We start from the raw sequence: 56,397 nt of genomic DNA, 5'->3' as shown, positions 1-56,397 counted from the left end.
GCTCAGCGATGACCAGTGGCAGGAAAAAGCCCGAGGCATCATCTTGCGGCAGCTCACCGCGAGCGACAAAACCAGCAAACAGCTCAAAGACAAGCTGCTGGAAAAGGAATGCCCCGAAGACATCGCCGACGAGGTCCTCGAACGCTATGCTGAACTGAACCTGGTCGATGACGAGCGCTTCGCGAAATCCTGGGTCGTCGCCCGGGCCCGTTCCCGCGGCCTCGCCCGAGGCGCCATCCGCCACGAGCTGCGCAGCAAAGGCATCGAAGACGAGGTCGCCGCCGAAGCGCTGGAGCAGATCGACGACGAAACCGAGGAAGCGCGCGCCCGCGAACTGGTGCGCGCCAAACTCCGCCCGGCCTCCATGGGCCTGGACCGCGACAAGGCGCTGCGCCGGCTGGTGGGAATGCTCGGGCGCAAGGGCTATCACGGCTCGATGGCCTTCAAGGTGGCGCGCGAAGAATGGGAAGAGCGCTACGGCGAGAAGTAGTTCGCGGGTTCACGTTTATCAGCCATGGACTTAGTCCATGGCAATCTTGAATACCGAACAACGACCATAGCGTGGTTATCTAATCCCTAGCCTTGCTGCATTTAGTCGGCGAAATTCGGTGAAGCTATCTCATTGCTGATGGTTCCTTTTCAGCATCCGATTGATTGACACCACAATCCAAAATATGAGGCTGACAACGCCGGCAAGGGCGGAGACGCCGAATGACGCGAATAATATTGAGTCTGCTTTTGGAAAAGCCACGGCAAATCCGGCGAAGCACAGCGGAAGAATAATGAGAAGGCCGAGCGTGAGCGAGAGCATGACTAAGTGAAAGCATTTGGACTTTTTCAACATTGGAGTCCTGGCGGCTGTCATCGAGTAGGGCTGCTTCTGCGCTGACTCAGCGCGAGCCCTGTCGTAGTTAGCCTGATCTGAATCCAAGCCGGTGGAACGTATTGTCGATCCTTGAAAATTATCGACCAGAGGCGTCGTATGGGAAGCAAACACTGCAGCGCTTTCGTGCAAGGAGTTTTGCTCAATTTCCGTGACGATGTCAGGGTCATCGTGGAATTCGGGAGCACAATCTGTTTGCTGACGCATGGGGACAGGTACGGGACGGATCCGAACAGTCCGCGATTCTACTGCTCCGTCCGTGGATTCGCTCATTGTCCCGGAGACATGATGCAGATATTGATCAACGGAAAAAATTGGGATACCGAATTTTTGCGCGCTCTTGGCCTTTCCAGATTGAGTTCCTGTTTCAGCTGACACGAGCATTCGACATTTCGACTTCGTTACATTTGCTTGCGGCACCATTCCATGTGCAACGGCGATATCCTCTAGTGCAGTCCTTGAGATTGGCTTACCCTGTAAGTCTCTGGCGCTGCCGGTAAAGCAGATGCCAGCGCCAGCCACAGCGATTTCATGGATCGGTTTCATCAATTTCTGTGAGTCCTGCATTAACGCACTACCAGCTATTTTGTCGACACCGGCAAGCACCGCCGCACTTGAAGCTTCGTGGACTGCAACCGTAGCTTTACTCGCTAAAAAATTAGCCAACGAGTATTCAAGTTGTTCGTCGCTTGCGACAAGGAATTCGACAACTTCGGAAGAACCTGCCCGTGGCATTAAATAGCCCGGCTCTCCCGTTGAATCAGGGAATACGTCATGAGAGGTCCTATGCGTATTCTGTAGGTCTGAATCTCTTGCGGCACGTGCTTGGCCTATCGCGGTTCGCCCATAAAATTCCTGAAGAAGTTGAGTCTTACGCAGATCTTGCGCGTCATTGCCCAGTGGAATCTCTGCCAGATGACCCCCACGTTTGAGTTCATAATCGATGTCGTACAGGGTTGAGTCGATATTGAAACCAACGGGGGTTCTACCCGCGAGGAAGGGCGATAGGGCATTCCACGCTTCATGAAGTCTGGGTGCCAGCAGTATTTCTGAAGCGGCGATGTCATAATCTGTCCAAGCGGTCCCCAAATCGCGTTCAGGGTTGATGAGTGTACTTATTTCTTCTCCGGCATCAGTAATAATCGCTATTTCAACCGGTCTAGGTCTAGATAGTCGTGAAGGCTCGCCAACTGTGCAAACTCCAACGTATGCCGTGCCCGTGGAGTGGATTTCTGTCCCCTTAGACCGCAAGTAGCGACGAATACGTTGATTTACTTTGAGATCCTTGGGCTGAATCGGCTGAGTGAGAACCAATCCTTCTAGGTTCGTGCAACGGCTGAGTCCAACATATAGTTGACCGTCTGCAAATGTTCCACCAGCCAAATCAACAACACATTTATCTAGCGTTTGACCTTGAGACTTGTGGATCGTAATAGCCCAAGAAAGTTTAAATGGAAGTTGCACGAAGGATCCAACTGATTCGTGTTTAATCGTTCCATCGGAAAACTCGGGACGAGTAACGTGCCATTTGTGCGCAGTTACTATGGCTGTCGTTCCGCTTGGCAACTTGACCGCTACTTCATGCCCAGCATCTGTCGTAGATGTTGCGATTACTTCAGCGATGGTTCCGTTGACCCAACGATCAGCCGGGTCATTCGTCAGCATCATGACTTGTGCGCCGTCTTTGAACTGCAACTTTTTGTCAGCGAGGGGTTCGAAACCGGTAATATCACCCGTGATTTTGGCTTCGGATGTATGCAGCGGTGCATCTAGTTTTTCGAGCATCCTCTTGTTCCTGGCGCCAGCGATACGATTTGTCGTGGTCAGCGTCAACCAACGCTCGTCAAGCGGTGGCGTGAAACCTGAACGCACCTGCTGATTTAGCGCTTGCTGGGATTCTGGAGTGAGGCTACCGTCTCGAACTGAGTTCAATAACGAAACCAACCTGTCATCGCCAAGCTGTCGGAAGACAGTCGTGAGCTCAACGACCGGAAATTCAGATGTTTCAAACGTATTGGCAGAAAAGAAGAATGGCGACTCATAGACGGTGGAGAAGTATTCTGATTCGGGTTCTAGGACGACTGGCGGAAGCTGGTAAAGATCGCCCACCATAACTAATTGAATACCTCCGAAACGGTGGCCAGGCTTAGGGCCGAACCGCGTTAGGGCCTCGACGAGGCAATCGAATAAATCGGCCCGAACCATTGAAGCCTCGTCGATTATTAGAGTTTCGAGGCGTTTCAGAACCTTCGCGAAACGGCCCGGGTAGTATTCGCTAGACCGGACTTGTTCAACCGTCGTGCCGGAATGAAAGCCAAAAAGTCGGTGTATTGTGTAGCCCTCTACATTGAGCGCCGCAATTCCTGTCGGTGCGGCAACCAGGGAAGCCCGCTGCGTTTGTTCGAGATACGTACGGATGAGAGTAGATTTACCAGTTCCAGCCTTTCCGGTGAGAAACAGGTTCTTGCCGGAATGCAGTCGCGAAAGGGCATCGTCAAACTCATCGGTCATGGTTATCGGCGTGGAACGCATGCTGGCAGCTCTTTCATTGAAGGGGATCTCTTCGCTTTGTTCTTTTTGAGAAGGCTTGCCTGATCATCTCCTATTCGACTTGATGCTTCAACTAAAGGCCGATTCTTGAAGTCGGGCAGTTTCGCGATCGTCTGCACGTATCGTTGGTTAAGCCTTGACTAAGATGTTGCGTGCCAGTGAATTGGGTAACCTTGAGGGGTGAGTGAGTTCGACGAGATGACCCCAGCAGATACCGAGAATCCATCGCGCACCTACGAGGTACGCACCTACGGTTGCCAAATGAACGTGCACGATTCCGAACGGCTCTCCGGGCTGCTCGAAAGCGCGGGCCTTGCCCGCAAAGCTGAGGCGGACGACGACGAAGCGGCGGACGTCGTGGTGTTCAATACCTGCGCGGTCCGTGAAAATGCTGACAACAAGCTCTACGGCAACCTCGGAATGCTCAAAAGCGTCAAGGACCGCCGACCGGGAATGCAGATCGCCGTTGGCGGCTGCCTCGCGCAGAAAGACCGCGAAACGATCCTGAAGAAAGCCCCCTGGGTGGACGTCGTCTTCGGCACGCACAACATCGGTTCGCTGCCGGCCTTGCTGGACCGCGCCGAACACAACCAAAAGGCGGAACTGGAGATCCTCGAATCTCTGGATGTCTTCCCTTCCACGCTCCCGACCCGCCGCGAATCGGTCTACGCCGGTTGGGTGTCAATCTCGGTTGGCTGCAACAACACTTGCACCTTCTGCATCGTGCCCGCGCTGCGCGGCAAGGAACGCGACCGCCGCCCGGGAGAGATCCTCGCCGAAATCGAGGCGCTGGTCGCCGACGGGGCGATCGAGGTGACCTTGCTGGGACAGAACGTGAACTCCTATGGCGTCGAATTCGGCGACAAGCTGGCCTTTGGCAAGCTCTTGCGTGCCTGCGGCGAAATCGAAGGCCTGGAACGGGTGCGCTTCACCAGCCCGCACCCTGCCGCCTTCACCGACGACGTTATCGACGCGATGGCCGAAACCCCGAATGTAATGCCGCAGTTGCACATGCCGCTGCAGTCCGGCTCCGACAAGGTCCTCAAGGACATGCGCCGCTCCTACCGCTCGAAGAAATTCCTCGGCATCCTGGACAAGGTGCGCACGCGCATCCCGCAGGCGGCGATCACCACCGACATCATCGTCGGATTCCCGGGCGAAACCGAGGAAGACTTCCAGGCGACTCTCGACGTGGTCGAGGCATCGCGTTTCTCCACCGCCTTCACCTTCCAATACTCCAAGCGTCCGGGCACCCCTGCCGCCGAGCTGCCCGACCAGTTGCCCAAGGCAGTGGTGCAGGAACGCTTCGAGCGGCTCACCGCACTGCAGGACCGCATCGCCAAGGAAGAAAACGCCAAGCAGCTCGGGCGCACCGTGGAAGTCATGGTCACCGAGCAGTCCGGACGCAAGTCCGAGGAAACCCACCGCCTGGCCGGCCGCGCCCAAGACCAGCGGCTGGTGCACTTCTCCGTACCGCAAGGCGCCGATCAGCCACGCCCAGGCGATCTGGTCACCGTGCCGATCACCGAGGCCGCGGCCTTCCACCTCGTCTCCGATCCGACGCTCGAGGAGTATTCGCTGCGTCGTTCGCGAGCCGGCGACGCATGGGACCGAGCGCAAGCCGAGAGCTGCGCGGTGCCTACCGCCGGCAGCGGCGGCGCGGCAAGCCGAACCAACCTGGGCATGCCAACCATGAAGGCGCGCAGCTAACCGAATGAACTCCACTCAGCTGCCGGTGATCTCCATTGTTGGGCCCACCGGAACCGGCAAATCGGATCTGGCCATCGCGCTGGCCCAAGAATTGGGCGGCGAAATCGTCAACTCCGACGCGCTGCAGTTCTACCGCGGCATGAACATCGGCACCGCAAAGCTCGCCGAAGCCGAGCGCGGCGGCATCGCGCACCACCTGCTGGACATCATGAACATCCGCGAAGAGGCCTCCGTCGCCCAGTTCCAGGCCCAAGCCCGCGACCATTTCGACCAGATTCGCTCCCACGGCAAGGTGCCGATCATGGTCGGCGGCTCCGGGCTCTACGTGCGCGCCGCGCTGGACGTGATCGACTTCCCGCCCACCGATCGCGCGGTCCGGGACCGGCTCGAAGCCGAGGTGCAGGAGCACGGGGATGGCGAGCTGCGCCGCCGGCTGGCACAGGTGGATCCGGTCTCCGCGGACCGAAATCTCGATACTCGGCGTGCCGTCCGCGCGTTGGAGGTCTTCGAAATCTCCGGGCGCCCCTTCAGCTCCTACATGCCCAACCGCGAGTATTTCCAGCCGGCGCTGCAGATCGGACTAAATTACGAGCGCCCCGCGTTACACGAGACACTGGCCGAACGCGTCCGTAAAATGGACCGCATGGGGCTGGCCGAGGAGGTTGCCGAGCTCTTGGGCCACGGGCTACGCGAAGGGAAAACCGCCGCGCGCGCCATCGGCTACCAGCAGTACACCGACTACCTGGACGGCAAGATCGACCGGGGCCAAGCCATCGAGGACACCATCGTGGCCACCCGGAAGTTCGCCCGCCGCCAGCTGACCTGGTTCAACGCCGACCCGCGGGTGCACTGGCTGAACCCGAAAGAACCCGGGCTGCTGGGCAAAGCACAACAACTGCTCCGCCCGAGCGACCCCACCATCTAAAGGAGCGCAATGTACCGCACCGAACTAGCCCAGCTTGCCGGACTGCCCTTCGCCAAGGGGCACGCCACCGGAAACGACTTCGTGCTGCTCGCAGACCCCGAAGCCAAGCACGAGGTGACGCCAGAGCAGGTCGCGGCCCTGTGCCACCGCAGGTTTGGCATCGGCGGCGACGGGCTGATCCGCGCCGTGCCCACCTCCAAGGTCCCCGGCTTCGAGCAGCAGGCCCTGGATCACCCCAAGGCCTATTGGTTCATGGACTACCGCAATAACGACGGGTCCATCGCCGAAATGTGCGGCAACGGCGTGCGCGCCTTCGTGCACTACCTGCTCGCCGAGGGGCTGGTCAACCTCCCGATCGGTGCCAGCCTGCTCATCGGCAGCCGCGCCGGAGTCAAGGAAGTCACCCGCCTGGCCGACGGCTACGCGGCTAATCTCGGCCCCTGGGGACTGATCTTCGAGGAGCAGGCCGCGGCGGACTCACTCGACTCGATGGTCAAACCGCGCGGCTGGGAACAGGCGCTTCCCGCGTTGAGCATCACCATGGGCAACCCGCATACCGTGGCGGCCCTGCCCGATGCGCAGATGCTGGAGGACCTCGACCTGCTTTCCGCCCCCGAGGTATCCCCGACGCCGCCGAACGGCAGCAACGTGGAATTCGTGGTTCCCTCCGAACCGCTGATCAACGATGGCGTCGCGCAGCTGAAGATGCGCGTGCACGAGCGCGGGGTGGGGGAGACGCTCTCCTGCGGCACCGGGGCGTGCGCCGCGGCGGCCGCCATGCGCTACTGGGCGCGCGGCACCGCACTGATCAACCAGTGGGCCGTCGAAGTGCCCGGCGGGCTGGTCGGCGTGGAATTCGCACCCACCGGCGACGGCAAGGAAGATACGATCCTTTCGGGCCCCGCCACGTTGGTGGCCCGCGGCGTGATCGGCGCCAGCTAACCCACGACGGGAACAGCCTGCCACCGAATCTAGGGATTCGGTAGCAGGCTGTTGCTGGTTAAAGATGACCGGTGCGCTCTATGGCCTCAGGCTTTGCAAGCTTCAAGGTGGATAGCATGATTCATCCGCCCAGGTCTTCAAAGCGTAGCTAACCGCCTATTTTGTAGGTACAGCTGGCTATGGTCTGAGCATGAGCAAAGACTACTTCACGCCGCCAACCGTTCAGCATGTCCAAACCGAAGGTGGTCTATTACAGGTCGTCGGTAAAGTACTTACTGCATGTGGTTTAGTCATCGGCTTGGTGGTGCTATTTCTTGGAGGAAACCCGGCACTTCTCTCGCTTGTCCCGCTAGGGTTACTCATCACGATCGCCGGGTATGTCCAGCAGATCGCCGTGGCAACTGCGGCTTCGTATTTACTTGCGATGAATGAAGCGGGTTCCGCTGATTCGACTGAAGCGACTGGAGAACGACCCCTTTGAGGGTACTAGCCTTGGGGCTCGGGAACACTCGTTAATAAACGCCATGAAGTAGCCGATAGCTGGGTTCAAAGCGAGTCTCCTGTTTGCAAGGATCCGGCGGCGGGGACATCAAAAGTGCTTTCACATATGACGGCAGTGGATTTGCGAATTCATCTGCGACTTGCAAATCAGTTCAAACGCATGCGGTCGTCGGATCACCGATTCCGTTGCAGGACAAGATGATTTTTCGGCTTAGCGGCACGGCACTGATCAACCAGTGGGCCGTCGAAGTGCCCGGTGGGCTGGTCGGCGTGGAGTTCGCACCCACCGGCGACGGCAAGGAAGACACGATTCTCTCCGGGCCCGCCGCATTGGTGGCCCGCGGCGTGATCGGCGCCAACTAACCCAAGACGGGAATAGCCTGCTACCGAATCCCTAGAATCGGTGGCAGGCTGCTTCGCTTAAGTCTTCAATCCCGATTAGGCCGGACGGGCCACTTTCAGCACGCGGAAGGCCTTGGCTGTCGCCTCGCGGGTGATCTTCCAGTCCGCTGGCAACTGGGTTCCCAGCCACTTCTGCAACGAGTCGCTGCCCAGATTCTTCTGCACCACCAGCCAGGCGTCGCCGCCCGGTGCCAAGCGCGGAAGCCACAGCAGCAGCAGTTCGTGCAGGGCTTCCTTGCCGATGCGGATCGGCGGGTTGGACCAGATGGTGTCGAATTCAAGGTCCGGATCCACCGAGTCCGGGGTGCCTACGGTGATTTTGGACAGCCCCATGCTTTGCGCATTCAGCTCGGCAAGTTCGATGGAACGCTCGTTGACGTCCACGCCGAAAACTTCGGACTCCGGGCTCTGCAATGCGGCGGTCAGCGCAATCGGACCCCAGCCGCAGCCGATGTCCAGGATCCGCCCGCGCGGGGTCGGGACATGCTCCAGCAGCACGGCGGTGCCTTTGTCCAGCCCGGCGGGGGAGAAGATGCCCGGCGCAGTCTGCACCTGTCGGCGCTGGCCGTTCAATTCCACCGCGATGCTGCGGCGTTCGTCGGCCGAGGCGGGGCTGGCGCTGAAGTAATGATCCGAGGTCATGCACCAAAGATTATCGCCTGCGCGCAAAGCCGGGCAAACAACGTGAGCTACGCGATATAGGCGCACGGCGCGTTCCACTGATAGAGTTTTACCTATGACTTTGATTTTCGTCTAATACGTAACCCACTCGGTTACCAGGGTTCCCCCGAGAGCCGGCGCTGATTTTGCGCGCCCACCGGACACATGAACCTGCAGACGGCAAGGTCCTTTTCTTTTTCTTTTTGGATTCTTCGCACCCCTTCGTGCCCCGCCGCAGTCTCTTGGTAACCGCCCCTTCACCTGATCACCGACAGCAATTTGTCTTGAGCACAAGGACCGGTATGACCGAACACCCACCGACATCTGATCGCGCCACCTCGCGAAGTGGGGGTACCCCGCACTATTCTGTACAGAGAAGTTCTTCTAAGGAGACCATGACTAACTCCGAGTCACACGAGCAAGACGCGGCATCAATGGATGATGCCCAGATCAAGGCAGCCATCGACCGCATTCTGGCGGCCGACGACGCGCAAGCCCCCGCCGTATTCCACGCCGACGAACCGGTCGAGGAGCACATCTTTTCCGGACAGGCGACCGCGCTGAACCGCTTTTCCGCCGAGCATTCATCCTTCGACGGGGACCAAGACGATTTAGCCGACCGCCGGGCGCTGCGCCGCGTGGCCGGGCTCTCCACCGAGCTCGAAGATGTCACCGAGGTCGAATACCGCCAGCTGCGCCTGGAGCGCGTGGTGCTCGCCGGCATCTGGACCTCAGGCAGCGTCACCGACGCGGAGAACTCCTTGCGCGAACTCGCCGCGCTGGCCGAAACCGCCGGCTCCGAGGTGCTCGACGGGGTCGTCCAGCGCCGCAGCAAGCCCGATTCCTCCACCTTCCTCGGCTCCGGCAAGGCCATCGAGCTGCGCGACATCGTCGCGTCCACCGGCGCCGATACCGTCGTGGTGGATGCCGAACTCGCCCCCTCGCAGCGCCGCGCGTTGGAGGACATCGTCAAGGTGAAGGTCATCGACCGCACCGCGCTGATTTTGGACATCTTCGCGCAGCATGCCAAGTCCCGCGAAGGCAAGGCCCAGGTCGAGCTGGCGCAGCTCGAATACCTGCTGCCGCGCCTGCGCGGCTGGGGCGAATCCATGTCCCGCCAGGCCGGTGGCCGGGTGGGCGCCGCCGGTGGCGGCATCGGTTCGCGCGGTCCGGGCGAAACCAAGATCGAAATGGACCGCCGCCGCATTCGCGACCGGATGGCCAAGCTGCGCCGCGAGATCAAGGCGATGAAGCCGGCCCGCGAGGCCAAGCGCGCCAACCGCAAGCGCAACCAGGTCCCGGCCGTGGCTATCGCCGGCTACACCAACGCCGGCAAGTCCTCGCTGCTCAACCGGCTGACCAACGCCGGGGTGCTGGTGGAGAACGCGCTGTTCGCCACCCTGGATCCCACCGTGCGCCAGTCGGAAACCGCCGACGGGCTGACCTACACGCTGGCCGATACCGTCGGATTCGTCTCCAACCTGCCCACCCAGCTGGTGGAGGCCTTCCGCTCGACGCTGGAAGAAATCGCAGACTCGGATCTGATCCTGCACGTGGTCGATGCCTCCCATCCGGACCCCGAAGGCCAAATCCAGGCGGTGCGCACGGTGCTGGCGGAGGTCGACGCGCTGAACATTCCCGAGATCATCGTGCTGAACAAGGCCGATGTGGCCGACCCGATCGTCATCGAACGGGTGCGCAACCGCGAGTCGAACACCACGATCGTTTCGGCGCGCACCGGGGAAGGCATCGAGGCGCTGCTCGAGCAGATCAGCAGCTCGATCCCGCGGCCCGAGGTGCAGTTGGAAATCCTCATCCCCTACGACCGCGGAGACCTGATCGCCAAGCTGCACCAGAGCGAATCGGAAATATTGGAAAGCGAACACACGGATCACGGAACCCGGATGATCGTCAAGGTGCGAGAATCCCTCGCGGTTCAGTTGGAGACTTTCAACCTACATGGATAAGCAAGAGCAGGTCCTGGACCTTCTGGAAACCGCGGTGACCTCCATGGGCGGCCAGATGCGCGTCGGCCAGCAGCAGATGGTCAAGCATATGGTCGAGGCCCTGGAGGACGAAAAACACCTGCTGGTGCAGGCCGGCACCGGCACCGGCAAGTCGATGGGCTACCTGATCCCGGCGCTCGCCCATGCGCAAACCAGCGCGAAGCCGGTGATCGTGTCCACCGCAACCCTCGCCTTGCAGTCCCAGATCGTGGGGCGCGATGTGCCGCGGCTGCTCGAAGCGCTCAAGGGCAAGCTCTCCCGCCCGATGGACGTGGCCCTGCTCAAGGGCCGGGCCAACTACCTCTGCCAGTACAAGCTCGGCGGCGGGTACCCGGATGACAGCGAGGGAACGCTGTTCGAAATGGACGCGCCGGCCGCGCCCGCCGGGCAGATGTTCTCCCCGCTGGCCGCCGAGGTGCTGAAGCTGCGCGACTGGGCGGAGAAGACCGATACCGGGGACCGCGACGAACTGGTCCCCGGGGTCAGCGACAAGGCCTGGAAACAGGTTTCGGTCTCCGCCATGGAATGCCTGGGCGCCCAAAAGTGCCCGATGGCCGATGAGTGCTTCTCCGAAATGGCCCGGGCGCGGGCCGCCGAATCCGACGTGGTCATCACCAACCACGCGCTGCTCGCGGTCTCCGCCTTCGAGGGCCTGTCCGTGCTGCCGGACTTCGAGGTCGCGATCATCGACGAGGCCCACGAGCTGCAGGACCGGGTCACCAGCTCGGTCTCCGGTGCGCTCTCGGCGCGCGGGGTGCTCACCGCCGCCGGCGGCGCCAAAAGGCACTGCGGCGTGAACGTCGACGAGCTCACCAAGGCCGCCGGCCGGCTGGAAAAATCGCTCACCGGGGTGCCCACGGGCTTGCTGGAGCGCGGGCTGCGCGAGGATATGGGCATCGCGCTGAACGACATCGTCGAACAGGCCCGACTGGTGCTGGCGCTGTCCAAGCCGGAGGCGAACGCCCCGGCGGACGGCGGCCGGCAGACCGCCCGCTCGCAGATGCAGGCGGTGATGGACGACGCGATCCGCATGCTCGAAGCCGAGGAGCGCCGCGAGGTGCTCTTCACCTCCCGCCCGCGCGAGTTCATCGAGGGCCGCGGCTATGTGGAAACTGAGGACAGCCAGCCGGCGACGCTGAACGTCGCGCCGCTCTCGGTGGCCGGCAAGCTGCGCGAGGGCCTGTTCGACGGGCGCACCGTCGTGCTCACCAGCGCCACCCTGGCCATCGGCTCGCAGTTCGATTCGGTGGCCGGATCGCTCGGGCTCATGGGCCAGGGCGCCCCGACCTGGACCGGGGTGGATGTGGGCAGCCCGTTCGACTACCCGAACCAGGGCATCCTCTACGTCGCCAAGCACCTGCCCAAGCCCGGGCGCCAGCTGGCCGCCGAGACGCTGGACGAGATCGAGGACCTGATCACTGCCTCCGGCGGCGGCGCGCTGGCGCTGTTCACCTCCAAGCGTTCGGCCGAGGAAGCAGCGGCGATCCTGCGCGAGAAGCTCGACGTGAAAATCCTCTGCCAGGGCGACGCGAGCATGAAGTCGCTGGTCGCGGACTTCTCCGCGGAGCGCGACACCTGCCTGTTCGGCACCATGACCCTCTGGCAGGGCGTGGACGTGCCCGGGGATTCCTGCCGCCTGGTGATCATCGACAAGATCCCTTTCCCGCGCCCCGACGACCCGATCTCCAAGGCCCGCACCGAGGACGTGGCCAAGCACGGCGGCAACGGCTTCATGCAGGTCTCCGCGACCCACGCGGCCATCCGCCTGGCCCAGGGCGCCGGCCGGCTGATCCGTTCGGTGCAGGACAAGGGGGTGGTCGCGGTCCTCGACTCGCGCATGGCCACCGCCCGCTACGGCTCCTTCCTGAAAAGCTCGCTGCCGCCGATGTGGCCGACCACCGACAAGAAGGTCATCACCGGCGTGCTGCAGCGCCTGCAACCGGAAAAGTAGCCGGCGCCAAACCGGACACGCCCGCTTATCCACACCCTGCGCCCGATCCGCCGGCCCCCGCCCGCGGACCGGGCAAGGTGGTGGGTATGGAAGAACTCAGCAGCAACCAGGCGGCCCTCGGGGCGATGGCCCAGGCCATCACCGCCCTCGATGCCGCCTGCGCGCAACTCTCTTCCCAGGAACTGCCCGCCGGCCAGGCCGCCTACTTCGCCTGGCTGGCCGAACGCACCGCGCAGACCCTGTCCCGCCTGCAGATCCACGCGGCCGACGCGGTTCAGCGCAGCGGCAGCCACCAGCTGGATACCGAATCCCTCGATGCCATCGCCGACGCCGGCGCCGCACCCACGGACGAGCAGCTCGCCGCGCTGCACGGCACCTGCACGCTGGGCCGCAGCAGCTTCAAGGACGCCGCGGACCTGCACTCCGGCTGGCTGGGCATCGCCCACGGCGCGGCTCTCTCCCGGCTCGCGGCCGCCGGCTCGCTGATCGCCAAGGTCACCGAGGCGGGGGAGCGGACCACCCCCGATTGCCCGCAGCTTGCCGCCCACTTCGCGAACCGCAACGTAGATCCGCGCCCGGCGATCGGCGCCGCCCGGGCCATCCGCAACGCCGAAGCGGACCTGCCCGGCCCGCAGGCCCGCGCCCAGCTCGAAGCGCAGGCGGTTAAGCTCATCGCCCAGGAACCGGCCAGCGCTGCGAAGCACCTGTCCGGCCTCATCACCGAGCAGCTCCAGGCCCAGCGCCCGCCCGAGGCGCTGTTCGCCGAGGCAGGACTCTTCCCTCGTGGCACAAAAGGCGGACTGGTCATCTACCAGCTCAAGGTCTTCCCGCACGATGCCGAACTCATCGAGTCGCTCCGCGCCAAGATCGACAACCCCAACACCATCGCCGGCAACCGCGAGCAGCTCAACGAGCTCGTCCACGCCAGCTATCCCAACCACGCCGAGCCCGCCGCATCGGACGAGCCCGCCCCATCGGACGAGCCCGCCCCATCGGACGAGCCCGCCCCATCGGACGAGCCCGCCCCGTCGGACGAGCCCGCCGCATCGGTCGAGCCCGGAACCCCGGTTGCGCCAATGCCACCCACCCCCAAGGAATGGGACGATGCGCCGAGCATGCCCGGTTGGGCCCGCACCCCGGCTGCCGAAGCGACGGAAGCCGAACCACCGAAACCACCCAGCAACCTCGCCCCGCCGCCCGAGCAGCCCTTCGAAGATCTGAGCCCGGCCCTGCGCCACCTGACCGGATTGCTCGCGGTGCTGCGTGCCAATCGCGTTGGCGGCAAAAATCCGGGCGCCGGGCTGATCGCCCCGCAGGTGATCGTGCACCTGAACTACGAGAAAATGCTCGCTGGCGCCGCCAGCTTCGCCAGCACCGAAAATGGCCTGCCGCTGACCGCGGCGTCGGCCCGAACGCTCATGTGCAATGCCGGAATCTACCCGGCGGTGCTGGACGGCAAAGGCCAACCGCTGGATATCGGCCGATCCAAACGGCTCTTTCCGCCGCATATGAAACGCGCCCTGGCCGCCCGCGACCGCGGTTGCCTCTACCCGGGCTGCCGGATGCCGGCCAGCCGCTGCGAGGCGGACCACGTCGATCCATGGGAGGAGGGCGGACAGACCCGCGTGGATCGTGGCGTTCTGCTCTGTCCCATGCATCACCACGCGCGCCATGCCGGGCTTTTCAGCCTCGTGGTGGCCGAGGGCAAACCTCCGGCGGTGCTGCTGCCCAAATTCTTGGACCCCGATCAACAACCGCGACGCAACACCTACTGGTTCTCGGCCGCCGAAGTGCTCGCGGCCTGATCCCGCCCGCTCGATGTGCTCGATGCCGGCGGGCGAAGCGGCTACGCTGGTGCACACAACCGGAGAATTAAGCAGTGGGAGCCGACTCGTGAATGAAGCGCAGCATCAGCCAGGCAACCACGACCCCGAGCACTGGGAGGCCCTGGCCGCGGTGGCAGGCGAGGACCTGCACGCCAGATTCGGCCATCGGCTCATGGGCCTGCCCGGCACCTGGATCGGCTCGCTGCATGCGACGCCTACCGCGCCAGCGCCTGGCAAACGCCCGCGCCCCTGGTCCGAATGGCACTACTGGTGGCAGGCGCACTATCTCGACGCGATCCTCGACGCGGCTTTCCGCGAGCTGCACTCCGGTCACCGGTGCGCGGCCCAGAGGCACTGGCGGCGGGCCAACCAGCTGCTGCGCGGCATCCTGCTGCGCAATTTCGGCCGCTTCCCGAATTACTTCTACGACGACATGGCCTGGTTGCTGCTTGCCAGCCAACGGCTCAATGGGCTGAGCCAGCAGCTCACCGCCCGCCCGGCGCTGCTCGCCACCCTAGCCATGCGTGCACTGGCTCGACAGCTGGTGCGCGGCCAAGACGAGAAGCTCGGCGGCGGGCTCTACTGGTCGCGCAAACGCGACTTCAAGAACACGCCCACCAACGCCCCGGCGGCCCTGTATTTCGCACGCATCGCGGACTTGAGCACCGCCACCGGGCTGCTGGACTGGCTGCGTCGCGAGCTCTACAGCACATCCTCCGGGCTCTACCTCGACGGCATCCGCCTGACCGCCGGCGGCCCGCGCACCGAGGAAGCGATCTACACCTACAATCAGGGCACCGTGCTCGGCGCATTGCTGGCCACCGGGACCGCTGAGCATCTGGCACAAGCAGTCTCGCTGATTCAGGCGATCAACGACCAGCTCGCCACTGCGGCACAGGGCCTGCGCCTGGAATCCGGCGGCGACGGCAATCTGTTCACTGGAATCCTCTGCCGCTACCTGGCGCTCGCCGCGAACGACGCACGCCTGCCCGCTGAGACCCGCCGCACCGCCGCGCGATTGGTCCGCGACACGGCGAGCCAGATCGCGGACCGGGTCGAGACGCAGCTTTCGGCGGCCACCCAACGCTGGACGATCCTCCAGGCGGCCGGGCGCGTGAGCCTGCCGCCGAGCCACCTCAGCGCAAAATAAAAGCCATCCGGTCTCACCGACAAGGGGTGAGGCCGAATGGCTCGTTGGAATAAACTTGCCTGCTACAGCGAGCGCATCACCGACACGACGCGTCCCATCACCGTGGCCGCGTCGCCGAGAATCGGCTCATAACGCGAATTCTGTGGCAACAACCAGGTGTGGCCGTCACGCTGACGGAAGGTCTTCACCGTGGCTTCCTCGTCAAGCAATGCGGCCACAATATCGCCGTTCTCCGCGGTCTGCTGGCGACGGACGACCACCCAGTCGCCATCGCAAATAGCCGCATCCACCATCGAATCGCCCGATACCTTGAGCATGAACAGCTCGCCGTGGCCAACCAGCTGGCGGGGTAGGGAAAAGACGTCTTCGACGGTTTGCTCCGCCAAAATTGGTCCACCGGCGGCGATGCGTCCGACCAAGGGAACCATTGTGGTGTCTGCCGAGGAGCTCAGCTCAATGACCTTCGTGTCCTCAGCGGGTTCCGGCGCGCTCAGCGGCTCGCTGCTTCCCTCGCCGTCCTCTGCAAGCTGCAGCGGAAGCAGAATCTCCATCGCTCGTGGACGCCGCGGGTCGCGACGAATGTACCCAAGCTTTTCGAGCTGACCGAGTTGGTGAGTCACGCTCGAAAGGCTTTTGAGCCCGACCGAGTCGCCAATCTCACGCATCGACGGCGGGTAGCCATTCTTGCCGATCGCACGCTGGATGGTTTCGAGGATCTTTTTCTGACGTATCGTCAGCGAACGGGCGTTCGACCGGGGAGTGCGCTGTGATGCTGACATGTATTTTTGCCTTCCCTTGCATTCGGTCCTCAGTTCGAAGCTACAAACTGTCGGTGCCCAATGTTGTGATGTATTCATTGATCGACTACTTCGAAATCTTAGTTGATCGCAGGGCTTCTTTCAAAGATTTGTTCGAAAACATCTGGACAAGTTCGATCTGGCTCTGTTAGAAAAGATGTACTAGTATCGAACAGGTGTTCGAAGGTTGTATTCGAATATTGGTTCGCATCACCCGTAATCGTTGAGGAGAAAAAGTCGTGGCAACTCTGGCACTTCACCCACAGCAGAGCAAGACACCAATGAGGATCCGCATCAATCGTCGCGGTTGGGCAGTACTGGTAGGCATACCGGTCTTCCTGCTCACGATCGCCGCGGCGTTCATGGTCACCATGTTCACCAGCAGCGCCCAAGCGTCCACGGACCTTCCCACCGGCCCGGCGACGGTGGAGGTCACCGTGATTCCCGGTGACACCCTATGGGGGCTGGCCAGCGAGTACGCCGTGGGCTACGAAGTCAACGCGGCGATGAGCCACATTGAGGAATTGAACTCCATCGATGCCGGTGTGTTGTACGCCGGGGACACTTTGGATATCCCGGTACTCTCGAACTAGGTGCCAGCTCACTATTGTTACCTGTTCTTGTCGTGGATTCACCGGCGAGAGTGCCTCAGCATTAGAATTAATGCGTGAATGACCGTAGTGAACTTCTGAGTCAGCTGCCCTTGCGTGAGAATCTCCGCGGGCTATCCCCATATGGAGCGCCACAAATTGACGTCCCCATTCAGCTGAACGTCAACGAGAACACCCATCCATTGCCAGCGACCGTTATCGATGCCATCGCTCAGGAAGTAGCCAAAGCGGCTGCCAGCCTAAATCGTTACCCGGATCGTGAATTTACCGAATTGCGCGAGCTGCTCGCCGACTACCTTGGTCACGGGCTGACCTCCGACAACATCTGGGCCGCAAACGGCTCCAACGAAATTCTCCAGCAGATCCTGCAGGCCTTCGGCGGCCCGGGGCGCAGCCTGCTTAGTTTCGTCCCCACCTACTCGATGTACCCGCTGCTCGCCAGTGGCACCGATACCGAATTCATTGCCGGAAACCGCGCCGAAGATTTCACCCTCTCGGCCGAATCCGCCTCCGCGCAGGTGCGCGAACACCGCCCAAACGTGGTATTCCTGTGCTCCCCGAATAACCCGACCGGAACCGCACTGGGCTTAGACGTCATCGAAGCGGTCTATGAGGCCGCCAGCGAAACGGGCGCCATGGTGATCGTGGATGAAGCCTACGCAGAATTCTCGCTGGCAGGTACTCGATCGGCGCTTACCCTGCTCGAAGGGCGCCAGCGCTTGATCGTCTCGCGCACGATGTCCAAGGCTTTCGGCCTGGCCGGAGCCCGCGTGGGCTATCTCGCGGCGGCCCCCGAGGTGACCGACGCGATTCGCCTGGTGCGTCTGCCTTACCACCTCTCCGCGGTCACCCAGGCAACCGCCATCGCGGCGCTGAAGAACATCGAGCTGCTGCTCGCGCAGGTTGAAGACATCAAGACCCAGCGCGACCGCATCGTGTCCACGCTGATCGATCTCGGCTTGAAGCCATCTGTCTCGGATTCGAACTTCGTTTTCTTCGGCGGACTGGAAGATCCGCACGCCATCTGGCAGGGCCTGTTGGATGCCGGCATCATTGTCCGCGACAATGGAATCAAGGGAACGCTGCGCGTCACCGCCGGCACCGAAGCCGAAACCACCGCCTTCCTGGAGCACCTGGCCTTGTTGCTGGGTGCACAGAAGTAGAATTCACACACAAGCGAAGGAAGACATGTCTGCCGAATTGATTGGCGCTCGTCGCGCCCGGATGGAACGCGAGACCAGCGAATCATCAGTTTTCGTCGAGTTGGACCTGGACGGAACCGGGGTCTCGGAGATCAGCACGAGCGTGCCGTTCTATGACCACATGCTCACCGCCCTGTCCAAGCATTCGCTCATCGACCTGACCGTGCGCGCCACCGGTGACACCCACATCGACGTGCACCACACGGTCGAAGACGTGGCCATCACCATCGGCGAGGTGCTGCGCGTGGCCCTGGGCACCAAGGCGGGCATACGCCGCTTTGGCACCTCCTACGCACCGCTGGACGAGGCGCTGTCCCGTTCGGTCGTTGACGTCTCCGGGCGCCCGTACCTGGTGCACGGCGGGGAACCCGCAGGCCAGGAATACCACCTGATCGGCGGGCACTTCACCGGTTCGATGACGCGGCACGTATTCGAGGCCATCACCTTCCACGCGCAGATCTGCGCGCATATCGAGGTGCTCTCCGGGCGCGATCCGCACCACATCGTCGAGGCCCAATTCAAATCCTTCGCTCGCGCGCTGCGTGAAGCGGTCGAGCCGGACGCCCGCATGGGCGACAAGATCCCATCCACGAAGGGTGCCCTCTAAGTGGCGAAAAAAACTGTCGTCGTCCTCGATTACGGATCCGGCAACGTCCGCTCGGCCGTGCGCGCGCTGGAAGCCGCCGGCGCCGAGGTGGAGCTGACCGCGGATCCAAAAGCGATCTTGGCCGCCGATGGCCTCGTCGTTCCCGGCGTGGGAGCCTACGCCTCGGTGATGGAGCAGCTGACCAAGGTCGGCGCGCTGCGTTGGATCGGCCGCCGCATCGCCGGTGGCCAGCCGGTGCTGGGCATCTGCGTGGGACATCAGGTGTTCTTCGAGCAAGGTGTTGAGCACGGGGTGAAAACCGAAGGCATCGGCGAGTGGCCCGGTGTGGTCGAGCGACTGCAGGCGGAGGTCATTCCGCATATGGGTTGGAATACCGTGCGCCCGCCGGAGAACAGCCGGCTCTTCGCCGGGATCGAGGACGAGCGGTTCTACTTCGTGCATTCCTATGGCGTGCAGAAGTGGGAGTTCGATGTCACCCAACCGGCGATGACCCCGCCCCAGGTGACCTGGTCCACCCATGGCACCGAATTCGTCGCGGCCGTGGAAAACGGTCCGCTGTCCGCCGTGCAATTCCACCCGGAGAAGTCCGGCGACGCCGGGGCCCGCTTGCTGCGCAACTGGTTGGAGACACTTTAGGAAATGTGGGCCATCATCCTGCTAACCCTCGGTGCCTTCCTCGCCGGCGGCGCGATCTCGCTCAAAAGCCAGAAAGCGCATATCTCGTGGATCATCGCATTGTGGGCCCTGGCCGCCGCGGCAATTGTCGCCGGCTGGGTTCAGACTCTCTAGACATTAGCGACAGAAGGAAATTATGAGCGAGCAACCAATTCTTGAACTGCTCCCGGCGGTAGATATCGCCGGCGGCCAAGCCGTTCGCCTGGTGCAGGGCGAAGCCGGGTCGGAAACCGGATACGGCGACCCGCTGGAGGCGGCCCTGTCCTGGCAGCGCGAAGGGGCCGAATGGCTCCATCTGGTGGATCTCGACGCGGCCTTTGACCGCGGCAATAACACCGAGGTGGTCCGCCGCATCGCCGACGAACTGAACATCAAGGTGGAACTCTCCGGCGGCATCCGCGACGATGCCTCGCTGGAGCGCGCCCTGGAATTCGGGGCCACCCGCGTGAACCTGGGGACCGCAGCATTGGAAAACCCCGACTGGACCGCGCGCGTCATCGAACGCTTCGGCGAGCAGATCGCCGTGGGCATGGACGTGCGCGGAACCACCCTGTCCGGCCACGGCTGGACCAAGGACGGCGGCGACCTCTGGGACGTGCTGGCACGCTTGGAAGATGCCGGGTGCGCCCGCTATGTGGTCACCGACGTGACCAAGGACGGCACCCTGCGCGGGCCGAACGTGGACCTGCTGCGCGAAATCTGCGCCAAGACCACCAAACCCGTGATCGCCTCCGGTGGCATCTCCTCGCTGGAAGATCTGCGCGTGCTGCGCGAATTGGTCTCGGAGGGAATCGAAGGGGCGATCATGGGCAAGGCGCTCTACGCGGGCCAGTTCACCCTCGCCCAAGCGCTGGACGTGGCAGGGCGCCGCTAGCCTCCACCATTTTTTGAGCCAGGACCCGAACCAGCGCCCACCGGCCCGGTTCGGGTCTTTTGCCCTCCGCACCGGAGCCGGGGTGCGTGGCAAAGGTCATGAACGGATTTTCGTCGCAGGACTTTCGCATTTGCACCCGGCAGATAGCATAGTTTCATGAGCATTTCGCACCCCGAATCCGATCCCAAACGCCACCTGCCCGGGCATATCGCCGCGGCGTTGGCGCAAGCTGGCAACCGCGCAGATTCTGCCGGCCAAGGCTGGGACGGTCGGGACTTGAGCGGCGAGGAAAATCCGTTGCACAAGTTTGACAAGGACGATGGAGCCGCCGACCCGGCCGTGGTGCAGGCTCTGGCCGAGCTCCGCGCGGGAACCGGAGACGAGGCCGGAGTGCATCGGGCCCTGTCCCAGGCTCGCGTCTTCGTGGCGGTTGTCGCCCAGCTCGGCGAAGAAGCGCTGACCGAACATGGTTTCGCCGCCGATAAGGAAGCCGACATGGCGTTGGTCAAGATCAAGGCACCCGATGGGCGGATGGCCTTGCCGGTATTCACCACGGTCGAGCGCTTGCAGGCCTGGCATGGCGAGGCCCGACCGGTGGCGGTCTACGCACCCCGCGCGGCCCTGTCTGCGGTGAGCGAAGAAGCCCAGCTGCTGGTGCTCGACCCGGGCAGCGATTTCACCTTCGTGCTGCGTCGTCCCGGGATGTGGAACCTGGCCAAGCAGACCGATTGGACCCCCAGCTATCTCAGCGAGCACATCGCCAAGCTCGTCGAAGAGGCGACCGCCGGTTATCCGGCGCTCCGCGCGGTGAAGGTGGCGCCGGGCCGGGGAGTCGGCTCGCGAGATGTCTCTGGAGCGGCGGTGCTGGGCGGCGGCCCCGGACCGGAACTGAACCTGCAGTTCGTCTTCGCCGCCAGAACCCCCGAGGCCGAAGCCCGCCAGAGCACCAAAGACATCCATGGGCGCCTCGCCCAAAACCCAGAATTCGCCGAAGCGGTCGATTCGCTCGAAGTGAGTTTGCTCAGCGCACCAGACTAAGAGAAAAGGACACCACCGGGTATGAAACGGTATTGGCAGATTCTGCGGCAGCCGCAGATTTCATCGCTGCTAGTCATCGGAATGATTGCCCGATTGCCGCACTCGGCGCTGAGCATGCTGCTGCTTCTGCACCTGGTTACGAATCTCGATCAGAGCTGGGTGTCCGCCGGGCTGGTTACCGCGCTGATGACCCTCGGCATTGCCATCGGCGCCCCGTGGCGCGGTGCCCGGGTCGATGCGTGGGGGCTGCGCCGGGCGCTGATTCCTTCGATCTTCGTCGAAACCATCGTCTGGTGCACCGTCCCGCACGTGTCGCTGGAGTGGGTGTACCCGCTGGCCTTCATCGGCGGGCTCTTCTCGCTGCCGGTGTTCTCCGTGGTCCGTACCGCCCTGGGCATCATGACCACCGGGGATAACCGGCGCACCGCCTTTGCGCTCGATGCGACGGCCACCGAACTGGTATTCATCGTCGGACCGGCCTCGGCAGGGATCGTCGCCACGCAGATCAGCAGCACCATCGGGCTGAGCGTCATCGGGGTGACCGCATCGGTCGCCGGTCTGGCGCTGATGATTTTGAATCCGCCGACGCGCAGTGATGACCCCAAGGCGGTGGCCCTGCGCGCCAACGTGCACGAGGAGCGTCTCGGCGCGGAGGCCAGTTTCATCGCCGCGGCCCCCTTCGGCGTGGCCGAGGTCGAAGGCGAATTGATCACCGCGGGTTGGAAGTCCGCGCGCGCCCGGATCAAGAGCCGCGGACGTGCGTTCAAGAGCCGCTTCAACTGGATCAGCGCCTCGGTGCTTGCGGTGTTCATCGCCGCCGGCGGAGCCGGTGCGCTGCTCACGGGCACCGAGGTGGGCATCGTTGCCGAACTCGAAGCGCAGTCACGCTCCGGTGACCTGGGGATCGTATTCCTCTTCTGGTGCGGTTCGTCGCTGATCGGCGGGCTGGTCTACGGCTCGATGAACCGGGCCATCTCCCCGCTCCTGCTGCTCTTGGCGATGGCGGTGCTGACCGTGCCCATGTATTTCGCCACCGACACCTGGAGCTTGGCGCTGCTCTCGCTCGCCCCGGGCCTGCTCTGCGCGCCCACGCTCTCGGCGGCCTCCGAATGGCTCACCGATCTGGTCGCGGAGAAACGCCGCGGCGAGGCCATGGGCTGGTACGGTTCGGCGATGACCACCGGCACCGCGCTCGGTTCACCGCTGACCGGCATCTTCGTGGATACGCTCGGCCCCGCCCAGGCATTTATCGGCATCGGCTTGCTGGCGGTATTCATCGTGGTAATCGCATTGATCGCCCAGCAGATCCGCCGACGAGTGCGCCGCACCCGTCGCGCGCGGATGGGCGACTTCGTTTAGGCCGAGGTGAGTTTGAGCTCGTAGTGATCCAGCCCGTCGGTGCTTGACCGCCCCGTGAAGCCTCTGCGCGCCAACAACTTGGCCGAGGCAACATTGGCTGGGTCGACCCGAGCGATCAAACGGCGCACCTGAAATAGTTCGGGGATGAGCCCTAGCGCGCTATTGACCATGGCACCGGCGATTCCCTGACCCCAATAGCCGGGGGAGACCCAATACCCAAGTTCGACTCCCTCGGGTTTACGGGTGGCCACGACCAGCCCTGCCGGATGCCCCGCAGCGATAGCCACAAACCAGCGAGTGGCCCCAACCGTGGCAAGCGGCAAAGCGCTCAGTGCCAATTGAATTCGCTCGCCGATCGTCTGGTCGTCCCAGACCGAACCATCACCGATATAGCGAGTGACTCGTTCATCGGAGGCCAGGGAAATGACGAACTGCCGATGCCCCTCGTGCAATGGTTCCAGAACAATCTTCTGCGTTTGACGGTCCATCAATGATCCTGCCTCTCGTAGTGGAATCGTGCTTTTGCTAGTGCGCCGGGCCCTCGGTTTTCAGCCGGGAGTAGCAGTACATGTCCTTGCGCTCGGTGCCGATCAGTTGCCAGCTTCGCAGTAATCCTTCGCGGGTGAAACCACATTTTTCGGCGGCCCGCCAGGACCCTTCGTTCCAAGGCTCGATGTACAGCTCCACCCGATGGATGGCCGCAAGCTTCAAGGCCCAAACGGTGAGTGCATCCAACGCCGCGCTCACTGCACCGCGTCCGCGTTGTGCAGGATCGATCCAGTATCCGATACTTGCCCGGCCGGCAGCAACGTTGTGCAGCCACAGCCCAATTTGCCCGATCGCCCGATTCGTCTGTGCCTCGGCGATGGCGAAGGAATACCCGGTGCGGTCAGCCACACGCTGCTGCTGCCTGGAGATGAAGTCCGCGAAGTCCTGGCTGGATCCCTTAACGGGAACGCTGGTGATCAACGGAATGAGCGGATCCAGCGAAGCCGCCTCGATCAATGCCACGTCGCCGATGTCGAACGGCCGCAAGACATAGCGCCCGGCATGCAGTACCGGCTGTTCGAAGGTATCCATTACCGAAGCCTATCTAGTGCAAGGCGTTGTGGCTCGTTCCGATCCGGCAATATCTGTTCCGAAACGGAAAGCTCGTGTTTAAACGAGCATGGATCCGCTTCCCAAAGGAAGCGGATCCATGACGTTAATCTCTTAAAATTCTGCGAAACAATCGCTAGTTGACCGGTCCGGTGAGCTTCTCGCCCGGGCCCTTGCCTGGTGCATCCGGGATCAATGATGCTTCGCGGAAGGCGAGCTGAAGGCTTCGCAGACCGTCACGCAGCGGTGCCGCGTGCTGTGAACCAAGCTCGGGTGCCCCCGCGGTGACTAGGCCAGCCAGAGCGGTAATTAGCTTGCGAGCTTCATCAAGATCCTTCAGCTCATCGGCATCATCACCTTCTGCCAGTCCGCATTTGACCGCGGCCGCGCTCATCAGGTGAACTGCGGCGGTGGTGATGATCTCTACTGCTGGAACTTCTGCGATGTCGCGCATCTGCTGCTCGACGGCGTGCTGCTGCGAGTTGGTGTCTTCGGTACTCATACTGCTAAGCTTGTCACAGACCGACTCAATACAGGTACTTGAGAGCGTCCGGTATCCGGATGATGTCACCAAGAGATCAGTGTTGAGCCATGCAAGTGGAGGCCAACTCCCACCCGCAGTAGCCGTTCAGGCTTCCGGGTAATTCGGCAGGATATTTATGAGTATCCGGAAATAGCTTTACGAGGAAGAATCGTAAAACTATTGTGTCGTCTATTCTGTGGCCTTCGCCTGCACTTCGCAGACGGGGGCCTTCTTCATTTGCGAGTAAGTGACTTACGAAAATCAGGAGTGACACATCAGCGATCCACGCATTAATGAGCGCATTCGCGTGCCAGAGGTACGTCTCGTCGGCCCCAATGGTGAGCAGGTAGGAATCGTCCGCATCGAGGACGCGCTCCGACTAGCTGTCGAGTCCGATCTGGACTTGGTCGAGGTGGCACCGACCGCCAAGCCTCCTGTATGCAAACTGATGGACTTCGGCAAGTTTAAGTACGAAGCCGCTGTCAAGGCTCGTGAAGCTCGTAAGAACCAGACCAACACGATCCTGAAGGAAGTCCGCTTCCGTCTGAAGATCGACACCCACGACTACGAGACCAAGGTCGGCCACGCACTGCGCTTCTTAGGCGCAGGCGACAAGGTCAAGGCCATGATCCAGTTCCGTGGACGTGAGCAGCAACGCCCAGAGATGGGCATTCGCTTGCTAGAAAAGTTTGCAGCAGACGTAGCAGAGGTCGGGCTCGTAGAGTCCACCCCTCGCATCGATGGCCGAAACATGGTCATGGTTGTAGGTCCGCTGAAGAACAAGGCAGAGGCTCGCCGCGAACAGCAGCAGAAGTCGGGTGGCCGGGAAAGCGCGAAGCGCAAGATCCGCACCGACGCCCCAGAAGAGACCGAGGGTCAGAACGTCGCAGCAGCGATGGATGATGAAGCTCTCGCGAAGCTGGAGCAGGCTCGCAACGCGGCTGAAGGCGAAGCCTAGCCCAAGCCTGTTGGGCCTCCGGGCCCGTCATCGGAAACGGTGAAGGATCTTCCTTGCGAAGGTCCAACTACAAGAGAACAGCAGCGGTCACCTTGCCAAGAGGCCCGCTTCGGATGATCCCCACAGATCTCACGATTTATGTGGAGCACGTTAGGAGAACGGCAGCTATGCCGAAGTTCAAGACTCACAGTGGCGCCAAGAAGCGCTTCAAGCTGACTGGTAGCGGCAAGCTCAAGCGCCAGCAGGCCAACCGTCGTCACTACCTGGAGCACAAGTCCTCGCGCGTCACGCGCCGCCTGGCTTCTGACCAGCTGGTAGCTAAGGCCGATGTGAAGACCATCAAGCGGATGCTGGGCCTCTAAGCTCTCCCTTTCGCAATTCGGGGAAGCACAACCCCAACAACCATAGATTTCGCTTTCACCTGGTTATCCCGGGTGGGAGGAACTGACTTGAAGGAGTACACACGTGGCACGTGTGAAGCGGGCAGTAAACGCCCATAAGAAGCGTCGCGTCGTTCTGGAACGCGCAAAGGGTTACCGCGGTCAGCGTTCGCGCCTGTACCGTAAGGCCAAGGAGCAGCTGCTCCACTCGTTCGTTTACAGCTTCAACGACCGCCGTAAGCGCAAGGGCGACTTCCGTCGCCTGTGGATCCAGCGTATCAACGCTGCATCCCGCGCCAACGGCCTGACCTACAACCGTCTGATCCAGGGCCTGAAGGCCGCTGAGGTCGAGGTTGACCGTCGCATGCTCTCCGAGCTGGCTGTTTCGGACTCGAACGCTTTCGCTACCTTGGTCAAGGTTGCAAAGGACGCTCTTCCGGCAGATGTCAACGCTCCTCGCGGCGCAGAAGCACCAGCTTCCGCACCAAAGGCTGCCAAGGCTCCAAAGGCCGCAGCTGCACCAGCAGCCAAGAGCGTCGAAGGCGAAGGCGTGATCAAGGCCGTTGAAGGCCAGGACGCACCAGAAGGCTTCGTCATCAAGGGCAACGCCGGATCGAACAAGTACCACGTCCCAGGCTCGACCTGGTACGAGCAGACCGAGGCCGAGTTCTGGTTCAACTCGATCGAAGCTGCCAAGGGCGCAGGCTTCGAGCCAGCTGGTGGAGAATCCCGCCAGCAGATGAAGTAAATCCGTTTCTCCCTTTGAGCTAGGCCTCAGGTAGGACAGATCACACCGAAGGGTGGGTACCGCACATAGTGTGGAACCCACCCTTCGGTGCTTCTACCGGTATTCTCGAATAATGACGAGCTTTCCCCCAGACGTGATGTCCAATCCGCGCGCCGACCGAGTCAAGGCGGTCGCCCGCTTGGCCCACCGCAAGGGCCGTGAGGCAACCGGCGAATTCCTTGCCGAAGGCCCGCAAGCGGTCCGCGAGGCGCTGGTTGCGCACCGTTCCAACGACCAGCTGGTCCAAGAAGTTTACGTGGTCCCTGGTTTTCTGGAACGCCACGAAGAATTTACGGCCTTGCTCGACGCAGCCAAGGTGCGCACTCATTTTGTCACCGGCGATGTCATCTCGGCGATGGCGGATACGAAGAACCCGCAGGGCATCCTCGCGGTCGTCGCAATGTCCCAGCCGCAGCTTTCCGAGGTGCTGGCCAGCAACCCCAAGCTGATCGCGGTGCTCTGCCGAATCCAGGATCCGGGCAATGCCGGAACCATCCTGCGTGCCGCCGACGCGGCGGGTGCCGACGCGGTGATCCTGACCAAGGACAGCGTCGACATCTACAATCCGAAGGCCGTGCGCTCCACCGTCGGCTCGCTCTTCCACCTGCCGGTGCTCAGCGACGTCGACCTCAACGACTTCATCGCTGCCGCCGGGGAACGCCTGCAAGTGCTCGCGGCCGATGGCTACGCGGCCCACAACCTGGACACCCTGCAGGATTCGGCGGTGCTGCGCGCGGGGACCGGAACCGAACTGCCGGCGAATGAACCGGCGCTCGAGCGGCCCACCATCTGGCTCTTCGGCAATGAGGGGCAGGGGCTCGACGAACAGGAAAAGGAACTGGCCGGGTACAAGGTCGCGGTGCCGCTCTACGGGGTGGCCGAATCGCTGAACGTGAGCACCGCCGCGACGGTCTGCCTGTATGCCTCGGCCCGCGCCCAACGCTAAAGCCCAAGGAACACCTCCATGAATCTGAAACAAATCGTCGCCGTAGCCATCGTCGATAGCTTCGCGTCGCCGACGAAAATGCTGGCTGCCCGGCGCAACCGCCCGGCAGCCTTGGCCGGCCTCTGGGAATTTCCCGGTGGCAAGGTCGAACCGGGGGAGTCTGATATCGAGGCGGTGCATCGAGAGCTGCGCGAGGAGCTCGGCGTGCAGCTCACGCTCGGCGCCGAAGTTACCGGACCGCTGGCGCAGGGCTGGGCGCTGAACGAGCAGGCCGCCATGCGAGTCTGGTTCGCCACCATCCGCTCCGGCACTCCCGACACGCTCGACGGGCACGACCAATTGGCCTGGCTGGCTCTGGATGAGTCGCTGGGTGCCGCGGTGCCGTGGATCAAAGCGGACGCGCCGATCGTCGCCGCCTGCCTGGCTCAAGCCCATGCAGGGCGCACGCTCTAAACCGCGTAAGCTGGAACTAGTGCCCGGTGTCGGCAAAATGTAGATAATCAATCAATAAACTTGAGGAGCAATCCGAGTGAAGAGACTTCTTGGCGTTCTCGCGCTGGTATTTACCGCAATCCTGGCCCTGTCCGGATGCGTCAACATGAACGCTGAAGTCAATGTGACCGGTGCCGATCAGGCCACCGGTGCGCTGCAGGTCACCACTCATCAGGAAAACCTGCAGGGGCAGCCCTTCGAAGAGGTGCTGGCCAGCCAGCTGAACACCGATGAACTGGATCAGATCCTCGGCGAGCAGTGGAGCTACACCACCGTCGACGACGGGGAAAACGTCGGCCTGCGCTTCGAAACCGTCGGCAAGATGAACTTCGTCCAGCTGCAGGATGCCTTCAGCACCTTCGGCTTCCCGATCTCGCTGACCGACAAGGGCGGCGAATTTGAGTTCTCGATGCCCGGTGCCGGAGAAGTCGTGGTCAACGAACAGTTCACCGAGGCAAACCTGGTAGTCAGCTTCCCGGGCAAGGTTGTTTCGCACTCTGCGGGCGAGGTCGAGCACCACTCGGTAGCCTTCGACATGATGGCCGGCGCCGAGGAATACAAGGCCACCGGCAGCGCCAACTACGCGTTGTTCTACTCGATGATCTTCGGCGGCGCCCTGCTGGTGCTCGTGCTGATCATTGCCCTGGCCTTTGCGCCGAAGGGTGCCAAGGACCCGAGCGGCCACTAGGCGAATCGTAAGCATCTTCACGGCCCGGGCCCGTCATCGTTGAAACGTTGGCGGGCCCTAGCCAATAGAATAGGAACCAAGAGTTCCACGAGCGAAGAGAAGGATCGATCGATCCCATGTCTGATCAGACAACCCAAGAGGCAACGGAAACGGACCAAAGCGTCCCGCATCCGACCGATGAAGCAGGCATCAACGCCGCGGTCCAGGCGGCACTAGCAGCCATCGAGACCGCCGGCGACCTGACCGAACTAAAAGACGCACGGCTGGCTCACACCGGGGAGAAGTCCGCGCTGTCGCTGGCCAACCGCCAGATCGGCAAGCTGGACAAAACCGAGAAGGCCGTAGCCGGCAAGCTCGTCGGTGGCGCCCGCGGCCGCGTCAACAAGGCCCTGGCCGCGCGCACCGAAGTGCTCGAAGAAGCCGAAGCCGCCCGCATCCTCGTCGAGGAGACCGTCGATGTCACCGCCGCGCCGCGCCGCCGCCGCGCCGGGGCCCGCCACCCGCTCTCGGTCCTGCAGGACCGCGTCTCGGACATCTTCGTCGGCATGGGCTGGGAAATCGCCGAGGGCCCCGAGGTGGAATCCGAATGGTTCAACTTCGACGCGCTGAACTTCAAGCCGGACCACCCGGCCCGCGAAATGCAGGACACCTTCTTCATCGAGCCGGCAGACGCGCACCTGGTTTTGCGCACCCACACCTCCCCGGTGCAGGTCCGCTCGATGCTGGAGCGCGAGGTGCCGGTCTACGTGCTCTGCCCGGGGCGCACCTTCCGCACCGATGAGCTGGACGCCACCCACACCCCGGTCTTCCACCAGTTCGAGGGGCTGGCCGTGGACAAGGGCCTGACCATGGCCGATCTGCGCGGCACGCTGGAGCACTTCGCCCGCCAGATGTTCGGCGCCGAGGCGCAGATCCGGCTGCGCCCGGCCTACTTCCCGTTCACCGAACCGAGCGCCGAGCTCGATATCTGGCACCCCGGGGCCAAGGGCGGACCGCGCTGGATCGAGTGGGGAGGCTGCGGCATGATCAACCCGAATGTGCTGCGCGCCGCCGGCATCGATCCGGAAGAGTACTCCGGCTTCGCCTTCGGCATGGGCATCGAGCGCACGCTCATGTTCCGCAACGACGTTCCCGACATGCACGACATGATCGAGGGCGACGTCCGTTTCAGCCAGCACTTCAGGATGGAGATCTAGGTTATGCGTATTCCGCTTTCATGGCTGCGCGAGTATGCGCAGGTACCGGCCGACGCCTCGGCCGAAGACATCATGGCAGACCTGGTCAAGGTCGGCCTCGAGGAAGAGGACGTGCACCGTCCCTCCGACACCCTGTCCGGCCCGATCGTCGTCGGCCAGGTGCTCTCCCTGGTCAAGGAGGAGCAGACCAACGGCAAGACCATCAACTGGTGCCAGGTCCGCGTCGTTCCGGAAGGCCAGGAGCAGACCCTGACCGGCGAGGGCATCGAGCCATCCGGGGTGCAGGGCATCATCTGCGGCGCGCACAATTTCGTGGAGGGCGACAAGGTTGTTGTCACCCTGCCCGGTGCGGTGCTGCCCGGGGACTTCAAGATCACCCCGCGCAAAACCTACGGCCACGTCTCGGCCGGCATGATCGCCTCTTCCCGCGAGCTGGGCATCGGCGAGGACCACGATGGCATCATGGTGCTCTCCACCCTGGGCCTGGACCCGGAGCTGGGCACCGACGTCATGGAACTGTTCGGGCTGACCGATCAGGCCGCCGAGATCAACGTGACCCCGGACCGCGGCTACTGCTTCTCGATCCGCGGCGTCGCCCGCGAATACGCGCTGGCCACCGGAACCTCGTTCACCGACCCGGCCACCACGGTGAAGGTCACCGCGGCCGCCGAGGCAGGCCTGCCGGTCACCCTGGCGGACCAGGCCCCGATCTACGGCGTGCCAGGCTGCACCCGCTTCGTGACCCGCGAAGTCACCGGCGTCGATCCGAGCCGCCCGACCCCGCGCTGGATGGCCTCGCGCCTGCAGCTGGCCGGCATGCGTTCGATCTCGCTGATCGTGGACATTTCGAACTACGTGATGCTCGAACTCGGCGCGCCGCTGCACTTCTACGATGCGGACAAGCTCACCGGGCCCATCACCGTGCGCCGGGCAAACCCCGGGGAGAAGCTCACCACCCTGGACGCCAAGGAGCGCGAGCTGCACGTCGAGGACCTGCTGATCACCGATCAGTCCGGTGCCATCGGCATCGCCGGCGTCATGGGCGGGACCACTACCGAGGTATCGGATGGGACCGGCCGCGTGCTGATCGAGGCCGCGCACTTCGATGCGGTCTCCATTGCCCGCTCGCGCCGCCGCCACAAGCTGCCTTCGGAAGCCTCCAAGCGTTTCGAGCGCGGAGTTGACCCGCAGGTGATGCAGATTGCCGCACAGCGCGCGGTGCAGCTGCTGGTCGAACTTGCCGGCGGCACCGAGACCGCGCGGGTCACCGACGCCGGCGAAATCCCGGCGCCCACCGTGATCGAGTTGCCGGCCGGATACGCCGAACGCCTGATCGGCGTGCCGTACACCGACGCGCAGACCATCGAGGCGCTGGAAGGCATCGGCGCGTCCGTCGCGCAGACCGCCGTCGGCTTCTCGGTCACCGCACCGAGCTGGCGCCCGGACCTGGCGATCAAGGAGGACCTGGTCGAAGAGGTCGCCCGCGTGGTTGGCTACGACCAGATCCCCGCGACCCTGCCGGTGGCCCCTCCGGGCCGCGGCCTGACTCGCACGCAGTCCCAGCGCCGCCGCATCCTGCAGGGCCTGGCCGACTTCGGGCTGACCGAAATCCTGTCCTACCCGTTCGTCTCCGCGGCGCAGAACAACGCCTTCGGCGCACCGGTGGCCGGAACCACGGTCGACGCGGTGACCCTGGCCAACCCGATCTCCAAGGAGTTCCGTTTCCTGCGCACCTCGATGCTGCCGGGCCTGCTGGACACCGCACGGCGCAACCTGGGCCGCGGATTCCGCGACCTGGCCCTCTACGAGGGCGGCTTGGTGTTCCTGCCGGGAGAACGGCTGGGCTCATCGGTGCTGCCTCCGTTGGGCGTCAAACCAAGCGATGAGGTACTGGCCGAACTGTTCGGCGGGGTGCCGGAGCAGCCGTGGCATGTGGCCGCGGTCTTCACCGGCCACGAGGCCGCCGCAGGCGCCGGGTTCACCCCGCGCGCCTGGGACTGGGCCGACGCGCTGGATACCGCACGCACGATCGCGGATCTGCTCGGGTCACCGCTGGAGGTTGCCCAGGGCAGCCACCAGGCCTTCCACCCGGGCCGTGTCGCAGCACTGAAGCTCAACGGAGAAGTCATCGGCTACGCCGGTGAACTGCACCCGCAGCTGCTCAAGGACGCCGATCTGCCGGCCCGCACGGTCGCCATGGAGCTGAACGCCACCGCACTGATGGCAGCCGCTCCCGCCGTGGTCGTCGCACAGCACCTGTCCACCCAGCCGCTGGCCACTCAGGATGTCGCGCTGATCGTGGACGAGCACGTTGTCGCCGGCGACGTGTTGCGCACCCTGCGCGAAGGTGCCGGTGCCCTGCTCGAAGACATCGCCCTATTCGATGTCTACCAGGGCAAGGGCATCGAGGACGGCAAGAAGTCGCTGGCCTTCGGGCTGCGTTTCCGTTCCGCGGATCGCACGCTGACCGCCGATGAAGCGTCCGAGGCGCGCGCCGCCGCGGTGGCCCTGGCTACCGAGAAGTTCGGCGCCACCCAGCGTTAGGCACGGCCTATCACGCCCAACGCCCCGAGAGATCCGCAGCCCGCGGAAATCTCGGGGCGTTCGCCGTTGCCGGATGAAAATTTCGTGAACAGGCCGAAGGTTTCTGCCGTTGTCCCGGCCGAATCTGGCGCGAACGGATAGAATTAGCGTTTATGGCAGACTCGGAAGGCGGTATCCCATGGGCTCACGTGTAGCTTCGCGCCTCGGCGCCGTCTTGCTGATCCTGGTGCTCGGTGCCGCGGCGGTTGCCGTTGCGGTGTTCCTGGCGATGGGGGCGGTCACCATGATCCAACGCGGCGCCGGCGTGCACCTGGATGATCCACCCACACCCACGATGGAGTGGGAAGAGGAATCCGACGAACCCTTGGGGCCGCGTGCCACGCTTCCCGAAGACGAGCTGGGCTCCTAAACCTTCGAAAGCTGCGCCTGCCGAACCTGCCAGCCCTTTCAACGGGACAAACCCGCGCCCTCGAACCGGTGGATTATCCGCCGGCCCCGGCTTGAATGGCCAGGATTCCCGCGGCGAGCAGGCCCGCAATGAGCGAAGCGGCCCCGACCGCGATCAGCCAAGCTAGCTTGCTGGGCTTTTGCGGGTCCTTGCCGATAACACTGAGGAAGAATCCCGCCGGCATCAAAATCGCGGCAACTGGTACGCCGAGCCGAGCCACAGAGCCGAAAAAGTTCTCCGTGGCGAAATGATCGGTATAGGGAAGCAGCGCCAGAGAAAGCACGAGCAGCACGCCGGCATGCGCGTGCCCGGCACGAAACCAGGACTTCTGCAGCTCATTGGCGTACAGCGCACCGGTGGTGATCCTGAGCAGCAGCTGACCTCCGGTGGTCACCGCGATCAGCGACAGCAAAAGAATTCCGGCGAGCACAAGGGTCTCTGGTTCCATCAGGATGCCTTCCTTCGTATTGTTGGACGCGGCATGGGACCTACGCCTCCCAGCATAGGCAGAGCCGCCGCATCTGGATAGGGCAGCGGAGCCAGCCAAGATCCCGCGCCGCATCTTCCGCGCGTGAGCTCGTAAAACGGGGCCCACGAAGCGAGCGGTGGGCCGCTTAGCCCTCGCGACGGCGGGCCGCGGCGCGTCACATAGGATCCGCTAAACCGTGAATTGCTAGGCTCAGAGAATGATCCTGGAACACGCGATACTTCCTGTCCGACAAGGGCAGGAAGCAGAATTTGAGGCCGCCTTCGCCGAGGCGCGAAAGCTGATCGAATGCCAACCGGGGTTCGCGAACTTGGAGCTATCGCGTTCGATCGAATCCCCGGGAGACTATCTGCTGCTGGTGCGCTGGGTGTCGGTTGCGGCCCACACCGAGGGCTTTCGCCGTTCGCCGGAATACCAGCGGTGGAAGCAGGCGCTGCATCACTTCTACGAGCCGTTCCCCGTCGTTGAGCATTTCACCACGGTCGTCGCCAGCGGATTCGACGCGTCCGGCCATGCGGAATGATGGCACCATGAGTCTTGAGCTGCCCGTTGCGGTGCGCGCCTCGGCATTGTCCGGGATCCGCCGGTTCACCAAGCGCCGCTTCCGCTATTTCAACTACGCGCTGCGCTACCGAGACGGACGCGAGGTATCCGATCTGGGATCGATCGAATTCGGCAAGCTGCTGCAGGGGCACCGCTACCCGGCGGACACGCATTGCGTGCGCAACGGGGCCGAGCGGCACTGCCCCGAGCGCGGCGATGGGGTGTGGGTGGATTATCCGTACGGGAATCCGCTGCCCTCATAAAGCATGCCGTCGCGCTCCGGAGGGGCCTAGCCTTCGGGGTCGTAGCCGATCAGCCAGTGCAGCCCGAAGCGGTCCACCACCTGCCCGTCGGTGGCGCCCCACGGCTTAGCCGCGAGCGGATCGATCACCAAACCATCCTGCGCGAGCTGGTCGAACCAGCCGTGCAAAACCTCCGGGGGCGCGGTTCCCAGCAGCGAAAGCATCAGCCCCTGCATGGCCACGGACTTTTCCCCTTCGGCGGCGTCCGCCCCGAAGAGGGTGACCACGCCATCGAGCATTCCGTGGGCGATCGCCTCGCCGGCGCCATCGGTGCGGGAAAATTCTGCGTAGCTGAACAGTGCAAGCTCCCCGCCGAAGATCTGCGCGTAGCGGCCCAAGGCTTCCCGGGCGGTCCCGGGGAAGAGCACATAGGGAGCGGGCGCGGCGGCTCGCCGCTCGGTTTCCGCGGATTCGGCCATGGTCGTTCCTTCGCGCTGGGCATCCCGCCGTCAACTGGCGGCGGTGTTTGTCGGTTGCCTCAGCGTAGTGCCGGCTGCGGCCGAGGTACAAGGGCCGGCGCTAGAACTCCTCGCCGTGGTTGATGACCCGCGCGGCGCGGCCGACGATCTTCGGGTCCGGGGTGCCTACCAGCTCGTGGTCCTTGCCCTTGTATTCGAAGAGGTTCAGCACGTGGCGCATCGCCTGCAACCGGGCGCGTTTCTTGTCGTTGGACTTCACCACCGTCCACGGGGCGTGCTCGGTATCGGTCTTCAAGAACATCTGCTTCTTCGCGGCCGTGTAGTCATCCCACTTGTCCAGCGAGGCCAGGTCCATGGGGGAGAGCTTCCACTGGCGCACCGGGTCGATCCGGCGAATCGTGAAGCGGGTCAGCTGTTCGCCGGCGGAGACGGAGAACCAGAATTTCACCAGGTCGATGCCCTCCTCGACGAGCAGCCGTTCGAAGTGCGGGGTCTGCTCCAGGAAATGCTCCACCTGGTTTTGCGTGGAGAACCCCATCACGCGTTCCACCCCGGCGCGGTTGTACCAGGACCTGTCGAAGAGCACGATCTCCCCGGCGGTCGGGAAATGCTCGATGTAGCGCTGGTAGTACCACTGGCTGGATTCGCGCTCCGTCGGCTTTTCGAGCGCGACTACACGAGCGCCGCGGGGGTTCAGGTGCTCGGCGAACCGCTTGATCGTGCCGCCCTTGCCGGCGGCATCGCGGCCCTCGAAGACGATCATCAGACGTCGACCATGCACCTTGAGCCACTTTTGCAGCTTCAGCAGTTCGATCTGCAACGCTCGCTTCTCCGCGTCGTAGGTGACACGGTCCATCTTGGCCTCGTACGGGTAGTCCTCCCGCCAAGTGTCCACGATGCTCCCGTCGGCGCGAACTAAGACCGGGTCGTCGTCGTCATTGTCTAGAACCGAATATCCGCGGAAAGCCTCTTCGAGGAGGGGGAGTTCAACCGTCATAACCCCAGCCTAATTTTTCCCGGTTAACACAAAATGAACAATTGGGAAACCAGGGCTTGAAAAGGGTAGATGTGATTAATGCGGTTTGCTGGACAGAAGCGAAAATTGAACTCGCCGGGCGCGGGCTTCGCCTCGTGGCGTCGAAGGGGAATGCGGGGAACGGTCGGCGTTCGCCGGTTAACGATCCGGTTGAAATTTCATTGGTGCAGCGGTGGCCTGCTATGCGCAGCGAATCCGCTCAATCTTTGTGGGCGATCCGCCGAGCCGAGTCGGGTAAGGGGATGCGCATGCCTCGGCTCGGCTGCTGTCATCTCGCGGCTAGCTGATTTTACGGCGATAGATCAGATTCGCCAGCGAGTACGCGATCACTAGGATTCCCAGCAGCCAGGCCAGCGCCACCCATATTTCTTGTCCAACCGGCTGTCCGGAAAATAAGGCCCGAAGCGTGTCAACGATGGAGGTCACCGGCTGGTGTTCGGCGAACCAGGCCACCGGAGAGGGCATCGAGGCGGTAGGCACAAAAGCGGAACTGATGAATGGGGCGAAGATCAACGGGTAGCTGAATGCGCTGGCCCCATCTACGGTCTTCGCGCTCAGCCCGGCGATGACCGCGAGCCAAGTCAACGCCAAGACGAAGAGCACCAGGATCCCGACTATCGCCAACCAGCCCCCGATCGAGGCTTGGGCGCGGAAGCCCATCAGCAGTCCCACCCCGATGACGATGGCGATCGATACCAGGTTTGCGAGCAGCGAGGTGAATACATGCGCCCACAACACGCTGGATCGGGAGATCGGCATGGACTGGAAGCGTTCAAAGATGCCCCCTTGCAAGTCCAGGAACAGCCGGTAGGCGGTATACGCAATGCCCGAGGCAATGGTGATCAGCAGGATCCCGGGTAATAGGTAGTTGATGTAGGAGCCATCGGTGCCGGTATTGATTGCACCTCCGAGCACATAAACGAACAACAGCATCATGGCGATCGGGGTGATCGCGGTGGTGATGATCGTGTCGGGACTGCGCAGGATATGACGCAGCGAGCGTCCGGTGAGTACGCCGGTGTCGTGTAGCGCGTGGGTGCTCATGGCTGCTCCTGATCGGGGGCGCCGACCAAGGCGAGGAACACGTCCTCCAAGGAGGGCTGCTTCTTCACGTATTCTACGTGGGCTGGCGGCAGCAAGTCCTTGAGTTGGTCGAGGGTCCCATTTTGAATGATGGTTCCCCGGTGCAAGATCGCGATACGATCCGCCAGCTGTTCGGCCTCGTCGAGGTACTGCGTGGTCAGCAGCACGGTGGTGCCGTCCGCGGCGAGCCGGCGTACGGTATCCCAGACCTCCAAGCGTGCCTGCGGATCCAAGCCGGTGGTTGGCTCGTCCAAGAAAATGATGCGAGGATTCCCGATCAGGCTCATCGCAATGTCTAGCCGGCGGCTCATTCCTCCGGAATAGGTCGCGGCCTTCCGGTCGCCAGCGTCGCTAAGCGCAAATCGTTCCAGCAACTCCTCGGCATGCTGACTCGCGTTTTTCAGGTGACGCAGCTGCGCCATCAAGACTAGATTTTCGCGGCCGCTGAGCACCGGATCGATGGCGGTGAATTGACCGGTCAGGCTGATCGTTTCGCGGACCCGGTGCGCCTGGGTGGCGGTATCAAAACCGGCGACGAGCGCACTGCCTGCATCTGCGGCCAGCAGCGTGGAAAGTATCCGCACGAGTGTGGTTTTCCCGGCGCCATTCGAGCCGAGCAGCGCCAGGATCTCTCCGGGGCTTACCTCCAGGTCAACCCCGCGGAGCACCTGGAGGTCCTTATACGACTTTTTCAGCCCGCGGACGCTGATTGCGGTGGGTGCACTCTCGGTGTTCATGATTCTTCGCTTCGTTTCGCGTCCTGAACTGCCTTGATCAGCCGGGCGCGTTCCTTGTCGATCCATTGTTTTCCTCCGTAGGACAGGGTGAAGTTTTCAGCGAATTCCACTGGGTCCTCGCCAACAACTTCACGGAGCGGCAGCCGGTCGATGGAGGCTCGCTCCCACAGGTCAGCGTGGTCGATGAACATCTGCACCAGGGTGTCCCCATCGGTGATGCCGCCGAAATACATGAAGTAGCGATTCAACGCCGTAGCCGTGGCGCGGTAGGGCTCGGGCAGCGCGTCCAAGCGGGCCTTGGCTTCCTTGTACTGCTTTTTCTGCTGCAGCTGGCCGGTGAGGATTTCGTACCATTTGGTGCTCATGAGGATTTTCCTTCTGGGTGGTTGGTGTAATTTTTGTGCAATGCTTCGATGCGCTCGGAGAGGAAGAACCAGTTCTTCCAGAACTCTTCGAGGTAATCGCGGCCCATCGCGTTCAAGGTATAGACCTTGCGCGGTGGCCCTTTTTCCGAGGGCACCTTTTCCACGTCGACCTGACCGCGTTTCTCCAAGCGGATCAGCAGGGCGTAGACGGTTCCTTCGACGATGTCGCTGAGCCCTTTGCCGCGCAGCCGTGCGGTGATTTCGTATCCGTAGGCTGGAGATTCATCCAAGATCGCCAGGACGATCCCCTCCAGGGTGCCCTTGAGCATTTCGGTCATCTGCTTTGCCATAGAGGCCCTCCAAGCGCTATCTAGTGATAATGACTACCAGTAGATAGTATCGCAGACTACTGGTAGTTAGCAATACCGAGTAGCGAAGTTTTTGGCATTCAGAATCCGACGATGCAAACGGGCAGGACCATGGAGCAGTGCGCAACTGCGCTTAAAGAAACGAACCGCCGAGCAGACTCGACGGTTCGTAGGTGGTGTTCTATGCGGCGCGCTAGCGTGGGAAAACCGGCAGCTTCTGGTCGTACAGCCACGGCCGCAGCAGGGCGGCGACATCCAGTGCGTCGGGGGCGAAACCCTGGGCGTGCGCGATGAACGCCTCGGTGTCTACGTGCCCGTGGCTTCGGGCGGCCGCCCACTCTTTGAGCATCGTGTAGAAGGTTTCGGTGCCAAGCTCTCCGAGCAGCGCGAACAGCGCCATCGCGCCACGCTTGTATACGCGGTCATCGAACATGTCCTTGGCCCCCGGATCCCCGATGGCCAAATCCTGGTCCTGCCCGTCGAGCAGTTCCCAGGCCAGCCGGGCGCGTTCGGCCATGGGCATGACCCCGGCGGCTTCGGAATACAGCCACTCGCTGAAGCAGGCGAAGCCCTCGTGCAGCCAGATGTCCTTCCAACGCTTCAGGGTCAGCGAGTTGCCCCACCACTGGTGGGAGAATTCGTGGGCGATCAGGCGCTGCGCCTCCCAGTCCATGGACAGGTGGTTCAGCCCGAAGATGCTCAGCCCCTGGGCCTCGAGCGGGATCTCCAGCTCGTCGTTGACCACCACGATCTTGTAGCTCTCGAAGGGGTACGGGCCGAAGTGCCGTTCGAAGACCTCTGCCATTTCGGTCTGTTTGCCGAAGGCCCCGCGGACCTTCAGATCCATGCCGGGCACCGCATAGGCCACCAGATGCCGATCCTCGTCGAAGGGGATCTCCGAATAGCGGCCGATCTGCAAGGTAGCCAGGTAGCTGGCCATCGGTTCGCGCTGCTCGTAGACCCAGGTGTCGCGGCTGGCGGCGCGTGAATGGTTGATCAGTTCGCCGTTGGCCACCGCCCGGTAGCCGGCGTCGGTGGCGATGGAGAAGCGGTAGGTGGATTTGTGGCTCGGGTGGTCGTTGCAGGGGAACCACGTCGCCGCGCCGGTCGGCTGACCGGAAACGAGCACCCCATCGGTCAGCTCTTCCCAGCCGACCTCGCCCCAGATGCCGTTTTGCACCCCGGGGTTGCCTGCATAGCGCAGGGTCAGCTCGGTGCGCTCGCCGGCGGCCAAGCGGCTCGGCAGCTGCACCTCGATGCGGTGGTTGCGCTTGGAGACCTGGGCCTTTTTGCCTTGGCAGGTGGCCTTCAGCACGCGCAGCCCGTGCAGGTTCAATTGCACGGTGTCCAGGTCCTGGAGCGCGCGCAGGTGCAGTACCGCCTTGCCTTCGAGCAGGTTGCTGGCGAGCTTGCAAGTCAGTTCCAGGTCGTAGTGGTCCACGGTGTACGCGGCCGAACCGTGGTGCTTGGTGTATTCATCCAAGATCTTCTGGGGCATCCGGCGCGGTCCTATGCTGTCTGTGATTCGTCGGGTGTGATGTTCCAGCGTACCGCCGGATTGCCGCGCCAGTAGGTATTTGCTGGCAGCACCTCGCCGCGCAGCACCAGCGAAGCCGGTCCGGTGGTGGTGCCATCGGAGATCTTCGCAGCCGGCAGGATGACGCTGTGCGGGCCGAGCGTAGCCCCGGACCCGAGGGTGACCGTGTCAATGGACATGATGCGGTCGTGGAACAGGTGGGTCTGCAATACGCTGCCGCGGTTCACCGTCGTGTGATCTTCCAAGGTGACCAGGTCTGCCTCGGGGAACCAGTAGCTTTCACACCACACCCCGTGCCCGATCTTTGCGCCCTGCGCACGCAGGAACCAGACCAGCGCCGGCGTGCCGGAGGCCAGCCGCGCAAACCACTGGGCGCAGACCAGCTCCACAAAGGAGTCGACCATCTCGGTGCGCCAGATGAACGAGCTCCACAGCGTGTGCTCGCCCGGGCGGATCACCCCGACCACCAGCCATTTGGCGGCCAACGCGCTGGCTGCGGCGAGAGCTCCGGCCAAGACCAGTACCGCGCCGGAGAGCAGCGCGGCGGACAGCGGGTTCACGTGGGTCACCAGCGCGGACAGCGCCCAGAGCACTCCGGCGGCGATGCCTACCGTGGTGAAGACCGCCAGGCAACGGGAGAGCTCCCAGGCCGCACGCATGATCTTGAGCTTCATCGGCGGCTGGTAGGTACGCTCGGATTCGGCATCCACCGTGGTGCGCCGCAGCTTATGCGGGGGAGAGCCGATCCAGGAAGTTCCGGCCTTCATCTTGCGGGGGGTCGCCGAAAGCACCGCAATCAGCGAGCGCTTAGGCACCCGGCGACCGGCATGCAGGATGCCGGAGTTGCCGAGGAACGCTTTTTTGCCCACGCGCACCGGGGCGATATGCATCCAGCCGCCGCCCAATTCGTAGGAGGCGACCATGGTGTCATCGGCCAAAAAAGCGCCCGAGGCGATGGCGGTCATCTTCGGGATCAGCAGCACCGTGGAGATTTCCACGTCACGGCCGACCTTGGCGCCGAGCAGCCGCAGCCACACCGGGGTGAACAATGAAGCGTAGAGCGGGAAGAGCACATCGCGGGCGGTATCCAGCACGCGTTCGGTCGCCCACGCCTGCCAGCCGACCCGGGAGGTCACCGGATGCCAGCCTTCGACCAGGCCGATGGACAGCAACCGCACCTCGATGACGATCAGCGCCATCATGGACAGGAACCATACCAGCGCGGCAAGCAGCACCGCCGGGATGATTTTCCAGCCGATCGAGGTCAGCGATTCCTCGGCACGCAGCATCGGAGTGACCGCCAACACGGCCAAAACCACCGGCAACCACTGCAAGAGGTTCAGCAATATCGAACCGACCGCGCCCAGCACGCGCGGAAGGACCCGGTATGACGGAATTTCTTCGGGCCAGCGTGGCTTGGCCCGTCCCTCGCGAGCGGCCGGGGATCCGGCATAGCGCGAGTTCTCGCGGGTTTCGCCGTAGATGGCGGATCCGGCTTCCACGATGGTGTGTGGTCCAACCACTGCTCCGGGAACCAAGGTGGAGCGGGCGCCGACGGAGGCGAAATCGCCGACGCTCACATGGCCCACATGCACCTGGTCGCCGTCGATCCAGTAGCCGGAGACGTCGACCTCGGGCTCCAAGGTGGCCCCCGGTCCGACGGTGAGCATTCCGGTCACCGGAGGCAGCGTGTGCATGGTGGCGGTTCTGTCGATATTTGCGCCCAGCATGCGCGCGTACCAAGGCAGCAGCGGCGCGCTGGCCAGGGAAATCGGATCGACCACATCGGAAATGTGCTGCGCCAGCCACAAGCGCAGGTGCATCGAGCCCGAACGCTGGTAGGTTCCCGGTTTCAGCCCGCGCAGCAAGAGCTTGCTGGCCAGGATCGAGAGCCCCATGCGCCCGGCAGGGGTCACGAAGATCAGCCAGGAGGCCACGATCGAATACCACGGAATCGGCAGCTGCGCTTCGAGGATTCCCACGCTGAGCAGGAACCAGTGACCGAGCATCAGGTAGGTGAACCAACGCAGGCCGGAAAGGATGAACAGCGGCACCGCGAGCAGAGTCTGGGCGATCTGCGTGATGCGCTTGGTGCGCTTGACGATGCGAGGCTCGATGACCTCGTCGTTGACCTGCTGTCCGCCGAGGTATTCCACCAGCGCGCCAAAGCGCGGGTAGTCGTAGAGCTCGGCGACCGTCAGGTCCGGGTAGCGGGCGCGCAAAGCGGAGACCAGTTGGGCCGCGGAGAGCGAGCCGCCGCCGGAGCCGAAGAAGTCGGAGTCGGCGCTGGAGGCCGCGATGCCCAGCGCGCCCTTCCAGGCCCGGGCCACGAAGTCGCCGGTCTCATCGAGCCCGGCCAGCTCCTCGCCGGACTGCTCGGATTCGGCCCCGGCCAGCGGCCACGGCAGCGCGTTGCGGTCCACCTTGCCGCTGGTTTTCATCGGCATGCTGTCCACCACGGTGAGCAGCGGCACCATCGCCGCGGGCAGATCCTTGAGCAGTTCGGTGCGCGCGGCATCCAGGTCATAGCCCGCGTCGGCGGCCAGATAGCCGACAAGCAGCTTGTTTCCGGTACCGGTTTCGCGCACCGCCACCGCGGCGCTGGACACGCCGTCGAGCGCGCTCAGCGCCGCGTCGATTTCACCGAGTTCGATGCGCCGGCCGCCGATCTTTACCTGGTCGTCTACGCGGCCGATGAAGATCAGCCCCAGCCGGTCATTGACCACCACGTCGCCCGAGCGGTAGGCGCGGTCCCAGCCCAGGGTGGGCATGGGCGCGTACTTCTCGGCGTCCTTTTCCGGGTCCAGATAGCGGGCCAGGCCCACCCCGCCGATGATCAGCTCACCGGTTTCGCCTTCGGCGACGGGAATTCCCTCTCCGTCGACTACCGCCAGGTCCCAGCCGGCCAGCGGCAGGCCGATGCGCACCGGGAGGCTGCCGTCCATGGTGGCGCCGCAGGCCACCACGGTGGCCTCGGTCGGGCCATAGGTGTTCCACACCTCGCGGCCCGCGGTGGCCAGGCGTCCGGCAAGCTCCGGCGGGCAGGCTTCGCCGCCGAAGATCAGCAGGCGCACGGACTCCAGCGCCTGCGACGGCCACAGCGCGGCGAGCGTGGGCACGGTGGAGACCGCGGTAATGGAGCGGGAGATCAGCCAGGGGCCCAGATCCATGCCGCTGCGCACCAGCGCCCGCGGTGCGGGAACCAGGCAGGAGCCGTTGCGCCAGGCGATCCACATCTCCTCGCAGGACGCATCGAAGGCCACCGACAGTCCGGCCAGCACGCGGTCCGAGGTGTTCAGCGGGTCTTCGGGCAGGAACATGAGTGCTTCGGCATCCACAAAGGCGGCGGCCGAACGGTGGGAGACCGCCACGCCCTTGGGCTTGCCGGTGGAGCCGGAGGTGAAGATGATCCACGCGTCGTCGTCCAGCTGCGGCGCGCGCGGGTTCGGGAAGGGGGTGGGGCGATCGGCGGAAACCACGATCTCCTCCAGGCCCTTCACGATGCCGGCGACCTCGGCCTCGGTGAAGACCACCTTCGCCCGCTCGCCCGGATCGTCCGCGTCAACCGGTACATAGGCGGCACCGACCCAGAGGATCGCGAGGATCCATTCATAAAGCTGGCGGGTTCCCGAGGGGACGCGCACGCCGATTCGGTCGCCGGCGCCAAGCCCGTGTTCATGCAGGGCGCGGGCTTTCGCCTTGACCTCCTCGATCAGCTCCGCGTAGCTTTCGCTGCGTTCGCCGTCGTCAATGGCCGGCGCGTCGGGATGCGCCGTGGCGGTGGCCTGCAGAATGTCGATGAGGGTGCGCTCGGCAGGAGCTAGCGCACCGGAAGGGAACTGGGGCGAGTGGAGCCCAGGCTCCTCGGTCTTTGAACTATTTACGGAGTCCATACTTTGCGGATCCGTCCCTTCACTAAAGTGTCATGCACAAGTGGTTCGAGCGCTCAGGGGGAGTGAACTCTCGGAAAAGGGGGTACGGATCCTGGAGGGGATCGGACGTTGCGGCGTCCAGAACCCATTAAATACCCTCGGACCGCCTACCGGGAAGTTGAAGGGTCAATTGGTCGTTGGAATCACATCACTGCTCCTCCTGGCAGCGTGCCGCGGCGCCCCGCGGGCTGCGAAGCTACCCCGTTCCAGCCGTTAGGATGGAGCTATTGGCCTAACGTTCGGAATAATTCGCATCATCTGCCTGAGAGGAATTCTCCATGCGCCAGCTCAATTCTCCACGCCGTGCACTGGCCGCGGCGGCCGCCGCCACGCTGCTGTTCCTCGCCGTGCCGCCCGCGGCGCAGGCAGAGGGAATAAACCTGGATTCGATCACCATCGATGACACCGCCAACGTGCTCAACGAGCAGAAGCTGCGCGACGCGGTGGGCGAGATCGACTTCAACGAGCCCACCAAGGTCGCCGTGTATTCGCGTGAAGGCCAGTATGCGGATGACATCAACAGCCAGACGCTAGGCCACGCCCGCAGCGCGCACCCCGAATGGATCTCGGCGGACCCCGAGGACTACGGCGACTACTGGGCCAACGGCTACTTCATCATCACGCTGTCCGTGGAGGGCCCTGGAGATGGCCAGATCGGGACCTACTTCGGCGAGGACCGCAAGGTGTCCGACTCCCAGATGCGCTCGATCCATGAGGCGGGCTCCGAGGATTTTAACCAGGCCCGCTGGACCGACGGAGTTGTCGCCGTCGCCGCGCGCGGCGCGAACATCATCAACCGCCCCTGGTATCGGCATCCGGCGCTCGGCTGGACCGTGGGGCTGGGGAGCCTGGGCGCCATCGGAGGTACCGGCATAGCGCTCGCGGTGCGTTCGGGGCGGCGAAAGAGCTTCGCCGAGCAGCTGGAATCGGGCAGCGCGCACCTGACCAATGTGACCATGGATTTGGACGCCACCGAACTATCCGCGCGCACCTTGCCTGGCGACTCGCACCACGCCGCGGAACTCGAACGCCGCTTCGCCGACTTTGCCGCCACCTACCGCGCTTGCTTCACCACGCAGCAAGAGCTGGCGCAGGCGAGCAAGAAGCTGCGTTCAAGCAGCCCCGGGGTGGCTCGCGCCAAGGAATTCCACGCCAACGCCCAGGCCCTGGACCTCACCGACGATGCGATCAACGACGCCGCGGCCCTCTACACCCGCGGTGCCGCGTGGGAAGATGCCTGGCGCCGCCAAACCGCACCCTTGCTCGAAGACCTGACCGAGCTGCCCGCGCTGATCGAAGATGCGCCGGAAGAACTGCAGGCACAAGCCGCCGCATTGGATTCCTACTCCGCCACCGCAAAACGCGCCGTGGCAGATCTGGGCAACGAGCTGAAGGCCGAAAAGCTCGATGTGGATACCGCCCTTGATAAGTTGTCCGAACTGCGCAGCCAGCTCACCGAACGACTCGATGCCTACGCTAGCGCGCAGGTCGAGGTCTATGCGTCGAGCGCCGAAGAGAAGCAGGAGATGCACGAAGCGCTGCGCCACTCCCGCTACGACAGCACCGGTGCGAGCCGTTCGGGATCCATTCTCGATGTGATCTACCCGGCTTCGATGTTCTGGCGGGTGAACTCCTACAACGCCGGGTACGCCACCGGGGTCAACGCGGTGGACACCTCCCGGGAGGCCGCCAGCTCCTCGGGCGTCTCCCACGGCTATTCCGGTGGCGGCAGCTTCTCCGGCGCCGGGGGATCCTCGCGATTCTAGATTCTGGGTTCCCGGGGATCTGGGCTGGCCCGGCTCGCTGCGGGCCCTCGGAAGATCGGTGGTTTTCCGCCGGCTGCCTGGTCTGCGGAATCTTGGCGAAGAGGGTGCTTCACCGGGGCTCGTATTTCGAAACCGGAGTGCTGCCGTGGTTCCAGAAGATGGAATCGGCCAGCGGCATGGGCCAGTGGCTATTGGCTCAAAGCGCTAGTTCATTAATCGACTAATGCCCGCCGCTGAGGTGCAGTGGCAGGCATTAGCTAACTAGGGCTGGGAGTTAGGGAACGAGTAGCACCTTGCCGGTGGTTTTGCGCGATTCCAACGCACTATGCGCCTTGCTCGCGTCGGCCAGCGCGAATTTCTGCCCGACGCGGACATCCAAGTCCCCGCTGGCGGCCCAGCCGAAGACGTCGCCGAAGCGCCATGCGCGTTCCTCGTCCGTGGCCAGGAAGTCCGAGAGCTTCGGCCGGGTCACGGTCAGCGACCCGGCCGCATTCAGCCGCTGCAGGTCGAAGGGCGGAACCTGGCCGCTGGCCCCGCCGAAGAGCACCAGCGTGCCGCGGCGCTTGAGTACCTTCAGCGAGGTTTCGAACGTGTCCTTGCCGATGCCGTCGTAGACCGCGTGCACGCCCACTCCGCCGGTGACCTTGTCCACGGTGGCTTCGACCTGGTCATAATCCACCACGTAGTCGGCTCCGGCGGCGCGGGCCAGGTCCTTCTTTTCCTGGGTGGAAGCGGTGGTGATGACGGTGGCGCCCTTCATCTTCAAGATCTGCGTGAGCAGCAGTCCCACTCCGCCGGCGCCGGCGTAGCTGAGGATGACATCGCCCGAATGCACCAGATAGCTCGAATGCGTCAGATAGTGGGAGGTCATGCCCTGCAGGGGGAGCGCCGCGGCCAATCGCAGGTCGACCTTGTCGGGCACCTTGCCCAGCTCGGCCTCGCCGACCACGGCGTACTGGGCGTAGCCCTTGGTGCCGCTGGAGGTGGCGACCCGGTCGCCGACCTTCAAATGGCGCACGTTCTCGCCGACCTGGGTGACGGTGCCGGAGAATTCGCTGCCCGGGGTGAACGGATAGTCCACGGCGTAGACTCCCGAGCGCTGATAGGTTTCGATGAAGTTCACGCCGGCGGCCTCGATTTTGACGAGCACCTGCCCTGCGCCCGGGGCAGGGATTGGGGTTTCGCCGAGCTCCAAAACTTCGGGCCCACCTGCGTGGGAGACGAGTATGCTCTGCTGATTCATGCGATGATATTCCAATCTTTGTCCCTATGCCATATTGCTGACGGCTCCTGGTAACCAGTCTAGGACTGAAGGGTGTGAGCCGGGTGGGTGGCAGCCCCCGGGTTGCGTAAATGACGAACTATTTATGCATATTTATTAGGTTTGATGCATAACCAGTTGTAGAGTGAGGTCATGACGATTTCAGTTGCTGTCTCCGGCGCCAGCGGATACGCCGGCGGCGAGGTCCTTCGAATTTTGGCCAACCACCCACAGGTAGAGATCGGTGCGATCACCGCGCACTCCCAGGCCGGGCTGCGCTTGGGCGGCGTCGCCCCGCATCTGCACTCCCTGGCCGAGCGCGTGCTCGTGGAGACCACCGTGGAAAACCTGGCCGGGCACGACGTGGTCTTCCTCGCCCTTCCGCATGGCGCGAGCGCCGCGGTCGCCGCGGCCCTGCCCGAATCCACCCTGGTCATCGACGCCGGGGCAGACCACCGACTGGAATCCGCCGCCGCCTGGGAGAAATTCTACGGTTCGCCGCATGCCGGATCCTGGCCCTACGGGCTGCCCGAACTGCCCGGCCAACGCGAACAACTGATCGGCACCAAGCGCGTGGCCGTCCCCGGCTGCTACCCGACCGGCGGCCAATTGGCCCTCGCCCCGGGCTACGGCGCGGGCCTGTTGGAGGCCAAGGACGTGGTCATCGTCTCCGCCTCGGGCACCTCCGGAGCCGGAAAGAGCGCCAAAACCCATTTGCTGGGCAGCGAAACCATGGGCTCGATGAGCACCTATGGCGTCGGCGGCATCCACCGCCACATCCCCGAGATGGAGCAGGGCCTGTCCAAGCTCGCCGGGGAGGAAGTCACCGTATCCTTCACCCCGACCCTCGCGCCGATGCCGCGCGGCATCCTGACCACCGCCACCGCGCGGATCAAGCCCGGGGTCACCGCCGGGGCGCTGCGCGCAGCCTGGGAATCGGCCTACGCCAACGAGCCATTTGTGCACCTGCTGCCCGAGGGCCAGTGGCCGACCACCGGCGCGGTGCAGGCGAGCAACCACGTGCAACTGCAGCTGGCGCTCGACGAGCACGCCGGACGAGTGATCGTCACCCTCGCGCTGGATAACCTCACCAAGGGCACCGCGGGCGCCGCGGTGCAATCGATGAATATCGCCCTCGGCCTGCCCGAAACCACCGGATTGATGATGCAAGGAGTCGCACCGTGAGCCTGTCCCACACCCCCACCTTTCCGCCGGCCGAACTGGCCGGCGTCACCGCACCGGCCGGCTTCCTGGCCTCCGGGGTCCCCGCGGGCCTGAAATCCACCGGCAAGAACGACGTCGTGCTGGTGCAGAACCTGGGCCCGGACTTCACCGCCGCCGCGGTATTCACCGCGAACCGCGTGGCCGCCGCCCCGGTGCACTGGTCCAAGGAGATCATCAAGGACGCCCGGGTGGATGCGATCGTGCTGAACTCCGGCGGCGCCAACGCCTGCACCGGTGCCGAGGGATTCGGCAACACGCACCGCACCGCCGAATACGTGGCCGAACTGCTGAACCTCTCTTCGGGCGACGTGGCGGTGGCCTCCACCGGGCTGATCGGCATGCAACTGCCTATGGATAAGCTGCTGCCCGGGGTGAAACAGGCGGCCGGAGCGCTCGCCGACGGCCAGGGAGCCGCCGATGCGGCCGCCGCCGGCATCATGACCACCGACACCGTCCCGAAAATCGCCTCGCGCAGCGTGAGCGGGTATAGCATCGGCGGCATGGCCAAGGGTGCGGGAATGCTCGCCCCGGCGCTGGCCACCATGCTCGTGGTGCTCACCACCGATGCGGTGCTCGAGCCCCAGGCGCTGGACCAGGCCCTGCGCGCGGCCACCGCGGTGAGCTTTGACCGGGCGGACTCCGATGGCTGCATGTCCACCAACGACACCGTGCTGCTGATGTCCTCCGGCGCCTCGGGCATCGCCCCGGACCTGGCAGAATTCACCGCCGCCCTGGCAGATCTGTGCCAGGAGCTGGCCGCGAAGCTGATCGACGATGCCGAAGGTGCACAACACACCATCGCGGTGCGCACCTACAACGCGGCCACCGAGGCCGACGCTTTGGAGGTCTCCCGCGCGGTGTCCCGTTCGAACCTGGTCAAGACCGCGATCTTCGGCAAGGACCCGAACTGGGGCCGGGTGCTCTCCGAGGTCGGCACCACGGCCGCGGCCTTCGAACCCGATGAGCTGAACGTGGCGATCAACGGCGTGATGGTCTGCAAAAACGGCGGCGTCGGCGAGGACCGCAATCTGATCTCGCTGGAAGACCGCTTCGTCACCATCGACATCGACCTGAACGCCGGGGCGATCGAGGCGACGATCCTCACCAACGACCTGACCCACGACTACGTCCACGAAAACTCCGCCTACTCCAGCTAGGCCGCCTTCGCAGGAGCAAACCCACCATGCCGCACACAGCACATACCAACCTCGGCGCCGCTCGCACCAAGGCCGAAGCCCTGATCGAGGCGCTGCCCTGGATCCAGCGCTTCGCCGGGACCACGATGGTCATCAAATACGGCGGCAACGCGATGGTCAACGACGAGCTGCGCCGCGCCTTCGCCGAGGACATCGTGTTCCTGCGCCACGCCGGGATCAACCCGGTGGTGGTGCACGGCGGCGGCCCGCAGATCAACAAGATGCTCGACACCTTGGGCATCAAATCCGAATTCCGCGGCGGGCTGCGGGTGACCACCCCGGAGGCGATGGACGTGGTGCGCATGGTGCTCACCGGCCAGGTGCAGCGCGACCTGGTGGGCCTGATCAACTCGCACGGCCCCTACTCGGTGGGCATGTCCGGGGAGGACGGGGCCACCTTGCAGGCGGTGCGCACCGGCACCACCGTGGACGGCGTCGAGGTTGACCTCGGGCTGGTCGGCGAGGTCACCCGGGTGCGCACCGACCAGGTGGATTCGCTGGTCAAGGCCGGAATGATCCCGGTCATCTCCACCGTCGCCCCGGAGTTCGACGAGCACGCCGATCCCACCGGCGCGATCCTCAACGTCAACGCCGACACCGCCGCCGCGGCGCTGGCCACCGCGCTGGGCGCGGCCAAGCTGGTGATCCTCACCGACGTGGAGGGGCTCTACGCCGCCTGGCCGGACAAGTCCTCGCTGATCAGCTCGATCACCAACGAGGAGCTGCGCAGCATGCTGCCCACCCTGGAATCGGGCATGATCCCGAAGATGGGTGCCTGCCTGAAGGCGGTGGACGCCGGAGTGCCCCAGGCGCATATCGTCGACGGCCGCGAGGCGCACTCGATGCTGCTCGAAATTTTCACCACCGCCGGGATCGGCACCCAGGTGGTACCCCAGATTAAGGAATCCAAGTGAGTCAGGAACTGCGCGCCACCGGCGCGCTGAACGAGGCCAACGAACTCTCCGCGCTGCACGGCGCGGATCTCTCCGCCCGCTACGCCAAGTCGCTGCTCGGCGTGTTCGGCGCCCCGTCGCGGGTGCTCGTGCGCGGGGCCGGCTGCCATGTCTGGGACGCCGACGGCAACCAGTACCTGGATCTGCTCGGCGGCATCGCGGTGAACACCCTGGGCCACGCGAACCCGCTGCTGACTTCCGTGATCACCAGCCAGCTGGCGACCTTGGGCCACGTGTCGAACTTCTTCAGCTCCCCGACGCAGATCGCGCTGGCCGAGAAGCTGCTCGAAATTTCGGCCGCCCCGGAAGGCTCGAAGGTGTTCTTCGCGAACTCCGGCACCGAGGCGAACGAGGCGGCGCTGAAGCTCACCCGCCGGAACACCGGCACCGCGGCGGTCCCGCGCACCAAGGTGATCGCCCTGGAGCACGCCTTCCACGGCCGCACCCTCGGCGCCCTGTCGCTGACCTACAAGGAGAAGTACCGCGCTCCCTTTGCTCCGCTGCCGGGCAACGTCAGCTGGATTCCGGCCGGAGACGAGGCCGCGCTGCGCGCCGCGGTGGACGAAACCGTGGCCGCGGTATTCATCGAGCCCATCCAGGGCGAGGCCGGGGTGCGCGAGCTGGGCGCCGAGTACCTGCGCGCGGCCCGCGAGATCACCACCGCGGCCGGGGCCCTGCTGGTCTTCGACGAGGTGCAGACCGGCATGGGGCGCACCGGCGAGTTCTTCGCCTCCACCGGCGTGATCCCCGATGTGATGACCCTGGCCAAGGGCCTGGGCGGCGGCTTCCCGATCGGGGCGATGATCGTCTTCGGGCAGCAGAACACCGCCTGGCTGACCCCGGGGGACCACGGCACCACCTTCGGCGGCAACCCGGTGGCCTGCGCCGCCGGGCTCGCGGTCATCCACACCATCGAAAATCAGAAGCTGCTGGGCCATGTGCGCGAAACCGGGAACTGGCTGCGCGCCGAACTGGCCGGCATCGACGGGGTGGGGGAGGTCCGCGGCCGCGGCCTGCTCACCGCCTTCGAGCTGATGGATGGTTCGGCGCCGAAGCTGGTTGGCGCCGCGCTGGATGCGGGGTTCATCGTGAACGCCACGGACGAGTCCACCATCCGCCTGGCCCCGCCGCTGATCATCACCCGCGAGCAGCTGGGCACCTTCCTCGCCGCCCTGCCGGCGCTGCTGACCGCGGCCACCGCCGCCTAGCCCACACATTTTCCCGGCACCACCGGAAGCAAAAGGAACCGATTCATGAGCGCTACACGCCACTTCTTGACCGACCTCGACCTGAGCCCCGCCGAGCAGTCCAAGGTCCTGGACCTCGCCGCTAAGATGAAGGCCGACAAATACGGCTACCGGCCCTACGCCGGCCCGCAAACCGTCGCGGTGTTCTTCGACAAGACTTCCACCCGTACCCGCGTCTCCTTCCACGCGGGCATCGCCGAGCTCGGCGGCTCCCCGCTGATCATCAACTCCGGCGAATCGCAGCTGGGCCACAAGGAATCCATCGCGGACTCGGCCAAGGTGCTTCAGCGCATGGTCTCCACCATCGTCTGGCGCACCTACGCGCAGTCCGGCTTGGAGGAAATGGCGGCGAACTCCCGGGTGCCGGTGATCAACGCGCTCTCCGATGACTACCACCCCTGCCAGCTGCTCGCCGACCTGCTCACCGTGCGCGAGCACAAGGGCAAGACCCAGGGTCTGAGCATGGTCTACCTGGGCGACGCGGCGAACAATATGGCCAACTCCTACCTGCTGGCCGGGGTCACCGCCGGCATGCACGTGCGCATCGCCGGCCCGGAAGGCTACCTGCCGTCCGCCGAGATCATCGCCGCCGCGGAAATCCGCGCCGAGCAGACCGGCGCGTCGATCATGATCACCACCGACGCGGCCGCCGCGCTGGCCGACGCGGACGTGGTGGTCACCGACACCTGGGTCTCCATGGGGCAGGAAGCCGAGAAGGCGACGCGCCAGAAGCTGTTCACCGACTACTCGGTGACCACCGAAGCCATGAAGCTGGCGAAGCCCGATGCCATCGTGCTGCACTGCCTGCCGGCCTACCGCGGCTACGAGATTTCCGCCGAGGTGATCGACGGCCCGCAGGCGGTGGTCTTCGACGAGGCCGAAAACCGGGTCCACGCGCAGAAGGCCATCATGACCTGGCTGATGGTCGCCTCCGAGCTGGCCGCGGACGAGCGGGTCGAGTTTTAAATGGGAGCCCAGCCAAGCACCAAGACCGCACGCCAGGCGCGGATCCGCGCATTCCTGGGGAACAATTCGGTCAAGAGCCAGGCCGAGCTGCTCGGGCTGCTGAAGGACGACGGGCTGGAGGTCACCCAGGCCACGCTGTCCCGGGATCTGGTGGAGATCGGGGCGGTACGCATCCGCGACCACCTCGGCCAGCTGATCTACGCCGTGCGCCAGGAGGGCGGGGACCGTTCCCCGAAAACCGCCATCACCCAGGAGGTGCTCGACGCGCGGCTGGCCAAGATCTGCCAGGAGCAGCTGGTCACCGCCGAGGCCTCGGGCAATATCGTCGTATTGCGCACCCCGCCGGGCGCCGCGAACCTGCTGGCGTTGGCCATCGACCACTCGCAGATGCCCTCCATCCTCGGCTGCATCGCCGGGGACGACACCATCATGATCATCACCCGGGCCGCCGATGGAGCAGCGGAGGTCGCCGGGCGTTTCCTGCAGCTGGCCGAACCACGCTAACCGGCCCGCCCGCGCACGATCTCCACGCACGATCGACCCGCCACCGGATGTTATCCACACCCGGTGGCGGTGCCGTTTAACCCGCGCCCGCCCCGGGGCATCATCGGTGCATGGACCCCGAACAACTGCCCCTGACGCTAAGCGAGCTGGCCGGCCAGCTCGCTACCGCGCCGGCGCTGAGTATCGAACAGCTCATCGCCGCGCAAGACGCGTGCCGCACGCTGTTCGGGGTCCTTGCCGAGCAAGCCGCCGCCGTCGATGATCCGCGGATGGCGGCCGCCTTCGCCGAGCATCTCGAGCGGTTGAACCGTGAGGTCTACCGCGAGCTGCCGCGTGCGGTCAGCGCCGTGGAAATTACCGCCAGCCACGCCCTGGCCCTGGAGGAATTCGACGCGCTGCGTGCCGGCTCCACCGATTTCAGCGCCGCCGCGCGGCTGGCTCCGGGGCGAACCTGCTACCGGGATGCCGCGGATTTTTTGGGCAAGTGGCTCGGGCTGGACTATCAGGAGGCCAGTCGCCGCATCGCCGACGCGCACCTGATCCATGCCCGGCGCAGCATCGCTGGCACCGGTTGCGCCCCGCGGTTTACGCAACTGGCCCGCACCTTCGCCGAGCACAAGCAGCTTGATCCGCGCGCGGTGCTCGCCCAGGCCAGGGCGCTGGACAAGATGGAGCCCGAGGACACCACCTTCGATGGGCTGCCCACCACCGCCAGCGCCACGGCAGAGGACGGCCAAACCCTCGAGGCGCACGCCAACCGGCTGCTGAAGGAACACGATCGAGCCACCAGCCGGAAGAAAATCTCTGCCCTGATGGCCCGATACAAGCTGACGCATGCCGTGCAGCCCCGCCCGGAACTCGGGGTTTTCCCCCGCCCGGTCAAGCAGGGAGTGCACGAGTACCTCATCCGAGTGGAGGGGCTCGACGCCGAGCTCTTCGAATCGCTGATCGCCCAGGCCGACAACAAGCGTACGGCCGCCGGGGCGGCGGCCCGCTTGACCGCGGCGGTACCCAAACGGCCTACGGATTCACCGCAAATGCAGCCAACCGCCGCAAAGGCCGAGGAGCGGCTGCCGGCCTGGCGAGAAAAACTGGATCAACAGTGGAGCAGCGGCAGCCCGCCTCCGCGGTGGGCTGCAGATCCCGACCCCGAGCAGATCCCAGAACCCGCGGCCGCGGAGGAAGCGGCGCCCGACCTTAGCAGCGAGGCTGAAGGAGCGCCGCAGGGCAAGGAAAACTCCGCAATGCCAGCACCTTCTTCCCGGACGCGGCGCTGCAACCCACCGCCGGTCCCGGCTGGAATCGAACCTCTTCCGGCCTCCGCCGCTGACCTGGCCGCGCAGGCGGACCTGGATCCGCTGTGCAGCGTGCCGCGACGCCGGCTGAATGCCCTGCTGGGCATCTTGCGAAACCAACCCCATGGCGGTGAAGGCGGCGAGGGAAAAATCGTGACCCCGGAGCTGATCGTGTACCTGGCGCTACGCGACCTGCGCGAGCTGGCCAGCGGTACCGCCCGCACCGCCCACGGGATCGAGCTGGAACCGGAGGAGCTGCGCAAATTATTGTGCGACGCAGAGATCATCCCCATGGTTTTCAATGCGGCGGGGCAGGTGCTCGATGTCGGACGATCCCAGAGGTTGTTTCCCAAATCGATCAAACGGGCGGCGCGGGCACGCGACGGCGGCTGCATCGTGCCCGGTTGCACCATGGATCCGGCGCTGCTGGATTACCACCACATCCGGTACTGGGAACACGGAGGCCAAACCAGCCTGTCCAATTGCTGCCCCTTATGCCCGGCCCATCATGTCGCGGTGCACCTGGGGTACCTCAAGATCGTGAGCATCGACGGGCTGCCGCACGTGATCTTGCCCGAACACCTCGATCCGGATCGAAGGCCGAGACGCAACCAGTACTTCCAAACCTTCGATGCCACCGGACATGGTTCTGCGCAGGGCCCCGGAATTCCATCCGTCGCCGATCATCCGTCCGTGATGAACCAGCATCCGGAAACGCGGCACAACCGGCAAGCCCCGGGCGATAGTGCCCACCCGGCTGCTTGACCGCGGCCCAGAGAAGAACTGCCCGTCAGGCGCTATGCCATGACGGGCAGTTCTTGGTGTCTGACACCGGGGTATCGGAGCGTTTAGGCTGCGAGCTGGTCCACGGAGGACATGTTGAATGCCTGCTCGAAGGCTTCTTGAACCTCGTCGGTATGTGACACCATCACGACTCGATGGATCGGCGAAATATGCTTATTCGTTTCGATCCAGGCGCTGATCGTTTCGAAGCCAATCTGTGCGACCTGCGCTGGCGGCCAGCCGAACGCACCCGCGCCCAAAGCCGGGAATGCGATCGAGTGCGCCTCATGGCGCGCGGCTAGATAGAGCGAATTGCTGAAGCAATCGGCCAGTATTTTCGGGTTTGGCTTGATCAGTGCCAGGTTCGGCGCCGCGGTGTGAATAACCCACTTCGCCGAAAGGTTCCCCGCCTTCGTTGCTACGGCAATACCGGAAGGGATCCCATCGGGGTACCGGGCCGTGCGCACTTCGCGGCAGGCGGCGAGCAGGCCGGGGCCGGCTGCCGCATGAATAGCTCCGTCAACGCCGCCGCCGCCCAACAATGAGGGGTTGGCTGCGTTCACGATGGCATCAACGTTCAACGTGGTGATATCACCGCGGTATAACTGGATTTCCATGGGGTTTCCTCCAACGAAGTATCCGTATTCGATTGTGTGTCTCTCACCATACGCTCGCCTCCGCACCTGCGGAAGTGTAAAACGCGCAACTCACCGACTCCTCTCAAAAAACCGGTACATAGTTCACAGGCAGCCGATCGATACCCACGCCGGGCGCAAATATGTGACGGCGGGTGGCCGGTGCTGCGAACGGATGAGGACCGGAGCTCCGCAAGATGCGCACGGGACAATCGCAAACTCGCTGAATATTTATGAGCGCCAATGCATAAAGCTTTGCTAGAGTGGTTTCAGCGAATTAATAAACTTTACCCGTCTCCCGGCGGGATCTGGCTGAAAGGAACGAGTCATGGCCTCGTCAACAAATGAAGGATCGCTCTGGGGCGGACGCTTCGCCGGTGGACCGGCAGAAGCAATGGCTGCCCTGAGTAAGTCAACCCACTTCGACTGGCGCTTGGCCAGCTACGACATCGCCGGTTCCCGCGCCCATGCCAAGGTGCTCAACCGCGCCGGGCTGCTGACCGAGACCGAACTGACGGAGATGATCTCCGCCCTTGACCAGCTCGAAGCGGATGTGAAGTCCGAAGCCTACGTGGCGGCGGAATCCGATGAGGACGTGCACGGTTCGCTGGAACGCGGACTGCTCGAACGCGCCGGCATGCAGCTGGGCGGCAAGCTCCGCGCGGGCCGCTCGCGCAACGACCAGATCGCCACCCTGGGCCGCATGTTCCTGCGCGACCATGCGCGCATCATCGCCTCCGGTGTCATCGGCACCATCGACGCGATGGTCGAGCAGGCCAAGGCGCACCCGTACGCGCCGATGCCCGGGCGCACCCACCTGCAGCACGCGCAGCCGATCCTGCTTTCGCACCTGCTGCTGGCCTATGCGTGGCCGCTGCTGCGCGACGTGCAGCGCTTCGCCGATTGGGATAAGCGCGCTGCGGTTTCCCCTTACGGTTCCGGCGCGCTGGCCGGGCAGACCTTGGGACTGGACCCGAACTTCGTCGCCAGCGAGCTGGGCTTCGACTCCGCGGTGTTCAACTCGATCGA

Annotated in this window: 55 protein-coding genes (2 of these 55 running past the window's edge); 38 read left to right on the top strand and 17 right to left on the bottom strand. The window is 64.0% G+C overall.

Annotated features, from left to right (window positions below; translation table 11 throughout):
- Positions 1-490 carry the 3' portion of a regulatory protein RecX gene (locus ACT3UQ_RS09290; RefSeq protein WP_105569977.1) on the top strand. 275 nt of this gene lie to the left of the window's left edge, so 490 of the gene's 765 nt are visible here — the last part of the coding sequence; the start codon falls outside the window, past its left edge; its stop codon occupies positions 488-490.
- A gap of 129 nt (positions 491-619) precedes the next feature.
- Here the strand turns inward: ACT3UQ_RS09290 and ACT3UQ_RS09285 are convergent, their stop codons facing one another.
- Positions 620-3,415, bottom strand: coding sequence for an AAA family ATPase (locus ACT3UQ_RS09285; RefSeq protein ID WP_444637030.1), 2,796 nt, complete (start codon positions 3,413-3,415; stop codon positions 620-622).
- A 216-nt stretch (positions 3,416-3,631) separates the two neighbouring features.
- On the opposite strand from ACT3UQ_RS09285, the gene miaB reads away from it, so the two are divergent.
- The 5 genes from miaB (at position 3,632) to ACT3UQ_RS09260 (ending at position 7,874) form a co-directional block, all read left to right on the top strand.
- A complete protein-coding gene (gene miaB, locus ACT3UQ_RS09280) occupies positions 3,632-5,143 on the top strand; it encodes a tRNA (N6-isopentenyl adenosine(37)-C2)-methylthiotransferase MiaB (RefSeq protein WP_105569975.1) in 1,512 nt (503 codons plus the stop codon).
- A 4-nt stretch (positions 5,144-5,147) separates the two neighbouring features.
- On the top strand, positions 5,148-6,068 hold the full coding sequence (gene miaA, locus ACT3UQ_RS09275; protein WP_105554684.1) for a tRNA (adenosine(37)-N6)-dimethylallyltransferase MiaA: 921 nt from the start codon (positions 5,148-5,150) through the stop codon (positions 6,066-6,068).
- Positions 6,069-6,077: 9 nt separating this feature from the next.
- A complete protein-coding gene (gene dapF / locus ACT3UQ_RS09270) occupies positions 6,078-7,010 on the top strand; it encodes a diaminopimelate epimerase (RefSeq protein WP_105650743.1) in 933 nt (310 codons plus the stop codon).
- Between the two features lie 190 nt (positions 7,011-7,200).
- Positions 7,201-7,491, top strand: coding sequence for a hypothetical protein (locus tag ACT3UQ_RS09265; RefSeq protein ID WP_444637029.1), 291 nt, complete (start codon positions 7,201-7,203; stop codon positions 7,489-7,491).
- Between the two features lie 218 nt (positions 7,492-7,709).
- Complete coding sequence (locus tag ACT3UQ_RS09260; protein ID WP_444637028.1) at positions 7,710-7,874, top strand: hypothetical protein; 165 nt, start codon at positions 7,710-7,712, stop codon at positions 7,872-7,874.
- Positions 7,875-7,949: 75 nt separating this feature from the next.
- Here the strand turns inward: ACT3UQ_RS09260 and ACT3UQ_RS09255 are convergent, their stop codons facing one another.
- Positions 7,950-8,555, bottom strand: coding sequence for a class I SAM-dependent methyltransferase (locus ACT3UQ_RS09255; protein WP_444637027.1), 606 nt, complete (start codon positions 8,553-8,555; stop codon positions 7,950-7,952).
- 320 nt (positions 8,556-8,875) lie between these two features.
- On the opposite strand from ACT3UQ_RS09255, the gene hflX reads away from it, so the two are divergent.
- The 4 genes from hflX (at position 8,876) to ACT3UQ_RS09235 (ending at position 15,506) form a co-directional block, all read left to right on the top strand.
- Positions 8,876-10,540 carry a GTPase HflX gene (hflX, locus tag ACT3UQ_RS09250; protein WP_374954801.1) on the top strand — a complete coding sequence of 555 codons (1,665 nt, stop codon included), beginning with the start codon at positions 8,876-8,878 and terminating at the stop codon, positions 10,538-10,540.
- The gene (locus tag ACT3UQ_RS09245) at positions 10,533-12,530 is read left to right on the top strand and encodes an ATP-dependent DNA helicase (protein WP_444637026.1); all 1,998 of its coding nucleotides are present in this window, start codon (positions 10,533-10,535) and stop codon (positions 12,528-12,530) included. The genes hflX and ACT3UQ_RS09245 overlap by 8 nt, the downstream gene beginning before the upstream one ends.
- An 86-nt stretch (positions 12,531-12,616) precedes the next feature.
- A complete protein-coding gene (locus tag ACT3UQ_RS09240) occupies positions 12,617-14,335 on the top strand; it encodes a DUF222 domain-containing protein (protein WP_444637025.1) in 1,719 nt (572 codons plus the stop codon).
- A gap of 88 nt (positions 14,336-14,423) precedes the next feature.
- On the top strand, positions 14,424-15,506 hold the full coding sequence (locus ACT3UQ_RS09235; protein ID WP_444637024.1) for a glycoside hydrolase family 76 protein: 1,083 nt from the start codon (positions 14,424-14,426) through the stop codon (positions 15,504-15,506).
- 62 nt (positions 15,507-15,568) lie between these two features.
- Here the strand turns inward: ACT3UQ_RS09235 and lexA are convergent, their stop codons facing one another.
- Positions 15,569-16,285, bottom strand: a complete 717-nt coding sequence (lexA, locus tag ACT3UQ_RS09230; protein ID WP_105554679.1) for a transcriptional repressor LexA — start codon at positions 16,283-16,285, stop codon at positions 15,569-15,571.
- A gap of 257 nt (positions 16,286-16,542) precedes the next feature.
- Between lexA and ACT3UQ_RS09225 the strand changes: the two genes are divergently transcribed.
- From ACT3UQ_RS09225 to ACT3UQ_RS09190, 8 genes are all read left to right on the top strand, one after another.
- The gene (locus ACT3UQ_RS09225; protein ID WP_146114090.1) at positions 16,543-16,896 is read left to right on the top strand and encodes a LysM peptidoglycan-binding domain-containing protein; all 354 of its coding nucleotides are present in this window, start codon (positions 16,543-16,545) and stop codon (positions 16,894-16,896) included.
- A gap of 74 nt (positions 16,897-16,970) precedes the next feature.
- The gene (locus tag ACT3UQ_RS09220; protein ID WP_105650748.1) at positions 16,971-18,077 is read left to right on the top strand and encodes a histidinol-phosphate transaminase; all 1,107 of its coding nucleotides are present in this window, start codon (positions 16,971-16,973) and stop codon (positions 18,075-18,077) included.
- Positions 18,078-18,102: 25 nt separating this feature from the next.
- Positions 18,103-18,723 carry an imidazoleglycerol-phosphate dehydratase HisB gene (gene hisB / locus ACT3UQ_RS09215; protein WP_096288070.1) on the top strand — a complete coding sequence of 207 codons (621 nt, stop codon included), beginning with the start codon at positions 18,103-18,105 and terminating at the stop codon, positions 18,721-18,723.
- Complete coding sequence (hisH, locus tag ACT3UQ_RS09210; RefSeq protein ID WP_105554676.1) at positions 18,724-19,359, top strand: imidazole glycerol phosphate synthase subunit HisH; 636 nt, start codon at positions 18,724-18,726, stop codon at positions 19,357-19,359.
- 3 nt (positions 19,360-19,362) lie between these two features.
- Positions 19,363-19,512 carry a hypothetical protein gene (locus ACT3UQ_RS09205; RefSeq protein WP_176484251.1) on the top strand — a complete coding sequence of 50 codons (150 nt, stop codon included), beginning with the start codon at positions 19,363-19,365 and terminating at the stop codon, positions 19,510-19,512.
- Between the two features lie 22 nt (positions 19,513-19,534).
- On the top strand, positions 19,535-20,272 hold the full coding sequence (priA, locus tag ACT3UQ_RS09200) for a bifunctional 1-(5-phosphoribosyl)-5-((5-phosphoribosylamino)methylideneamino)imidazole-4-carboxamide isomerase/phosphoribosylanthranilate isomerase PriA (RefSeq protein ID WP_105554675.1): 738 nt from the start codon (positions 19,535-19,537) through the stop codon (positions 20,270-20,272).
- A gap of 156 nt (positions 20,273-20,428) precedes the next feature.
- Entirely contained in the window at positions 20,429-21,310 is an 882-nt protein-coding gene (locus ACT3UQ_RS09195) for an SseB family protein (protein ID WP_105650749.1), read from the top strand.
- 21 nt (positions 21,311-21,331) lie between these two features.
- A complete protein-coding gene (locus ACT3UQ_RS09190; RefSeq protein WP_105554673.1) occupies positions 21,332-22,669 on the top strand; it encodes an MFS transporter in 1,338 nt (445 codons plus the stop codon).
- On the opposite strand, the gene ACT3UQ_RS09185 is transcribed toward ACT3UQ_RS09190, so the two are convergent.
- The 3 genes from ACT3UQ_RS09185 to ACT3UQ_RS09175 form a co-directional block, all read right to left on the bottom strand.
- Positions 22,666-23,157 (bottom strand): GNAT family N-acetyltransferase, encoded by a 492-nt coding sequence (locus ACT3UQ_RS09185; RefSeq protein ID WP_105554672.1) that lies wholly within the window; start codon positions 23,155-23,157, stop codon positions 22,666-22,668. The genes ACT3UQ_RS09190 and ACT3UQ_RS09185 overlap by 4 nt on opposite strands.
- A 37-nt stretch (positions 23,158-23,194) precedes the next feature.
- A complete protein-coding gene (locus ACT3UQ_RS09180) occupies positions 23,195-23,749 on the bottom strand; it encodes a GNAT family N-acetyltransferase (RefSeq protein ID WP_444637023.1) in 555 nt (184 codons plus the stop codon).
- 154 nt (positions 23,750-23,903) lie between these two features.
- Positions 23,904-24,269 carry a DUF1844 domain-containing protein gene (locus ACT3UQ_RS09175; protein ID WP_096288056.1) on the bottom strand — a complete coding sequence of 122 codons (366 nt, stop codon included), beginning with the start codon at positions 24,267-24,269 and terminating at the stop codon, positions 23,904-23,906.
- A 328-nt stretch (positions 24,270-24,597) separates the two neighbouring features.
- On the opposite strand from ACT3UQ_RS09175, the gene infC reads away from it, so the two are divergent.
- The 9 genes from infC (at position 24,598) to ACT3UQ_RS09130 (ending at position 32,690) form a co-directional block, all read left to right on the top strand.
- Entirely contained in the window at positions 24,598-25,248 is a 651-nt protein-coding gene (infC, locus tag ACT3UQ_RS09170; protein ID WP_374954800.1) for a translation initiation factor IF-3, read from the top strand.
- Positions 25,249-25,415: 167 nt separating this feature from the next.
- The gene (rpmI, locus tag ACT3UQ_RS09165; RefSeq protein ID WP_096288052.1) at positions 25,416-25,610 is read left to right on the top strand and encodes a 50S ribosomal protein L35; all 195 of its coding nucleotides are present in this window, start codon (positions 25,416-25,418) and stop codon (positions 25,608-25,610) included.
- Positions 25,611-25,713: 103 nt separating this feature from the next.
- Positions 25,714-26,376 carry a 50S ribosomal protein L20, sunset domain variant gene (gene rplT, locus ACT3UQ_RS09160; protein WP_105554670.1) on the top strand — a complete coding sequence of 221 codons (663 nt, stop codon included), beginning with the start codon at positions 25,714-25,716 and terminating at the stop codon, positions 26,374-26,376.
- A 112-nt stretch (positions 26,377-26,488) separates the two neighbouring features.
- Positions 26,489-27,361 carry a TrmH family RNA methyltransferase gene (locus tag ACT3UQ_RS09155; RefSeq protein WP_105554669.1) on the top strand — a complete coding sequence of 291 codons (873 nt, stop codon included), beginning with the start codon at positions 26,489-26,491 and terminating at the stop codon, positions 27,359-27,361.
- Between the two features lie 18 nt (positions 27,362-27,379).
- A complete protein-coding gene (locus ACT3UQ_RS09150) occupies positions 27,380-27,814 on the top strand; it encodes a (deoxy)nucleoside triphosphate pyrophosphohydrolase (protein ID WP_444637022.1) in 435 nt (144 codons plus the stop codon).
- 76 nt (positions 27,815-27,890) lie between these two features.
- Positions 27,891-28,541 (top strand): LppM family (lipo)protein, encoded by a 651-nt coding sequence (locus ACT3UQ_RS09145; RefSeq protein WP_105650753.1) that lies wholly within the window; start codon positions 27,891-27,893, stop codon positions 28,539-28,541.
- A gap of 116 nt (positions 28,542-28,657) precedes the next feature.
- Positions 28,658-29,737 carry a phenylalanine--tRNA ligase subunit alpha gene (locus ACT3UQ_RS09140; protein WP_444637021.1) on the top strand — a complete coding sequence of 360 codons (1,080 nt, stop codon included), beginning with the start codon at positions 28,658-28,660 and terminating at the stop codon, positions 29,735-29,737.
- Between the two features lie 3 nt (positions 29,738-29,740).
- Positions 29,741-32,281, top strand: a complete 2,541-nt coding sequence (gene pheT, locus ACT3UQ_RS09135; protein WP_105650754.1) for a phenylalanine--tRNA ligase subunit beta — start codon at positions 29,741-29,743, stop codon at positions 32,279-32,281.
- 178 nt (positions 32,282-32,459) lie between these two features.
- Positions 32,460-32,690 (top strand): hypothetical protein, encoded by a 231-nt coding sequence (locus ACT3UQ_RS09130; protein WP_105650755.1) that lies wholly within the window; start codon positions 32,460-32,462, stop codon positions 32,688-32,690.
- Positions 32,691-32,763: 73 nt separating this feature from the next.
- On the opposite strand, the gene ACT3UQ_RS09125 is transcribed toward ACT3UQ_RS09130, so the two are convergent.
- Positions 32,764-33,177 (bottom strand): hypothetical protein, encoded by a 414-nt coding sequence (locus ACT3UQ_RS09125; RefSeq protein WP_105554663.1) that lies wholly within the window; start codon positions 33,175-33,177, stop codon positions 32,764-32,766.
- Between the two features lie 238 nt (positions 33,178-33,415).
- On the opposite strand from ACT3UQ_RS09125, the gene ACT3UQ_RS09120 reads away from it, so the two are divergent.
- On the top strand, positions 33,416-33,739 hold the full coding sequence (locus tag ACT3UQ_RS09120; protein WP_105554662.1) for an antibiotic biosynthesis monooxygenase family protein: 324 nt from the start codon (positions 33,416-33,418) through the stop codon (positions 33,737-33,739).
- A gap of 7 nt (positions 33,740-33,746) precedes the next feature.
- Complete coding sequence (locus ACT3UQ_RS09115) at positions 33,747-34,022, top strand: hypothetical protein (RefSeq protein WP_105554661.1); 276 nt, start codon at positions 33,747-33,749, stop codon at positions 34,020-34,022.
- A gap of 26 nt (positions 34,023-34,048) precedes the next feature.
- Here ACT3UQ_RS09115 and ACT3UQ_RS09110 read toward each other — a convergent pair whose 3' ends face one another.
- The 8 genes from ACT3UQ_RS09110 to ACT3UQ_RS09075 all read right to left on the bottom strand — a co-directional run bounded on the left by ACT3UQ_RS09110 (position 34,049) and on the right by ACT3UQ_RS09075 (position 43,499).
- Positions 34,049-34,480 (bottom strand): VOC family protein, encoded by a 432-nt coding sequence (locus ACT3UQ_RS09110; RefSeq protein ID WP_105650757.1) that lies wholly within the window; start codon positions 34,478-34,480, stop codon positions 34,049-34,051.
- A 100-nt stretch (positions 34,481-34,580) separates the two neighbouring features.
- Positions 34,581-35,477, bottom strand: coding sequence for a polyphosphate kinase 2 (gene ppk2, locus ACT3UQ_RS09105; protein ID WP_444637020.1), 897 nt, complete (start codon positions 35,475-35,477; stop codon positions 34,581-34,583).
- A 318-nt stretch (positions 35,478-35,795) separates the two neighbouring features.
- Entirely contained in the window at positions 35,796-36,560 is a 765-nt protein-coding gene (locus ACT3UQ_RS09100) for an ABC transporter permease (protein ID WP_105650758.1), read from the bottom strand.
- Positions 36,557-37,336 carry an ABC transporter ATP-binding protein gene (locus ACT3UQ_RS09095; RefSeq protein WP_105650759.1) on the bottom strand — a complete coding sequence of 260 codons (780 nt, stop codon included), beginning with the start codon at positions 37,334-37,336 and terminating at the stop codon, positions 36,557-36,559. The genes ACT3UQ_RS09100 and ACT3UQ_RS09095 overlap by 4 nt, the downstream gene beginning before the upstream one ends.
- Positions 37,333-37,701, bottom strand: a complete 369-nt coding sequence (locus ACT3UQ_RS09090; RefSeq protein ID WP_105650760.1) for a DUF1048 domain-containing protein — start codon at positions 37,699-37,701, stop codon at positions 37,333-37,335. The genes ACT3UQ_RS09095 and ACT3UQ_RS09090 overlap by 4 nt, the downstream gene beginning before the upstream one ends.
- Positions 37,698-38,051: a PadR family transcriptional regulator gene (locus ACT3UQ_RS09085; protein ID WP_444637019.1), complete on the bottom strand. Its 354-nt coding sequence runs from the start codon at positions 38,049-38,051 to the stop codon at positions 37,698-37,700. The genes ACT3UQ_RS09090 and ACT3UQ_RS09085 overlap by 4 nt, the downstream gene beginning before the upstream one ends.
- Before the next feature lie 211 nt (positions 38,052-38,262).
- A complete protein-coding gene (locus tag ACT3UQ_RS09080; RefSeq protein ID WP_105569961.1) occupies positions 38,263-39,567 on the bottom strand; it encodes a M1 family metallopeptidase in 1,305 nt (434 codons plus the stop codon).
- A gap of 11 nt (positions 39,568-39,578) precedes the next feature.
- Positions 39,579-43,499: a Pls/PosA family non-ribosomal peptide synthetase gene (locus ACT3UQ_RS09075; protein WP_444637018.1), complete on the bottom strand. Its 3,921-nt coding sequence runs from the start codon at positions 43,497-43,499 to the stop codon at positions 39,579-39,581.
- A 317-nt stretch (positions 43,500-43,816) separates the two neighbouring features.
- Here ACT3UQ_RS09075 and ACT3UQ_RS09070 point away from each other — a divergent pair, with 317 nt between their 5' ends.
- Positions 43,817-45,304, top strand: a complete 1,488-nt coding sequence (locus tag ACT3UQ_RS09070) for a DUF5129 domain-containing protein (protein ID WP_444637017.1) — start codon at positions 43,817-43,819, stop codon at positions 45,302-45,304.
- Positions 45,305-45,578: 274 nt separating this feature from the next.
- Here ACT3UQ_RS09070 and ACT3UQ_RS09065 read toward each other — a convergent pair whose 3' ends face one another.
- Positions 45,579-46,547, bottom strand: coding sequence for a quinone oxidoreductase family protein (locus ACT3UQ_RS09065; protein ID WP_444637016.1), 969 nt, complete (start codon positions 46,545-46,547; stop codon positions 45,579-45,581).
- Positions 46,548-46,718: 171 nt separating this feature from the next.
- On the opposite strand from ACT3UQ_RS09065, the gene argC reads away from it, so the two are divergent.
- From argC to ACT3UQ_RS09030, 7 genes are all read left to right on the top strand, one after another.
- Positions 46,719-47,750 carry an N-acetyl-gamma-glutamyl-phosphate reductase gene (argC, locus tag ACT3UQ_RS09060; protein ID WP_105554651.1) on the top strand — a complete coding sequence of 344 codons (1,032 nt, stop codon included), beginning with the start codon at positions 46,719-46,721 and terminating at the stop codon, positions 47,748-47,750.
- On the top strand, positions 47,747-48,946 hold the full coding sequence (argJ, locus tag ACT3UQ_RS09055) for a bifunctional glutamate N-acetyltransferase/amino-acid acetyltransferase ArgJ (protein WP_444637015.1): 1,200 nt from the start codon (positions 47,747-47,749) through the stop codon (positions 48,944-48,946). Before argC ends, argJ begins: the two co-directional genes overlap by 4 nt.
- Before the next feature lie 26 nt (positions 48,947-48,972).
- Complete coding sequence (gene argB, locus ACT3UQ_RS09050) at positions 48,973-49,899, top strand: acetylglutamate kinase (RefSeq protein ID WP_105554649.1); 927 nt, start codon at positions 48,973-48,975, stop codon at positions 49,897-49,899.
- Entirely contained in the window at positions 49,896-51,146 is a 1,251-nt protein-coding gene (locus tag ACT3UQ_RS09045) for an acetylornithine transaminase (RefSeq protein ID WP_374954798.1), read from the top strand. The genes argB and ACT3UQ_RS09045 overlap by 4 nt, the downstream gene beginning before the upstream one ends.
- Positions 51,147-51,191: 45 nt before the next feature.
- Positions 51,192-52,151: an ornithine carbamoyltransferase gene (gene argF / locus ACT3UQ_RS09040; protein ID WP_105650765.1), complete on the top strand. Its 960-nt coding sequence runs from the start codon at positions 51,192-51,194 to the stop codon at positions 52,149-52,151.
- On the top strand, positions 52,152-52,655 hold the full coding sequence (locus ACT3UQ_RS09035; protein ID WP_105554647.1) for an arginine repressor: 504 nt from the start codon (positions 52,152-52,154) through the stop codon (positions 52,653-52,655).
- A 110-nt stretch (positions 52,656-52,765) separates the two neighbouring features.
- Complete coding sequence (locus tag ACT3UQ_RS09030) at positions 52,766-54,715, top strand: HNH endonuclease signature motif containing protein (protein WP_444637014.1); 1,950 nt, start codon at positions 52,766-52,768, stop codon at positions 54,713-54,715.
- Between the two features lie 83 nt (positions 54,716-54,798).
- On the opposite strand, the gene ACT3UQ_RS09025 is transcribed toward ACT3UQ_RS09030, so the two are convergent.
- Complete coding sequence (locus ACT3UQ_RS09025) at positions 54,799-55,350, bottom strand: macro domain-containing protein (RefSeq protein ID WP_105554645.1); 552 nt, start codon at positions 55,348-55,350, stop codon at positions 54,799-54,801.
- Between the two features lie 346 nt (positions 55,351-55,696).
- On the opposite strand from ACT3UQ_RS09025, the gene argH reads away from it, so the two are divergent.
- A protein-coding gene (argH, locus tag ACT3UQ_RS09020) for an argininosuccinate lyase (protein WP_444637013.1) crosses the window boundary here: on the top strand, positions 55,697-56,397 show its 5' portion. Its footprint extends 718 nt past the window's final position; only the first 701 of its 1,419 coding nucleotides appear in the window; its start codon is at positions 55,697-55,699; its stop codon lies beyond the right edge, outside the window.

It is taken from the genome of Glutamicibacter sp. AOP12-B1-11 (genome assembly GCF_052379245.1).
Taxonomy (GTDB): Bacteria; Actinomycetota; Actinomycetes; order Actinomycetales; family Micrococcaceae; genus Glutamicibacter.
This window is presented reverse-complemented; position numbering and strand designations above follow the sequence as displayed.

Bases quoted from the DNA above. Each gene is read 5' to 3' on its own strand.
- ACT3UQ_RS09285 (WP_444637030.1), bottom strand. From the start codon at position 3,415: ATGCGTTCCACGCCGATAACCATGACCGATGAGTTTGACGATGCCCTT.
- miaB (WP_105569975.1), top strand. From the start codon at position 3,632: ATGACCCCAGCAGATACCGAGAATCCATCGCGCACCTACGAGGTACGC.
- miaA (WP_105554684.1), top strand. From the start codon at position 5,148: ATGAACTCCACTCAGCTGCCGGTGATCTCCATTGTTGGGCCCACCGGA.
- dapF (WP_105650743.1), top strand. From the start codon at position 6,078: ATGTACCGCACCGAACTAGCCCAGCTTGCCGGACTGCCCTTCGCCAAG.
- ACT3UQ_RS09265 (WP_444637029.1), top strand. From the start codon at position 7,201: ATGAGCAAAGACTACTTCACGCCGCCAACCGTTCAGCATGTCCAAACC.
- ACT3UQ_RS09260 (WP_444637028.1), top strand. From the start codon at position 7,710: ATGATTTTTCGGCTTAGCGGCACGGCACTGATCAACCAGTGGGCCGTC.
- ACT3UQ_RS09255 (WP_444637027.1), bottom strand. From the start codon at position 8,555: ATGACCTCGGATCATTACTTCAGCGCCAGCCCCGCCTCGGCCGACGAA.
- hflX (WP_374954801.1), top strand. From the start codon at position 8,876: ATGACCGAACACCCACCGACATCTGATCGCGCCACCTCGCGAAGTGGG.
- ACT3UQ_RS09245 (WP_444637026.1), top strand. From the start codon at position 10,533: ATGGATAAGCAAGAGCAGGTCCTGGACCTTCTGGAAACCGCGGTGACC.
- ACT3UQ_RS09240 (WP_444637025.1), top strand. From the start codon at position 12,617: ATGGAAGAACTCAGCAGCAACCAGGCGGCCCTCGGGGCGATGGCCCAG.
- lexA (WP_105554679.1), bottom strand. From the start codon at position 16,285: ATGTCAGCATCACAGCGCACTCCCCGGTCGAACGCCCGTTCGCTGACG.
- hisB (WP_096288070.1), top strand. From the start codon at position 18,103: ATGTCTGCCGAATTGATTGGCGCTCGTCGCGCCCGGATGGAACGCGAG.
- ACT3UQ_RS09205 (WP_176484251.1), top strand. From the start codon at position 19,363: ATGTGGGCCATCATCCTGCTAACCCTCGGTGCCTTCCTCGCCGGCGGC.
- priA (WP_105554675.1), top strand. From the start codon at position 19,535: ATGAGCGAGCAACCAATTCTTGAACTGCTCCCGGCGGTAGATATCGCC.
- ACT3UQ_RS09195 (WP_105650749.1), top strand. From the start codon at position 20,429: ATGAGCATTTCGCACCCCGAATCCGATCCCAAACGCCACCTGCCCGGG.
- ACT3UQ_RS09190 (WP_105554673.1), top strand. From the start codon at position 21,332: ATGAAACGGTATTGGCAGATTCTGCGGCAGCCGCAGATTTCATCGCTG.
- ACT3UQ_RS09185 (WP_105554672.1), bottom strand. From the start codon at position 23,157: ATGGACCGTCAAACGCAGAAGATTGTTCTGGAACCATTGCACGAGGGG.
- ACT3UQ_RS09180 (WP_444637023.1), bottom strand. From the start codon at position 23,749: ATGGATACCTTCGAACAGCCGGTACTGCATGCCGGGCGCTATGTCTTG.
- ACT3UQ_RS09175 (WP_096288056.1), bottom strand. From the start codon at position 24,269: ATGAGTACCGAAGACACCAACTCGCAGCAGCACGCCGTCGAGCAGCAG.
- rpmI (WP_096288052.1), top strand. From the start codon at position 25,416: ATGCCGAAGTTCAAGACTCACAGTGGCGCCAAGAAGCGCTTCAAGCTG.
- ACT3UQ_RS09155 (WP_105554669.1), top strand. From the start codon at position 26,489: ATGACGAGCTTTCCCCCAGACGTGATGTCCAATCCGCGCGCCGACCGA.
- ACT3UQ_RS09150 (WP_444637022.1), top strand. From the start codon at position 27,380: ATGAATCTGAAACAAATCGTCGCCGTAGCCATCGTCGATAGCTTCGCG.
- ACT3UQ_RS09140 (WP_444637021.1), top strand. From the start codon at position 28,658: ATGTCTGATCAGACAACCCAAGAGGCAACGGAAACGGACCAAAGCGTC.
- pheT (WP_105650754.1), top strand. From the start codon at position 29,741: ATGCGTATTCCGCTTTCATGGCTGCGCGAGTATGCGCAGGTACCGGCC.
- ACT3UQ_RS09130 (WP_105650755.1), top strand. From the start codon at position 32,460: ATGGGCTCACGTGTAGCTTCGCGCCTCGGCGCCGTCTTGCTGATCCTG.
- ACT3UQ_RS09125 (WP_105554663.1), bottom strand. From the start codon at position 33,177: ATGGAACCAGAGACCCTTGTGCTCGCCGGAATTCTTTTGCTGTCGCTG.
- ACT3UQ_RS09120 (WP_105554662.1), top strand. From the start codon at position 33,416: ATGATCCTGGAACACGCGATACTTCCTGTCCGACAAGGGCAGGAAGCA.
- ACT3UQ_RS09115 (WP_105554661.1), top strand. From the start codon at position 33,747: ATGAGTCTTGAGCTGCCCGTTGCGGTGCGCGCCTCGGCATTGTCCGGG.
- ACT3UQ_RS09110 (WP_105650757.1), bottom strand. From the start codon at position 34,480: ATGGCCGAATCCGCGGAAACCGAGCGGCGAGCCGCCGCGCCCGCTCCC.
- ppk2 (WP_444637020.1), bottom strand. From the start codon at position 35,477: ATGACGGTTGAACTCCCCCTCCTCGAAGAGGCTTTCCGCGGATATTCG.
- ACT3UQ_RS09100 (WP_105650758.1), bottom strand. From the start codon at position 36,560: ATGAGCACCCACGCGCTACACGACACCGGCGTACTCACCGGACGCTCG.
- ACT3UQ_RS09095 (WP_105650759.1), bottom strand. From the start codon at position 37,336: ATGAACACCGAGAGTGCACCCACCGCAATCAGCGTCCGCGGGCTGAAA.
- ACT3UQ_RS09090 (WP_105650760.1), bottom strand. From the start codon at position 37,701: ATGAGCACCAAATGGTACGAAATCCTCACCGGCCAGCTGCAGCAGAAA.
- ACT3UQ_RS09085 (WP_444637019.1), bottom strand. From the start codon at position 38,051: ATGGCAAAGCAGATGACCGAAATGCTCAAGGGCACCCTGGAGGGGATC.
- ACT3UQ_RS09080 (WP_105569961.1), bottom strand. From the start codon at position 39,567: ATGCCCCAGAAGATCTTGGATGAATACACCAAGCACCACGGTTCGGCC.
- ACT3UQ_RS09075 (WP_444637018.1), bottom strand. From the start codon at position 43,499: ATGGACTCCGTAAATAGTTCAAAGACCGAGGAGCCTGGGCTCCACTCG.
- ACT3UQ_RS09070 (WP_444637017.1), top strand. From the start codon at position 43,817: ATGCGCCAGCTCAATTCTCCACGCCGTGCACTGGCCGCGGCGGCCGCC.
- ACT3UQ_RS09065 (WP_444637016.1), bottom strand. From the start codon at position 46,547: ATGAATCAGCAGAGCATACTCGTCTCCCACGCAGGTGGGCCCGAAGTT.
- argC (WP_105554651.1), top strand. From the start codon at position 46,719: ATGACGATTTCAGTTGCTGTCTCCGGCGCCAGCGGATACGCCGGCGGC.
- argB (WP_105554649.1), top strand. From the start codon at position 48,973: ATGCCGCACACAGCACATACCAACCTCGGCGCCGCTCGCACCAAGGCC.
- argF (WP_105650765.1), top strand. From the start codon at position 51,192: ATGAGCGCTACACGCCACTTCTTGACCGACCTCGACCTGAGCCCCGCC.
- ACT3UQ_RS09035 (WP_105554647.1), top strand. From the start codon at position 52,152: ATGGGAGCCCAGCCAAGCACCAAGACCGCACGCCAGGCGCGGATCCGC.
- ACT3UQ_RS09030 (WP_444637014.1), top strand. From the start codon at position 52,766: ATGGACCCCGAACAACTGCCCCTGACGCTAAGCGAGCTGGCCGGCCAG.
- ACT3UQ_RS09025 (WP_105554645.1), bottom strand. From the start codon at position 55,350: ATGGAAATCCAGTTATACCGCGGTGATATCACCACGTTGAACGTTGAT.